Source organism: Microbacterium sp. CIAB417 (genome assembly GCF_022788845.1).
The window spans coordinates 57,672-115,145 of record NZ_JAHZUT010000003.1 but is presented as its reverse complement, the minus strand read 5'-3'; the positions used below and the strand labels follow the sequence as shown (position 1 = coordinate 115,145).

Sequence of the window (57,474 nt, the reverse complement as noted above, 5' to 3'; positions counted from 1 at the left end):
GCGATGAGCTCGGCATCCCCCAGCGGCTCGCCACCGGCGTTCGGCAGCGGCACGACGAGGGCCTCACCCGAGGCGACGAGCTTCGCCTTCGGGTACAGCCGCTGCATCCGCACGCGCAGCGAATCGGGCAGGTGCGCGGGCGCGACACGGAGGTTCGGCCCCATCGCGACCACGTCGGCGAGCGACGAACGCGCCGCACGACGACGGAGCCGGGCGACGGCCACGAGCCCCTCCACCTCGGCGGGCGGTTGCCCGTACCGGTCGGTGAGCTCCTCGATCACGAGGTCGATCGCGTCGTCCTTCGCGGTCGCGGATGCCGCCGCCGACAGCTTCTGGTACGCCTCCAGGCGCAGGCGCTCGCTGTCGATGTAGTCCTCGGGGATGCGGGCCTGCACGGGCAGCTCGAGCCGGAGCTCGGTCTGCCCCTCGGTCTCTTCGCCGCGGAAGGTGGCCACGGCCTCGCCGATCATGCGCAGGTACAGGTCGAACCCGACGCCCGCGATGTGCCCGGCCTGCTCGGCGCCGAGCAGGTTGCCCGCCCCGCGCAGCTCCAGGTCTTTCAGCGCCACCTGCATGCCCGAGCCGAGGTCGTTGTTGACCGAGATGGTCTCGAGTCGGTCGGCGGCGGTCTCGCTCAGCGGCTTGGTCTCGTCGTACAGGAAGTACGCGTAGGCGCGCTCGCGCCCACGCCCGACGCGGCCGCGCAGCTGGTGCAGCTGGCTGAGGCCGTACTTGTCGGCACGGTCGATGATGATCGTGTTCGCGTTGGAGATGTCGAGGCCGGTCTCGACGATCGTGGTCGAGACGAGCACGTCGGCCCGGCGCTCCCAGAAGTCGTCGACGACCTGCTCGAGCTGGTGCTCCCCCATCTGCCCATGGGCGACGGCGATGCGCGCCTCCGGAACGAGCTCGGCGAGATCCGCGGCGACCCGCTGGATCGACGAGACCCGGTTGTGCACGAAGAAGACCTGCCCTTCGCGCAGCAGCTCGCGCCGGATGGCCGCGGCGATCTGCTTGTCGTTGCGCGGCCCGACGTAGGAGAGGATCGGGTGCCGGTCCTCGGGCGGGGTGGCGAGCGTCGACATCTCCCGGATGCCGGTGACCGCCATCTCGAGCGTGCGCGGGATGGGCGTGGCGCTCATCGCGAGGATGTCGACGTTCGTCTTGAGCTTCTTCAGGGCGTCCTTGTGTTCGACGCCGAAACGCTGCTCCTCGTCGATGATCATCAGACCGAGGTCTTTGAAGACGACCTTCTCGGTGAGAATCCGGTGCGTGCCGATGACCATGTCGACGGTGCCGTCGGCGAGGCCGGCGACCACATCCTTCGCCTCTTTGTCGGTCTGGAAGCGCGAGAGCGCGCGCACCTTCACGGGGAAACCGGCGAAGCGCTCCGAGAACGTCTCGAGGTGCTGCTTGACGAGCAGGGTGGTCGGCACGAGCATCGCGACCTGCTTGCCGTCCTGGATCGCCTTGAAGGCCGCACGGACCGCGACCTCGGTCTTACCGAAGCCCACATCGCCCGACAGCAAGCGGTCCATCGGGATCGGCCGTTCCATGTCGGCCTTGATCTCGTCGATCGTCTGCAGCTGGTCGGGGGTCTCGGCGAACGGGAACGCCTCCTCCAGCTCGCGCTGCCAGGGCGTGTCCGGTCCGAAGGCGTGGCCCTTGGCCGCCATCCGCGCGGAGTAGAGCTTCACGAGCTCGACCGCGATGTCGCGCACGGCGCGGCGGGCCTTGCTCTTGGCGGCGGCCCAGTCGCTGCCGCCCATCTTCGACAGGGCGGGCGCCTCGCCGCCGACGTAGCGTGACAGCAGATCGAGCTGGTCGGTGGGCACGTACAGCTTGTCGCCCGGGTGACCGCGCTTGGAGGCGGCGTACTCGAGCACGAGGTACTCGCGCTTGCTCTTGACCGCGTTGCGGCCGCCGCTGGAGACCTCGCGCTGCACGAGCTCGACGAATTTGCCGATGCCGTGCGTGGAGTGCACGACGAAGTCGCCGGGCTTGAGCTGCAGCGGGTCGACGACGTTGCGTCGGCGCGAGGCGAGCTTCTTGACGGCGCGGGTGTCGCTGCCGATCGTGCGGCCGTAGAACTCCGACTCCGTCAGCACCGCGAGCCGCGCGTCCGCGACCTGGAAGCCGCGCTCGAGCGTGCTCACGACGATCGTCGCGAGGCCCGGCTCGGGCGGCTCGCTCAGCGAATCCACACGGCGGGCCGCGATCCCCCGCTCGGCGAGCACGTCGCGGGCACGGTCGGCGAGCCCTGCACCGGATGCGGTGACGACGACCGCCCACTGCTCGGTGAGCAGCTGGGCGACGTGATCGATCGCGCCTTCGACGCTGCCCGCGAAGGACGGCACGGATGCGGCCGCGATCCGCGTGACGCCGGCATCGTCCGAGAGGCCCTCGGCGGCCGCATCCGCTGCACCCGAGTCGAACGAGGAGAGCTCCCACCACACGTCGGTGCGCGCACGGGCGGCCTCGTGCAGTTCGGGCAGCGACAGGAAGTCCCCGGAGCCGAGATCGACCGGGGTGTCGGCGCCGGCGACCGCGGCGCTCCACGCCGCATCCAGGAACTCCTGGTTGGTCTCGGCGAGCGTCGTCGCGCGGGTCGCTGCGCGCACCGGGTCGACGACGGCGACGGCGCTCGCCCGCGGCAGGTAGTCGACGATCGTCACGAGGCCGTCGACGAGCGCCGGGATGAGCGATTCCATGCCCTCGACGGGGATGCCCTCGGCCATCTTCGTGAGCATGCCGGCGAGCGACGGGAACGCGTCGGCGAGGCCGAGCGCGCGATCGCGCACCTCGTCGGTGAGCAGCAGTTCACGGCTGGGCAGCAGGTCGATCCGGTCGATGTCGCCGGGCAGCGAGCGCTGGTCGGCGACGGAGAACGCGCGGATCTGGTCGACCTCGTCGCCGAAGAACTCCACACGATAGGGGTGGTCGGCGGCGGGCGGGAACACGTCGAGGATGCCGCCGCGCACCGCGAACTCGCCGCGGCGCGAGACCATGTCGACGCGGTGATACGCGAACTCGACGAGGCGCACGACGATGGCTGCGAGGTCGTGGCCGCGGCCGCCGACGCTCAGGCGGATCGTGCCCGCATCCCCGAGTCCGGGAACGATCGGCTGGATCGCGCCGCGCACGGACGCGGTGACCACCAGCGGCGCGGTGCCCTCCCACTCGGCGATGCGCTGCAAGACGGCGAGACGGCGGCCGACGGTCTCGGCGCTCGGGCTGAGGCGCTCGTGCGGCAGGGTCTCCCACGCCGGGAAGTGGCGCACCTCCGCACCGGGGAGCAGTGCCTCGAGCGCCGGGCCCAGCGCCTCGGCGCGGCGGCCGGTGGGGGCGACGGCGAGCAGCACGGCGGGCTTCCCCGCCTCGCGGCGCCGCTCGAGCAGGGCCGCCAGCAGCGGGGCGTCGAGGCCGTCGACGAGGGAGAAGTCCCCGTCGACGGAGGCCGCCTCGGCTGCGTCTCGGAACGTTTCTGAGCGCGCGAGGGCGCGGACGATCCCGGGAACTGTCACCACAGGAGTCTACGGCGCCCCACCGACACCCGCCCCGCGGCCGCTGACCGGGGGTGCCGCGCTCGCGCTCCGGGTACAGCGCACTGCACCCGCGAGGGGCCGATCGCTCCGGTGGGGCAGCCATCATCTTCGAGGGACCCGAAACGCGACCGATCCAGCCAAACCGCCGCAACACGCGTCCCCCGAACATGACGAACCGCGTCCACCCACCCGTTCAAGGGACCAGAAACGCGCCCGACCGCGCCCGGAGACCGCAACATGGGTCCCTCGAACATGGGATGCGGCATCCCATGTCACCGAGACTGCATTTCGATCACGAGATCACAGTGTTTACCCGTGATCTCGTGCGAAAGATGGGCCCACGCGCCCAGAGGCTCCGCGTCCGCGCAGCGGACGTGGAGAGGGCGTGGGGACAGTCTCGCGGGGGCAGTGCCGATCGCTCCGGCGGGGGGCAGCCATCATGTTCGAGGGACCCGAAACGCGACCGATCGGCCCCGGAGACCGCAACACGCGTCCCCCGAACACGGCGATGCCGCATCCCATGTCACCGAGACTGCATTTCGATCACGAGATCACGGTACTTACCCGTGATCTCGTGCGAAAGATGCAGTCTCGCGGGGCAGATGAGGGCATGGGGACAGTCTCGCGGGGCATGAGACCGACCCCCGGATGCGGTGCGCTCCGGATGCGGCGGAGTGCGGGTACCCGGCGGGCGGGGCTCGCGGGGTCAGGCGCGGGGGGCGTGCCAGCGCTGCTGGGCGGCGACGAGGCCCTCGTCGACGAGGAGCTCGACCGCATCCGACGCATCCGAGACGAGGATGGGGAGCGTCTTGCGCTCGGTCTGACCGAAGGCGTCGAGCACCCAGTCGGCCGGGTCCTGGCGACCGGGAGGGCGGCCGATGCCGACGCGCACCCGCGGGAACTCCGGCGTGCCGAGCGCCTTGGCGACGTCGCGGACGCCGTTGTGTCCGCCGTGGCCACCGCCCGTCTTGAGCTTGAGGGTGTCGAAGGGGATGTCGAGCTCGTCGTGCACGACGACGACGCGCTCGGCGGGGATGTCGAAGAACTTGGCGAGGTTCGCAACCGGCCCCCCGGAGACGTTCATGAACGTGTTGGGCTTCGCGAGCACGAGCTTCGGCCCCCCGGGGCGCAGCCACCCCTCGGCGATGCGCGCGCCCGCCTTGTGCACCTTGAAGCCCTCGTTGCGACGGTCGGCGAGCTCGTCGATCACCATCTGACCCACGTTGTGGCGCGTCGCCTCGTAGCGCGGTCCCGGGTTTCCGAGTCCCACGATCAGCCAGGTGTCGGCCATGTCATCCCTTCCGGAGGCGACGCGAGTGCGGTGTTGAGGCGGACGTAAAACAGGAGAAATCCCGAACGCAGGACGATTCTCGCGAATCGATCCTGTCGTCGGGATTTCTCCTGTGCGAGTGGGGCGGAATTACTCCGCGGCCTCCGAGGACTCCTCGGACTGCTCCGCAGCGACCTCGGCGTCGGCCTCGGCGATCTCGTCCTCGGCGGCGAGGGTCGCGGCGGGCACAGAGACGGCGACGACGAGCGTCTCCGGCTCGGTCACCAGCGTCGCGCCCTTGGGGAGCTTCAGGTCGGCGGCCGTGATGTGCGTGCCGTCCTCGAGGCCCTCGACGTCGACCTCGATGTTCTGCGGGATGTGGGTGGCCTCGACCTCGAGCGACACGGTCGCCGCGTCGAGGTTCGCGATGGTGCCGGCGAAGGGCTCGCCCACGACGACGACGGGGACATCGACGGCGACCTTCTCGCCCTTCTTCACGACCAGCAGGTCGATGTGCTCGATGATCTGGCGCACCGGGTCCTTCTGGACGTCCTTGACGAGGGCCAGGTGGTTCTTGCCGTCGGCCGACAGCTCGAGCACCGCGTTGGCGCGACGGATGAGCAGGGCGACCTGGTGACCCGGCAGGGCGAGGTGCACGGGCTCGGTGCCGTGGCCGTACAGAACGGCGGGGATCTGACCTGCGGCGCGCAGACGACGGGCGAAGCCCTTGCCGAACTGCGTGCGCACCTCAGCGGTGACCTTGTTGTCTTCCGACATGATGATTCTCCTTGCGGGCCCACGGGCCCCGGGTTTGGGGATGGGTTCGACTCGAACGCGAGCGCGTGAGGAAGCCGTAGGCCTGCACACCCTCGTCGATTACGGATGCGGATGCCGCATCCCTCGCCGAAGTTCGCGTCGAGTCTACCAGTGCCGCCCGGTAGCATGGAAAAGATGCGCCCGCCGGCGCGAGCCCCGATCGAAAGGACTCCCCCGTGGACGCTCAGCTCGCCTCCGACCTCCTGCTCGGCTTCATCGGCCTGCTCTCGCTCGGATCCCTCATCGGCGTGATCGGCGCCTTCTGGTCGATGGGACGTCAGAACTACCGCAAGTCCTGACCCCGCAGCGACGCACAGCGTCGCACGGAATCCTCGCGGCGCGTGGGAACACTACGATTGGCGTGTTCCCACCCTTCGTTCGAGGAGTATTTTTCGTGACCGAGGCATCAGCCAACATCGGAGTCGTCGGACTCGCCGTCATGGGGTCCAACCTGGCCCGCAACCTCGCCTCGCGCGAGGGCAACACGGTGGCCGTGTTCAACCGCAGCTATGACAAGACCGAGCACCTCGTCACGGAGCACCCCGAGGCGGGCTTCGTCCCCGCCTCGACGTACGCCGAGTTCGCCGCGTCGCTGCAGAAGCCGCGCACGGCGATCATCATGGTCAAGGCCGGCGGCCCCACGGATGCGGTCATCAACGACCTCGTGCAGGTGTTCGAGCCGGGCGACATCATCGTCGACGGCGGCAACGCCCTCTTCACCGACACGATCCGCCGCGAGAAGGCGGTGCGGGAGACCGGCATCAACTTCGTCGGCGCCGGCATCTCGGGCGGCGAAGAGGGTGCGCTGAACGGCCCCTCGATCATGCCGGGCGGTTCGGACGAGTCCTGGGTGACTCTCGGCCCCATCCTCAAGAGCATCGCGGCCGTCGCCGAGGGCGAGCCCTGCGTCACGCACGTCGGTCACGACGGCGCGGGTCACTTCGTGAAGATGATCCACAACGGCATCGAGTACGTCGACATGCAGCTCATCGGCGAGGCGTACGACCTCATCCGTCGCGGCACCGGCAAGACGCCCGCCGAGATCTCCGAGATCTTCGCCGAGTGGAACCGCGGCGAGCTGGAGTCGTACCTCATCGAGATCACCGCCGAGGTGCTCAAGCAGGTCGACGCCGCCACCGGCAAGCCGCTCGTCGACGTCATCGTCGACCAGGCCGGCGCCAAGGGAACGGGCGCCTGGACCGTGCAGACCGCGCTGGATCTCGGCATCCCCGTCTCCGGCATCGCCGAGGCCGTCTTCGCCCGCTCGCTCTCATCGAAGCCCGCGCAGCGCGCCGAGGCGACGTCGCTTCCGGGCCCCTCGTCGACGGGAACGGTCGCCGACACCGAGGCGTTCATCGAGGACGTGCGCCAGGCGCTGTACGCGTCGAAGATCATCGCCTACTCGCAGGGCTTCGACGCCATCGTCGCAGGCGCCGAGCAGTACGGCTGGGACATCAAGAAGGGCGACATCGCCAAGATCTGGCGCGGCGGCTGCATCATCCGCGCACAGTTCCTCAACCGCATCACCGAGGCGTACGCCGAGAACCCGTCGCTGCAGGCGCTCGTGCTCGCGCCCTACTTCCGCGACGCCGTCGCCACGGCTCAGGATGCGTGGCGTCGCGTCGTCATCGGCGCCGTCGAGACCGGTGTTCCCACTCCCGCGTTCTCGTCGTCGCTGGCCTACTACGACGGCCTGCGCGCCGACCGTCTGCCGGCCGCCCTCATCCAGGGCCAGCGCGACTTCTTCGGAGCGCACACCTACAAGCGCATCGACAAGGAGGGCACCTTCCACACGCTGTGGTCGGGCGACCGTTCCGAGGTCGAGGCCGTCGACACGCACTGACCCCGTCATGACGGACGCCGCCGTGTGCGGCCGCCGGAGGATGCTCCTCCTGGCGGTCGCCACGGCGGCGTATCTCGTGGTGCTGGCGCGCCTCACGCTCGTGCCCGATGACGCGGCCGGCACCGGCGGCATCCTGAGAGCGTGGGCCGAGGCCTTCGCCGCGGCGCCGCTGACCCGGTGGATCACGTTCGATCTGCTGGAGTTCACCGCGAACGTCGCGCTGTTCGTGCCCGCCGGTGTTCTGGGGGCCCTGTGGCTCGGGGGACGCTGGTGGCTGGCCGTCCCCATCGGCCTCGCGATCAGCGCCGCGATCGAGACGACGCAGCATCTGGCCATCGCGGGCCGCGTCGCCGACGTGCGCGACCTCGTCTCGAACACCGCCGGCACGGCGCTCGGCGCGCTGGCGATCGCGGCGATGCGCCGCATCCGTCGCCGCTGAACGACCGACGGACGCACGGGCTCAGCGCGTGATGTCGCGGACCGTTCCCTTCTCCAGACGGAGGCGCCGCGATGCGCGCCGCGCGACCGCCGAGTCGTGGGTCACGACGATGAGGGTGAGTCCCTCTCGGTTCAGGGCCTGCAGCACCTCGAGGATCTCGTCGCGCATGTGCTCGTCGAGGTTGCCGGTGGGCTCGTCTGCAAGCAGCACGCGAGGCTTCTTCGCGATGGCTCTGGCGATCGCCACGCGTTGCTGCTGCCCGCCCGACAGCTCGCCCGGACGGTGGTCGCCCCGCTCGGCGAGCCCGACGTGCTGGAGAGCGTCGGCGACCCGCTGCGCCCGCTCCTGCTTCGTGAGCTTCAGCGGCTCCAGGCCCATGTCGACGTTCTCTGCGGCGGTGAGCGTCGGGATGAGATTGAAGCCCTGGAACACGAATCCGATCTCGTGCGCCCGGAGCTCTCCGAGCTGAGCGTTGGTGGCACGGGCGATGTCGGTGTCACCGAGGAACACATGCCCCTCGGTCGGCCGGTCCAGCGCCCCCAGCAACTGCAGGAACGTCGACTTGCCGCCTCCGGTCGGGCCCTGGATGGTGACGAACTCCCCCTGCGTAATCTCGATGTCGACGCCCGTGAGCGCCTTCACGACCCGCCCCTTCTGCTGGTACGTCTTGGTCACGCCGCCGATGCGGTAGGCGGTGGTCGCGGCCGAAGCCGCTCCCGATGCCGTGGTGTCGGTGATGGTCATCTCAGTCATTCCTTGTCCTTGATTCGGGTCAAGCCACGGCGCGAAGCGCCTCGGCGGGGCTCAGGCGGGCGGCGCGCCATCCGCCGAAGGCTCCGGCGACGAGCCCGGCAGCAACGGCCAGTCCGACAGCGGCGAGGATGATGCCCACCGAGATCGGTGCGCTGAGCACGATGTCGGATGCGGTCTGCGCCGCCTGCTGGCCGAATCCACCGCCGCCGGGTCCTCCCGATCCACCGGGGCCCTGCATCTGCTCCGAGGTCGACGAGATCGTCGGCGACGCGATGTTGATGGCGAACACCGCGATCAGACCGATCACCAGGCCGGCGACGCCACCGATGAGTCCCTGCACGACCGACTCCCCCGCGACCTGTCCGATCACGCGGCCGTTGGACCAGCCGATCGCCTTCAGCGTGCCGAATTCGCGTGTACGCCGCGAGACACCCGAGATGGTGAAGAGGACGGCGAGCGCGACCGCGACGACGAGCACGAGGATCGACAGCCACGTGCCGAGGCTCGTGATCAGCGAGGACGCGCTGGAGAGCGACCCGGACACGGTGGAGGCTAGGTCGGACTGCGAGCTGACGGTGGCGTCGGGCAGTTCCGTCTGGATCGCGCTCTGCACGCTCGAGATCGCGTCGGCCGACGAGGCCTGCACGTACACCGTCGACACCACGTCGCCGACACCGGCGAGCGACTGGGCGACATCGAGCGGGATGTACACGTTCGCCGCCGTGTCGGCCTCACTCGATGCCGAGGCCACGATTCCGACGATCTCCATCTCGGTGCCCCCCACATCGATGGTGCCGCCCACAGAGAGCTCGTTTGTGGTGGCGTACGTGGCGTCCAGGACAGCGACGTTCTGTCCCGCGTCGTCGGCGTCGAGAAGGCGCCCGTCGGACACCGTCACCGCCGACAGCGGTCCCACCGAGGCGTCGTCGCTCGTGATACCGAGCACCGAGAACGAGTCGAGATCGAACGATCCGCCGCCGAAGCCGCCGCCACCGCCGCCGCCACCGGACGGAGGCTCACCCTGGGTGGCACCCGACGAGCCGTCGGTCTGCGTCGGCGCCTCGGGCAGCTCGCCCGAGAACGTCGTGTTCGTCAGCGCCAGTGCACCGGATGCGGCGGCGACGCCGTCGACTCCGGTGATGGTCTGCACGGTCGATGCGTCGAGAGTCCCGCGCATCATGTCCGTCATCAACCGCGACTGGCTGAGCGACGTGGTCCCGTCGTCGCCCGTGGAACCGCCGTCCTGGCCGAACTCGAACTGCGGCCCGCCGCCCTGACCGGGCTCCGCCTGGGCGCCCGTGACCGTGAGGTCGGTGCCGACGCCGTACACGGATTCCAGAGCCTGCGCCTGCGCGTCCCGCACGCCCGCGGCGAGGGAGTTGACGACGATGACCAGGGCGATCGCGATCGCCAATCCTGCGGCGACGATGATCGTCTGTTTCTTGCGACCGGCCAGCTCCCGGCGCAGGTACGTTCCGTACATGAGTCTCCTTCCGGCCACCGGTGCGGGCCGTCTCTAGGAAGTTAGGGACCGGGAAAATGCGACCCGCATGCGACCGTTATGTCTCCGCTATGCGACGATGTCTCTCGAGCAGACCGACGAGCACCGCCTCTCACAGCGGGCTCATAGCCGGCTCCATAGGAACGGCATAGATTCACCCTCACAATCGGAGGCATGACTTCGATGGCTCCCTCCCCCTCTCTGCACCGCGCAGACGGCACCGCTCCGCGCGTCCTGGTCGTCGATGACGAACAGATGCTCACCGATCTCCTCTCCATGGCCCTGCGGATGGAGGGATGGGACGTGCGCGCTGCGGCGAGCGGTTTCCAGGCCCTGCAGGCCGCGCGGGACTTCGCACCCGACGCCATGGTGTTGGACGTGATGATGCCCGACCTCGACGGAATGGCCGTGTTGCAGCGGCTGCGCCAGTCGGGCAACGACGTTCCCGTCCTCTTCCTGACGGCGAAGGATGCGGTCGCCGACCGCGTCGCCGGACTCACGGCGGGAGGCGATGACTACGTCACCAAGCCGTTCAGCCTGGAAGAGGTCGTGGCACGACTGCGCGGACTCATGCGTCGCGCCGGCACGGCGCAGGCGGGCGAGGCCGAGCCGATCCTGCGCGTCGGCGATCTGAGCCTCAACGAGGACAGCCACGAAGTCGAGCGAGCCGGCACGGAGATCGAACTCACGGCGACCGAGTTCGAGCTGCTGCGCTATCTGATGCGCAACCAGCGCCGAGTCGTGTCGAAGGCCCAGATCCTCGACCGGGTGTGGAACTACGACTTCGGAGGTCGATCCAGTGTCGTCGAGCTCTACATCTCTTACCTGCGCAAGAAGATCGATGCCGGCCGGGATCCCCTCATCCACACGGTTCGCGGCGTGGGCTACATGATCAAAGCCCCGCAGTGACGAAACTGCATCCTCGCCGCGCGCCACGACAGCTGACGCTCCAGGCACGGCTCATGGTCGCCGTGATCGGGATGGTGGCGGTCATCCTGGGCGCGGTCGGGCTGGCCACCGGAACGATCCTGAGCTCGATCATGCAGGACACGTTGAACACGCAGGTGCAGGCGCTCGGCCAGCTTCGCGTCTTCCCGAACGACACCGCGCAGGACATCCTCGATCGGGGTCGCCAGGAGTCGGGGGCCCTGCTGGTCTACCACGGGCCGAGCGGCGATCCCACGGGCGCCTACGTCGTCGACGAGTCCGTCTCCACGCTGACCACCGATCAGGTGTACCAGCTGATCAACTCGGTGAAGCACACCGGCCTCGACACCATCGTCATCGACGGCCTCGGTGAGTACCGCGTCTACACCACGGGCGCGGCGATCGTCGGCCTGCCCACGTCGGAGGTGACGGCGGTGATGGGCCAGATCCTCACGACGGTGGCACTCGTCACGGTGGGCGGTCTCCTGCTGCTGGGTGTCGTGCTCGCGATGGTCATCCGCCGGAGCCTGCGGCCGCTGCGGGAGGTCGCAGCGACAGCGCAACGCGTAGCCGCTCTGCCTCTCGCGGAGGGGTCCGTATCCATCACGGAGCGCGTCGCGGCATCCGAGGCGGACGACCGCACCGAGATCGGCCGCGTGGGCTCCGCCCTGAACACGCTTCTCGACCACGTCGACAGCTCGCTGGAGGCCCGGCAGCGCAACGAGGAGCGCATGCGTCGCTTCGTCGCCGACGCCAGCCACGAACTCCGCACACCACTCGCCTCCATCCGCGGATACTCCGAGCTCTCGCTGCGTGACAGATCCCTCACCACCGACACGGCGTCCGCGCTCGAGCGCATCCAGGCCCAGTCGCTGCGGATGACCACGCTCGTCGAAGACCTTCTCCTGCTCGCGCGGCTCGAGGAGGGCCAGGAGCTCGTCTACGGCGCGGTGGATCTCTCGCGGCTCGCCGTCGAGGCCCTGGGCGACGCACAGGCGGCCGGCCCCGACCACAACTGGCAGCTCGACCTCGACGAGGAGCCCGTCGTGGCGGCGGGCGACACCGGCCGACTCACGCAGGTACTCGCGAATCTGCTCGCGAACGCACGAACGCACACCCCCGCGGGCACCACCGTCACGCTCTCCGTCACCCGGGAGGGCTCAGAAGCTGTGCTGCGCGTGCACGACGACGGGCCGGGCATCGATCCGGCGGTACGAGACGAGCTGTTCGAGCGGTTCGCTCGCGGCGACCTCTCCCGCGCACGAAAGACCGGTGGAACCGGGCTGGGCCTCTCCATCGCCCGGGCGATCGTGGAGGCGCATGCGGGCTCGATCACCGTGGTCTCGCAACCGGGCGACACCACGTTCTCCGTCCGCGTGCCCGCCAAGCCCATTGATCCGGGATCGGTCGAAGCCGAGGCTGATCCGAGCCGCTAGCGTGGTGGGGTGACCACTCCGATCGATGCCACCACCACCTCCGCCTGGACGGATCTCGCCGCTCTCCGTGACGGGTTCTCCCCCGATCTGCGGGGCTGGTTCGCCGCGGACGCCGACCGCGCCGCACGCCTGAGCCTGCCACTGGCCGACCTGCACGTCGACCTGTCGAAGAACCTCGTCACCGACGAGATCCTCGCCCGGCTCGTGGAGCTCGCCCGCCAGACCGGCGTCGAGGAGCGCTTCGCCGAGATGCTGGCGGGCGTGCACATCAACACGAGCGAGGACCGCGCCGTGCTGCACACGGCCCTGCGGCGTCCCGCAGGCGCCGAACCCGCGCTCGTCGTGGACGGCCAGCAGGTCGACGAGGACGTGCAGTCGGTGCTCGAGCTCGTCTCCGCTTTCGCCGACCGGGTGCGCTCGGGCGAGTGGCAGGGTGTCACGGGCAAGAAGGTCACCCACGTCGTCAACATCGGCATCGGCGGGTCCGACCTCGGACCCGTCATGGTCTACGAGGCACTCAAGCCCTACGCGGACGCCGGCATCCAGGCGCGGTTCGTTTCCAACATCGACCCGACCGACCTCGCCCAGAAGACCGCGGACCTCGACCCCGAGACGACTCTGTTCATCGTCGCGTCCAAGACCTTCACGACCCTCGAGACGCTGACGAATGCGCGCCTCGCGCGAGACTGGCTGTGGGCGGGGCTCACCGCATCCGGCGCCATCGCCGACGACGACGACGCCCGGACGGATGCGGTCGCGCACCACTTCGTCGCGGTCTCGACGGCCCTCGACAAGGTGGCCGCGTTCGGCATCGACCCGACCAACGCGTTCGGATTCTGGGACTGGGTCGGCGGCCGCTACTCCGTCGACTCCGCGATCGGCCTGTCGCTGGCGATCGCTCTCGGCCCCGACGTGTTCCGCGAGCTGCTCGCCGGCTTCCACGCGGTCGACGAGCACGTGCGCACCACGCCGCTCGAGCGCAACGTGCCCGTGCTCATGGGTCTGTTGAACGTCTGGTACAACAACTTCCTCGGTGCGCAGTCGCACGCCGTCCTCCCCTACGCGCAGCAGCTCAGCCGCTTCCCCGCGTACCTGCAGCAGCTGACGATGGAATCCAACGGCAAGTCCGTGCGCTGGGACGGCTCTCCCGTCACCACCGACACCGGCGAGATCTTCTGGGGCGAGCCGGGCACGAACGGACAGCACGCGTTCTACCAGCTGATCCACCAGGGCACGCGACTGATTCCGGCCGACTTCATCGCGTTCGTGAACCCCGCCTATCCGCTCCGCGACGGCGACCGCGACGTGCACGGGCTGTTCCTGGCGAACTTCCTCGCCCAGACCAAGGCGCTCGCGTTCGGCAAGACCGCCGCGGAGGTCGAGGCCGAGGGCACCACCGGTGCGCTCGTCGCCGCACGCACGTTCGCGGGCAACCGTCCGACGACGTCGATCTTCGCGCCCGCGCTGACCCCGGCGGTGCTCGGCCAGCTCATCGCGCTGTACGAGCACATCACGTTCACGCAGGGCGCGATCTGGGGCATCAATTCGTTCGACCAGTGGGGCGTCGAGCTCGGCAAGCAGCTCGCCCTGCAGATCGCTCCCGCGATCGAGGGCGATGCAGACGCCACCGCGGCGCAGGATGCATCGACCCGCGCGCTGCTCGACTACTACCGCGCCCACCGCACGCTCTGACGCCCGCGGGGCCCGGCACCGCATCCGTGGCTCCGCCGCTCCGGCGCCGCATCCGACATCCGGGTGCGGCGCCGCGGCGTTGTGGGCGGGCGTGTGCTCCGTGTGACCCCCACTCCATCGCCCGAGTTGCGTCGCACTTGCGCAGATGCGCCACTTTTGCGCAGATGCGCCTGCGATCATCTGGCGCATCTGCGGAAAAATGTGGCGGTTCCGCATCCGTTCGTGCTGGTGGCGAGTGGCCGCGAAGGAAACGGATGCTGCTTGCGCGCCCGCATCCGCCACCCGCCGCCTGTTGCTGCCGCTAGCCGATTGTCGCTGGCCGCTACAGAAATGCGCACCTGCACCAGGCAATCACTGGCGCAGGTGCGCAGAACTGTGGCATTTGCGCAACTGCGACGCAACTCGGGCACCCGGATGCCGGAACCGACCCTTGCGCCGGACCTCCCCCGGCCCCTGCCCCATGACCCCAGGCCCCCGGGCCCCGACGCCAGGACCCGAGCGCCGAATCCCCCGGGAGCCGAGGCGACGCGGGGTCAGTAGCCGCTGAAGGCGTCCGTCGTGATCCCGCGGGCCTTCTCGAGCGCGGGCGCGAGGTCGGCGATCAGCCGCGGCGGGCCGGAGACGTACGCGTGGCGCTGGCCGATGTCGGGCACGACGCGGGCGAGATGCCCGGCATCGATGCGCTCGGGACCGGCCCACGTCCAGTTCGCGGGCAGCGTTCCCGGATCGTCCGGCGTGAACACGACGACCGGCATCCCGGATGCGGCGAGGTCGTCACGGAACACGAGCTGACCGGCATCCGACGCCACGAACACGAGCACGATGTCGCGGCGCACGCCACTCGCCGTGAGATGACGCAACTGCGACACGAACGGTGTCACCCCGATGCCGGCAGCCACCAGCAGCACGGGTCGCGAGGTGTCCTTCGGCAGCACGAAGTCACCCCAGATCCCCGTGACGGCCAGCTTGCTGCCCGGCTGCACCTCGCCGAGCGCCTTCTTGTACGAACTCTGCGGCCCCACGCCGTCGCGGTACGCGACACGGACGGTGGGCAGGTCCTCGGGCGCGGAGACGATGCTGAACTCCCGTCGGGTTCCTCGGGCGTCGGCGCGGCGGTGCGGCACATCGAGCTCGAGGTACTGCCCCGCCCGGAAGGCGAGACCGCGCTCGGCTCGGAACACCAGCTCGCGCACCGTGGCGCTGGGCGACCGGCGCTCCACGAGGGTGAGACGCACGGCCTGGCGCAGGCAGAACAGGAACGCGATCAGGTTGCCGATCAGCAGCGCCCGCTCCTGCCCCAGCGTCATGTACCCGACCGGGATCGGCCAGCCCGCCAGCACGCCGACAACGGCCGCCACCGTGTACTGCTGCCAGCGCCGCGGGGGCAGCGTCAACGGCTCCGAGAGCATGAACGCCCCCAGGAAGAGGAACGGGGATGCGGTCAGCACCTGTCCGATGACGGTCCCCACATCGATGGCGAGTCCCGCCTGCTGGTACTGAACGAAGACCCGGACGAGGTTGACGACGACGGCGACCACGAAGAAGAGCCCGACGACGCGAATCTTCTCGGTGCGCCAGAGCACGACGAGCCCGAGCAGCAGCACCGGCCCGAACAGGACGGGCGTCCCCACCCACCACGCGGAACCGCCGATGCCCGAATCCAGCGGCAGGAGCGCGGACACGATCGTCACGACCGTCGCCCCTACGGCCGCCGGGTTGAAGATGTGGCGGCCACGCCAGGCGAGCAGGTACTTGGAGACGGATGCGGCCAGCGCGGCGATCGCGATGCCCACGAGCCCCATCGGCTCGATCGTCGGCCGCAGCACGAACAGCAGGATCACGGAGGTGATCAGTGTGGACTCGGTGCGCAGCGGCAGATGGAGCAGTCGCTGCGCGGTCGTGTCGGCGAGGACGCCGACGATCATCAGCACGGCCGCGGTGACCAGCAGCTCCCACGGAGTGGGGACGACGAGGCCGAAGAAGGAGAGCACGAATGCGATGGCGGCGAGCACGCCCAGCGCGAGCTGGACGAGCCGATACATCGACAGGCGCCCGAACAGTGCGGTGACCCGATTCGCGCCGGCGGTGAAGGAGGCGATCACAGGAACAACTCGGCTTTCTGGTCTGCTGACCATTCGACGGTGCCGTCGGTGGTCATTCTCACCCACGACACCCCCCAGTCGGCGGCCAGCTCCGGGCCGCCGTCGAAGAAGAGTGCGGTCGCCGCCGCGTCGGCGTGCATCGCATCGGATGCCAGCGCCCAGGTCGCGGCGATCGTGCGCACCGGGACACCGGTACGGGCGTCGAGCACGTGGTGGAGGCCCTCGCCCCACGCGCGGCGGTTGATCGCGGAGGCGCACAGGGCCGCATCCTCGACCTCGAACACGCCGATCGCCCGCGACGGGGCGAAGGGATGCTCGAGGCCGACTCTGATAGGTCCGCCGCGCACGGCCATGTCTCCGCTCGCGTCGACGACGAAGCCACCGGCCACGGATCCCTCGAGGATCTCGGCGACGAGGTCGACCAGGCGTCCTTTGCCGAGCGCGCCCACGTCCAGCAGCGCCGGCTGCGCGAGTCGCAGCCTCTGCGCGTCCCACTCGAGCACCTGCCGCCACGACGGCGCGGGAGCGGCCCCTCGGTCGACGAACGAATAGGCGGCGTCGTATCCGCGACGGGCGAGGCTCTCCCCCACCAGCGGATTCACCGCGCCGGCAGTGGCGGCGTCGAGCTCGCGGTACGCGTCGAGCATCGCCGCCGCGTCAGCCGGCGCGGCCGCCTCGCCGCCGTCGACGGCGAGGCGGCTCACGAGGGAGTCCGGGCGGAACCTCGACCACTCCTCGTCGAAGCCCGCGATGACGGAGCGGATGCGCGTGCGGGTCGGGTCGGCGACGGGCTCGGCTGTCTCGATCTCCCAGCGGGTGCCGATCGCATCGAACCCCCACAGCTCGGGCATCAGGCCTTCGCTTCGGTCTTGATCTCCTCGATGGCCTTGTTGAAGCCGCCGCTCGTGAGCGACGAGCCGGCCACACGACTGACCGAGATCTCATCGATGTCCTTGCCCACGACGACGTCGGAGATGCCCCCGATGAACTGAGACTGGTACTGCTGCGACTCGCGCGCCTGCGGATCTCCGGTCACCTCGACCGAGGTGATGACGTCGTCGGCCAGGGTGACGGTGACGCTGATCTCTTCGACGCTCTCGGGCGTCTGGTAGGAACCGGACGCCGTATAGGTGCCGTCCGTGTACGTCGTGGTCCCGGTCGAGCTGCTGGTCGAGCTCTCGGTCGTCGCTGTCGAGCTGCTCGAGCTCGGCGTCGACGCGGTCTCCGTGCTGGTTGACGCGGTGTCGGCCTGCGAGGAGCAGCCGGCCAGAGCGAAGGCTCCAGCGACGCCGATGACGGCGGCGGCAGTGCGGACGGGGCGGGGTACGGCGTTCGTGCGGATCATTTCGGTCCTCCTGGATGCGGTGCCTCGACAGACGAGCCCGGCGTTCGCCGTGCACGTCCCTCGCGCTGTCGTAGCCGTCCGCTTCATGCGGCGGCATAGACCATCCTGCGCAGCGGACTTTTGCGACCGCTATGAATCCCGGGGAATGTGGCTAAGAACCGTCAGGCGGCGCCGTCGAACATGCTCGTGACCGAGCCGTCCTCGAAGACCTCGCGGATCGCGCGGCCCAGAAGCGGAGCGATCGGGAGCACGGTCAGCGCGGGGAAACGCTTCTCTTCGGGAAGCGGGATGGTGTCGGTCACCACGACCTCGTCGATAGACGCATCCTGCAGGCGTTCGACGGCGGGATCGCTGAACACGGCGTGCGTGGCGGCGACGATGACGCGCTCTGCGCCGCTGGCCTTGAGCGCCTGCGCCGCCTTGACGATCGTGCCACCGGTGTCGATCATGTCGTCGACCAGCAGGCACACGCGGCCCGCGACTGAGCCGACGATCTCGTTGACGGTGACCTGGTTGGCGACGTTGGGGTCGCGACGCTTGTGGATGATGGCCAGCGGAGCGCCGAGGCTGTCCGACCACGTGTCGGCCACCCGCACCCGGCCGGTGTCCGGGGAGACGACCGTGAGCTTCGCACGGTCTTCGGGGGTCAGGGTGCGCTCGAAGTACTCGAGGAGCACCGGCTTCGCGAACAGGTGGTCGACGGGACCGTCGAAGAAGCCCTGGATCTGAGCGGCGTGCAGATCGACGCTCATGACGCGGTCGGCGCCCGCGGTCTTCAGCAGGTCGGCGACCAGGCGGGCGCTGATCGGTTCGCGACCGCGGCCCTTCTTGTCCTGACGGGAGTACGGGAAGTACGGCGCCACGACGGTGATGCGCTTGGCGGATGCGCGCTTGGCCGCATCCAGCATGATGAGCGTCTCCATGAGCCACTCGTTGACCGGCGGGCCGAAGCTCTGCAGCAGGAAGAAGTCGCAACCGCGGATCGAGACCTCGAAGCGGGTCAGGATCTCGCCGGAGGCGAAGGTGCGGTACTCGGTGGGAACGAGCTGCGTACCCAGCTGCGCGGCAACCTCGGTCGCCAGCTCGGGGTGCGAGCGCCCCGAAGCCACGACGAGACGCTTCTTGGTCTTGGCGACCAGTCCCGGAGCGATTCCGCGCTCGCGATCCAGGTCGACCGTCTTATCTTTGCGTGCCATCGCCAGCTTCCTGTGCGGTCCGTGCGCGCTTCGCCGCATCAGCTGCGGCCGTGCCCGGCCTGTTGTTCTCGACCCATCCCTCGACGTTGCGCTGAGGGGCGACGCTGAGAGCCAGGGCACCGGCCGGAACATCCTTGCGGATGACAGCTCCGGCACCGGTTTTCGCGCCGTCTCCGATCTTAACCGGCGCCACGAACACATTGTGCGAACCGCTGTGCACCTCGTCACCGATCTCGGTGCGGTGCTTGGAGACATCGTCGTAGTTCGCGGTGATGGCGCCGGCGCCAAGGTTGACGCCGCGGCCGATCGTCGTGTCGCCGATGTAGGAGAGGTGGGGCACCTTGCTGCCCTCGCCGATCTGCGAGTTCTTCGTCTCGACGAACGTGCCGATCTTGCCGTCGGCCGCGAGCGTCGTTCCGGGCCGAAGGTAGGCGAACGGCCCGACGTTCGCGCGCGGTCCGATGACGGCCAGGGTCGCATCCGTGCGACGAACGACCGCATCCTCGCCGACCTCGCAATCGGTGAGGCTCGTGTCGGGGCCGATCGTCGCGCCCGCGGCGACGGACGTCGCCCCCAGCAGATACGTCCCCGGGAGGACCGTCACGTCCTCGGCGAGGGTCGCGTCGACGTCGATCCAGGTCGTCGCGGGATCCAGGATGCTGGCGCCCGCCAGCTGCCAGCGACGCACCGTGCGGGCGTTGAGGATGCGGGCGGCCTCGGCGAGCTGCACCCGGTCGTTCACGCCGAGGGCGGCGGCCGGATCCGGCGACTGTCCGACGGCGATGCGCTCACCGGCGCGTCGGGCCAACGCCACGACGTCCGTAAGGTACTTCTCGCCCTGCGCGTTGGCCTGGCCGACATCCGGGAGGTGACGGCGCAGCGCCGCGGCACGGAAGATGTAGACGCCCGCGTTGATCTCGGCGACCTCGGCCTCGTGGTCGGTCGCATCCTTCTGCTCGACGATGCGCTCCACATCGCCCGACGCGTCGCGCAGCACCCGGCCGTAGCCGGTGGGGTCGGTCAGGACCGCGCTGAGCAGCGTCACGGCCGCGTCGCGCGCCCGGTGGGTCTCGACGAGCGCCTGCAGCGTCTCGGCCTCGAGCAGCGGCACGTCGCCGCTCAGCACGAGCACGTCGCCGTCGAAGGCGTCGAGGCCCGCAAGGCCGAGCTCGACGGCGCGTCCGGTGCCGGGGATCTCATCCTGATCGACGACGACCGCGTCGGGTGCGAGGGCGGCGACCGCCTCGGCGACGAGGGTGCGCTCGTGCCGCACCACGACCGCCACGCGCGCCGGTTCGAGGGCGCGCGCCGTGCGCAGCACGTGACCGACGAGCGGTTGCCCGGCGAGCGGATGCAGCACCTTGGGAAGACGGGAACGCATGCGCGTTCCCTGACCGGCGGCGAGGACGATGACGGCGAGAGGCGCCGTGAGCGATTCCGACATGCTCCGCCGCCAGGACTCGAACCTAGACCTCACAGCTCCAAAGGCTGTCGTGCTGCCATTACACCACGGCGGACCGCCCGCACTCGGGCGGGCTCCCCCAGTCTGCCACCTGAGGCCCGACCCGCCCGCATCCGCTCCTCCGCCGCGGTGCACGGGCGGCGGCGTGGGCGCACCGCGTCCGCCCGCGGCCGCGGCACCTCACGTCCCGCGAGACCGCATCTTTCGCACGAGATCACGGGTAATGACAGTGATCTCGTGCTCGAAATGCAGTCTCGCGGGCAAGAGAGGGGGAAAGAGGGCGAGCGGTCAGTGGGGTGAGAGGGGGAAGAGCGGGGGAAGGATGCGGGTGCACGGAGGTGAGTGCCTGTCGCCATAATGGCCTCATGGCGACAGAGAGCGACGAGGTCGACCGCATCGTCGGGTCGTGGATGACCCAGCGCCCGGACCTCGACTTCTCGCCGCTCGAGGTGCTCTCGCGCGTCGACCGCCTCTCGCGCCACCTCGACCGCGCCCGACGCGAGGCGTTTCGCCGCAGCGACCTGGAGCCGTGGGAGTGGGACGTGCTCTCCGCGCTGCGGCGCTCCGGCGAGCCGTACCAGCTCAGCCCCAAGCAGCTGCTGCAGCAGACGCTCGTCTCCAGCGGCACCATGACCAATCGCATCGACCGGCTCGTGGGGCGCCGGCTCGTGCGCCGCGAGGCGGATCCGGCCGACGGCCGGAGCGTGCACGTGATCCTCACCGACGAGGGCCGTACCCGCGTCGACGCGGCCATCACCCGCCTGGTCGATGCGGAGGCCCTGCTGCTGCAGCGACTCTCGCGCAGCGACCGGGACCGCCTCGCCGCCCTCCTTCGCAAACTCTCCCTGGGATTCGACACATGAGCGACGACACGATCGCAGCCCCCGCCCCGGATGCGGCTCGGCACCGCAAGCTGCAGCGCTGGTTCGACAACCGCTTCCGCACCCCCGTCGCCGTCTACGGCCTCATCGTCTACACGACGGTCGTGCTGATCGCCGATGAGGAAGGCCCCGTCAGCGAGCTGCTCTCGGTAGCCATCAGCAGCCTCGTCGTCTTCTACCTCGCGCACGTGTTCGCGCACACCCTCTCGGACCACGGTCGCCACGGCCTCGGCGCCGCGACACGGCTCGCCTTCGTCCACTCGCTCGGCATGCTCTACGCGTGCGCGCCGTCCACGATCGCCATGATCATCACGGCGTTCTTCACCTCGGACGCGGGCGACGTTCAGGATGCCGGCATCTGGGCGGCTATCGCGATGCTCGCCATCCTCGGTTTCTCCGCCTACACCCGCACCGGTGCGAAGCTCTGGGTGCGCCTGCTCGGCGCCGTCGGCACCGCGTTCCTGGGACTGCTCGTGGTGATGCTGGAGTTCTTGTTGCACTGAACGACGGCGCTCAGCCCAGCGAGAAGCCTCCGTCGCCGGTGAGCACCTGACCCACCACCCAGCTTCCTGCGGCGCTGGTCAGCCAGGCGATCAGTTCCGCCGCGTCCTCGGGTCGACCGAAGCGTCCGAACGGGGTCGTCCGGAGGTACTCCTCGACGCCGTCCAGCGGACGGTCCGCGGTCTCGGCGTCCAGGTAGCCGGTGTTCACCGGACCCGGGTTCACCGTGTTCAGCACGATGCCGAGCTCCAGCAGCTCCGCCGCAACGGATGCGGTGATGCCGGCGAGCGCGGCCTTGCTCGTGGCGTAGGCGATCTCTCCCCGCATCGGCCCGTGGATCTGACCCGAGGTCATCCAGATGACGTGGCCCTGCGGCGCAGCGTAGGGCTTCGCCCCGCTCACGCGCTCCCCGGGGCGCCGCTGCTCGTCCCGACTCGGAGCCTTGCGGCGGGCGAACTCCGCCGTCAGCAGCAGCGTCGATCGCGCGTTCACCTGCCAGAACGCGTCGAGACGCTCGGGGGTCATATCGAGGATGCTGCCGTCGTCGCCGCTCTTGGCGTGATTGCAGACGAGGATGTCGACGGTGCCCGTCGCAGCGGCGGCTGCATCCATCACCCGACCGATCGCCTCGGCGTCGGCGAGATCCGCGCCGATGTCGGTCAGCGTCGCTCCGGGCGTGAGCTCGGATCGGATGCCGGCGCGGACCGCGTCGAGGTCGTCGGCGCCCCACGGCTGGTCGGCGTCGTGTGGACGGTGGTGCTGAACGACGAGATGCGCGCCGCGGGCGGCGAGTGAGCGGGCGACGGCGTAGCCGATGCCGCGTCGGCGGGAGACGCCGGTGACGAGAGCGGTGCGGCCGCTCAGAGGAAGATCTGCATGCATGGGTGGACCCTTTCCGAGGCGCGCGTGTGCGCGTGTGCGGGAGAAGAAGGCGGGTCACCGGCATTGCATGCTGCGAGCGTACCAACCGCATCGAGCGCGCAGGGCGGTCATCTAGCCTGGAAGCAACATGGCTCATCTACTCGGCGGCGAAGCACTCCATCTCGAATACCCGACGAAGGTCGTCTTCGACTCCGTCTCGCTCGGCGTGAACGAGGGCGACCGCATCGGCATCGTCGGCCGCAACGGCGACGGCAAGTCCACCCTTCTCGGCATGCTCGCCGGCCGCACCGAGCCCGACAGCGGGCGCGTCACCGTCCGCGGCGGGGTCAGCATCGGCGTGCTCGATCAGGCCGACACCCTCGTCGACGGGAGGACGATCGGCGAGAGCGTCGTCGGCGACCGCCCCGAGCACGAGTGGGCCGGCGACGCCCGCGCCCGCGACGTCATCGCGGGGCTGCTCGGCGACCTCGACTGGGATGCGGATGTCGCGACCCTCTCCGGCGGACAGCGGCGACGCGTGGCACTCGCCGCCCTCCTCGCCGGCGACTGGGACGTCATCGCCCTCGACGAGCCGACCAACCACCTCGACGTCGAGGCGATCAGCTGGCTGGCTGCGCACCTGAAGAAGCGGTGGCCCGCGAATGCCGGCGGACTGCTCGTCGTGACCCACGATCGGTGGTTCCTCGACGAGGTGTGCACCGTGACCTGGGAGGTGCACGACCGCATCGTCGAGCCCTTCGAGGGCGGCTACGCCGCATACATCCTGCAGCGCGTCGAGCGCGACCGGCAGGCCGCGGCGATCGAGTCGAAGCGCCAGAACCTGGCCCGCAAGGAGCTGGCGTGGCTGCGGCGCGGCGCACCGGCTCGCACGTCGAAGCCGAAGTTCCGCATCGATGCGGCGAACGAGCTCATCGCCGACGTGCCCGAGTTCCGCGACAGCGTCTCCCTGCGCTCCCTCGCCGTCGCACGACTCGGCAAAGACGTGGTGGATCTGCTCGACGCCTCCGTCTCCTACGGGGATCGCGAGGTGCTGCACGAGGTCGAATGGCGCATCGCCCCGGGCGAGCGCACCGGCATCCTCGGCGTGAACGGAGCCGGCAAGTCCACTCTGCTCGGGCTCGTCTCGGGCGAGATCGCACCGACCGCGGGACGGGTGAAGCGCGGCAAGACCGTGCAGGTCGCGACGCTCTCGCAGCGTATGGACGAACTCGACGAGCACCTCGACTCCCCCGTGCGCGTCGTGCTCGCGGGCCTGCGGACGACGTACTCGTTCGGGGCGGGGTCGAAGGCGCAGGAGCTCACCCCCGGCCAGTTGCTCGAGCGCCTGGGCTTCTCCAGCGCGCAGCTCTCGACGCCCGTGAAGGACCTCTCGGGAGGTCAGAAGCGCCGGCTGCAGCTGCTGCTCGTGCTGCTGTCGCAGCCCAACGTGCTGATCCTCGACGAGCCGACCAACGACCTCGACACCGACATGCTCGCCGCCATGGAGGATCTGCTCGACTCCTGGCCGGGCACCCTCGTCGTCGTCTCGCACGACCGGTACTTCCTCGAGCGCGTCACCGACCAGCAGTACGCGATCCTCGACGGCCGCTTGCGGCACCTGCCCGGCGGCGTCGACGAGTACCTGAAGCTGCGCGCCGCGCAGCCTCGGAGCACGGGCGCGGAACGACAGAGGCCGGCGAACGCGACCGCCGCCTCCCCCGCGCTAGCGGGCGCCGAGCGCCGCGCCGCCGAGAAGGAGCTGTCGGCGATCGACCGGCGCCTCGTGAAGCTGCAAACCGAGATCGCCGCCCTGGACTCCCGGTTCGCCGACGCCCACGACGACTACGACCGCCTGCTCGAGCTGCAGCGCACGCGTGATGCACACGTCGCCGAGGTCGCCACACTCGAAGAACGCTGGCTGGAACTCGGCGAGGCGCTCGACGACTGAGCGCCCCGCCGAAGGTCCGTCAGGCGGGGACAGCCTCGCGCGGGTGCTCGACGCACCAGGCGAGGCAGGCGCGGATCTCGCCCAGCACGTCGTCGGGTTCGACGTCGAGGGCGATCGTGTCGGCCACATCCCCCACCGCGCGCTTCTCACCGAGCAGCGCCGTGTCGGCGGGGTGAAGGCCGAACTCGCGTCCGACCGCCTGCGCCTCGGCCTCGCGGGCCTCGGAGGCGGGAAGCAGGTCGCCCAGCGGCACCACCGCGACATCGTGCGGGTCGCGACCGACCGCCTCGCAGCACAGTTCGAGGAACTGAGAGTGGCTCAGCTCGTACGCGCTCAGGGTGTACCGGCTGCCGTGCGTACCGCGCTCCATCGCACCGACGGCGGCCTGCGCGACCTGGCGCACCGTGACGGCGGACGTGGACCCGCCCAGCACGGGGATCGGACCGGCGCTGGCTGCGACCGCATCCAGCACGGCCTGCCAGCGCGGACGCTGCCCGGCCACGACACCGAAGATGTAGGGCAGGCGCAGCACCATGACATCCATCGCGCCGTCGCCCTCGAGAACGGCGACCTCCTCCTGCGCGTAGCGGGAGCGCGGGTAGGCGTTGCGGGTGCGGAACCCGAGCTCGGGCCAGCGCTCGCCCCACTCGGCGGTGTCGGAGCCGAAGACGATGAAGCGCCGGACGCCGGCCGCGCGCGCGAGGCGTGCGAGGCGCTGCGTCGGCACCACGTTGGCCTCGTAGTAGAAGCGGGATGCGGGAGCGGGCGGGAGCGTGCGCTCATCGGCGCCCATCGCGAAGAACACCGCATCCGTTCCGGTGAGCAGGTCGGTGAGTTCGCCGTCGGTCATCAGGTTCAGGTCGCCCCAGTGGGCGTCGACCTCCACCGGCAGCTCCGGCGCGTCGGTGGCGGGAAGCGCGAGGGTCGCGACCGGATAGCCGCGACGCAGCAGCTCCTGCGTGGTGTGGTAGCCGAGGAGGCCGGTGCCGCCGACGACGAGTGCGCGTTGCATGATGAGCCCTTCCGCGCCGATCCCCTCGGCGCCCTGTGTCTTCGACGCTAGGCGCGCGCATCCGCACGCAGCAGGGGCGAAGGTCCCATGACGGCGAAGGGCCCCCGACGCGGTGCACGCCGGGGGCCCTTCGCTGACGGATGCGGTCAGCTCAGCCCGTTGTCCGCCAGCCACTTCTTCGCGATGTCCGCGGAGGACGACTTGTCGACCGTGCTCTCCACATTCAGCGCGACGAGGCCCTCGGGCGTCAGCGCGGCGCTCACCTTGTTGATGACGTCGGCGATGTCGCCGGCGACGTCCTTGTTGACGAGCGGGACGACGTTCGACGCGAGGAACAGCGACTTCGGGTCCTCCAGGACCTTCAGCTTCTGGGTCTGGATCTGCGGGTCGGCCGTGAACACGTTGGCGACGTTCACCGTGCCGGCCACGAGGTCCTCGACCGTGGTCGCCCCCGTCGCCTGGAAGGTCACGTCGATGCCGTAGGTGCTCTTCAGCCCCGTGGGCCCGTACGGACGGTCGGCGAGCTCGGGCGGGCCGCCCAGGGTCAACGGCTCCGTGACCTTCGAGAGGTCGGCGATCGTCTCCAGCCCCCACTGCTCGGCGAACGCCTCGGTGACCGTGTAGGAGTCCTGGTCGCTCGCGGTCGACTGGTCGAGCACGGTGAGATTGTCGGGCAGGGCGTCCTTGAGCGCGGCGTAGACGTCGTCGGAGGAGCGCGCCTCGGTGTCGGGCTCGAAGAACTGGAGCAGATTACCGGTGTACTCCGGGAACAGCGTGATGGCGCCGCTCTCGAGCTCGGGCAGGTAGGCGTCGCGCTGACCGATCGTGAAGTCACGCTGCACCGTGAAGCCGGCGCCCTCGAGCGCCTGGGCGTAGATCTCCGCGATGATCTCGTTCGAGTAGTAGTCCTGCGAGCCGACGACGATCGTGTCGGACGGCGCCTTCGTCTGGTCGCCGTCGGAGAGCGGGTCGGAAGAGGACGCGCAGCCGGCGAGGGCCAGCGCCGAGGTAAGTGCGACGGCGCCGATGAGGGCGACGCGGCGGCGGAATGCTGTGGACATGGTGTTCCTTCCTGGTGGATTCGGGACGTGTGCGGCAGGCTCAGGCGGCCTGCACGGGTCGGGAGCGCAGTCGCCGCGGCGTGCGCGACGACGCCTGGACACGGATGCCGACGGGCACGGCGGCGCGCTGTGCGAGGGCGAGCAGCGCGTCGAGCACGAGCGCGAGAAGGGCGACGACGATCGCTCCGCCGAGCACCTGGTCGATCCGCCGCAGCGGAATGCCCTGGATGATCGGCAGGCCGAGGCCGCCGAGGCCGACGTAGGCGGCGATCGTCACGGTGGCGACGACCTGCAGCACGGCGGAGCGGATGCCGCCGACCAGCAGCGGCAGGCCGAGCGGGATCTCGACGCGCCACAGGATCTGCCACTCGGTCATGCCCATCGCGCGGGCGGCGTCGATGACACGCCGATCGATCGCTTCGAGGCCGGAGTAGGCGCCGGCGAGCAGCGCCGGGATGGCCAGCACGACGAAGGTCACCACCGCCGCCTCCGGCTTGTGCAGCACGCCCATGAGCAGCACCAGAAGCACCAGGAGTCCGAAGGACGGCACGGCGCGGGCGGCACCCGAGACCGCCACGGCGATCTCACGGCCGCGACCGGTGTGACCGATGGCGAGTCCGGCGGGAATCGCGATCACGCCCGCGATCGCCACCGCCATCGCCGTGTAGCCCAGCTGCTGCAGCAGCAGCACCGGCAGTGCGCTCGGGCCGCTGTACTGCTCGGGCGAGAAGAGCCAGAGGATCGCATCCCAGAAGACGTTCATGCCGCCGCCTCCGCTCGTTCGGCCACGCGCCGACGGGTCGGGCGGGCCGTGCGGCTCCACGGCATCGACAGGCGTCCGAGGAGCACGAGCAGCAGGTCGACGACGAGCGCGAGGATCACGACGGCGACGACACCCGCGAAGACCTCCTCGAGGATGCGGCGCTGCAGGCCGTTCGTGAAGAGATAGCCGAGATTGGTGACGCCGACGAGGATGCCGACCGTGGCGAGCGAAATCGTCGACACCGCTGCGACCCGCAGCCCGGCCAGGATCACGGGCCCTGCCAACGGCAGATCGACGGCGAAGAAGCGTCGGAAGCCGCCGTAGCCCATCGCCGTCGCCGCCTGACGCACGCCCGCATCCACCGAGTCCAGCCCGTCGGTCACGGCGCGCGTGAGGATCGCGATCGCGTAGATCGTGAGACCGACGATGAGGTTGAACTCCGTCGGGATGCGGTAGCCGAGCGCCGTCGGCAACAGGATGAGCAGAGCGAGGGACGGAATCGTGTAGAGCAGCCCGGTGACCGTGATCACCCAGCCGCGCAGCAGGCGATACCGCCACGCCACCCAGCCCAGCGGGATCGACAGGACGAATCCGACGACGATCGCGATGAGGCTCTGGCGCAGGTGGTCGAGAGCCAGCTCCGCGATCATCCCGAGGTTCGCGAGCACCCAGGCCATCTCAGTCGCCGTTCTCGACGAGCGCGCCCTGCGTGCGACCCTCGGCGTCGACGACCACCGTGCGCCCGCCCACCTCTTTGAGTCGCAGCGCGCGCTTGCCCTTGTCGGCGCCGATGAAGGCCGACACGAAGTCGTCGGCGGGCGCCTGCATGATCTCGCTCGGGCTGCCGACCTGGAGCTTCTGCGCCCCCTTCGCGAGGATGACGACCTGATCGCCGAGCAGGAACGCTTCGTCGATGTCGTGCGTGACGAACACGACCGTCTTGTCGAGGTCGCGTTGAAGGCGGATGAGCTCCTGCTGGAGCTCGGCGCGCACGATCGGATCGACCGCGCCGAACGGCTCGTCCATCAGAAGGATGTTGGGGTCTGCGGCGAGGCCGCGGGCGACGCCCACGCGCTGCTGCTGGCCGCCCGAAAGTTGACTCGGGTAGCGATCGGCGAGGGCCGTGTCGAGCCCGACGGTCTCCATGAGCTCGAGCGCCCGGCGCCGCGCGTCACGGCGAGAGGTGCCGTTCAGCACCGGCACGGTGGCGATGTTGTCGGCGACGGTGAAGTGCGGAAGCAGACCGGAGTTCTGCATCACGTAGCCGATCCGCCGGCGCAGCGCCACGGGCGAGCCCGTCGACACGTCTTCGCCGTCGATCTCGATGACGCCCGCTGTCGGCTCGACCATGCGGTTGATCATGCGCAGCAGCGTCGTCTTGCCGCATCCCGACGAGCCCACGAACACCGTGGTCTGGCGCGACGGGATGACCAGGGAGAAGTCTTTGACCGCACGCGTGCCGTCGGGGAACTGCTTGTCGACGCCGCGGAACTCGATCATGCTCGGTCCCGGGCGAGGCTCACTCGGTGACCTCGACTTCTTTCCAGAAGGCCACGTACCCCGAGAAATCCGCACCGACCTTCTCGATCGCGCCCGGGTAGGGCTCGGGATACGACCATGCGCGGTCGGCGAGCTCCCGGCCGTCCGCGGTGACCGTGAAGTAGTGCGCCGCACCCTTCCACGGACAGGTGTACGGCGTCGGGCTGTCGACGAGGACGCCGTCGGTGATGCTCGCCGGCGGGAAGTACCAGTTGCCCTCGATGCGGATCAGATCTTCCTTCGGAGCCTCCGCGAGCACCGTGTCACCCAAAAGAGCCTTCATCGCCGCCTCCCAGCCGCGCCACACCCCCGCAGAACTGCGGAGAAGCACCCACGTTACCGACCCCCGGCGACACCGGCGCCGCAGGTTGCGTTATGGGGCGTCATGTGCTGGCGCTGCGTCAGTACCAGTAGCTCAAGCGGACCGGCAGGTGCCAGCCGAACAAGCGGGCGAGCGTCACAGGATCGTCGGCGTCGATGCGACCGGCCGCGGCGAGGGTCACCGCCGAGACCTGGCCGAGGAAGATCGCGGCGAGCTCCGCGACGCCCAGGCGCGCGTCGGCGGCATCCTCGGTCTTCGTGACCGATGCGGCACCGTCCTCGCCGACCGTGAGGCGGAACCGACCGCCCGCGAGATCCAGCGGATCCTGCACGTCGAGCACGACCGAGCCCGCTCCCTCGTACCGACGCGCTCCCAGCAGAGCGGGCGTATCGAGCACGCGCAGGTAGTGGTGGTCGCGAAGGGTGAGGGTGGCGGCGCGGCGATCCGAGATCATCCACAGCAACGGCTCGTCGACGGACAGCTCGCTGGCACGCACGGTGCCGATCAGATCCATCTCGATGAAGAAGCGCCACAGACCCGCGTAGGCATCCGCATCCGCCGCCATGAGGTTGGCGATCGTCACGCTCGAGCGGGTGAAATCGTCGTGGTTCTCCTCGACGGAGTACAGGGCCAGACCCGTGATCTCACCGGATGCGGCCGCGTACTGCACGGCGCGCGTGTGCCCGGGCTTCTCGGCATCGGCCCGGGTGCCCGCGAAGCGGTCCAGATGTCCGCGGGGCATCTCCACCTCGCCCGGTCGCGTGATCCGGACACGGTCGAACAGCTCGGGCGCGAGCTCGCGCCAGCGCTCGCGGGAGATGAAGTCCACCCGGCCGGAGGGCGCGGGCCCCGCCCACGCCGCGCGCTTGACGTCGATCTGGATGCTCGCCACGGCGACCGCCTGCGCGAATCCGAACCGACCGTAGAGCGTCGACTCGCTCACCGTCAGACTCGCGACCGGCAGCCCGAGCGCCGCTGCCGTGCGCAGCTCGCCCTCCATCATCGCGCGCCAGATACCGCGCCGACGGTGCGTGGGTGCCACCGTGACGGAGCTGATCGCGCAGGAGTCGACGACACCGCCGGGAACGGACAACTCCCCGACCCACGAGGCCAGGGTCCCCACCGGAACCTCGGGCTGCGGGGCGGTGTCGTCGAGCACCGCGACCATCCGGCGGTGCCCGCGAAGCCCCCGACCGGTCTCGCGCTGCACGTCGCTGGGCTCGTCCTCGAGGAACCCGCGGGCGACGGCCGCCTGCCAGCCGTCGAACGCGCGGTCGTCGACGTCTGAGAGACGCACGAGTTGCAGGCCGTCACTCGCCAGACGCGCAGCGGATGCGGCGTCGACCGGCCCCTCGTGCTGACGGACGATGAGGTCGTGGGCAGACATGCGTGTCCTCCTGACGAGCGGCGCGCGCTCACTCGATGATCCGGGCGCCGGGCACCGGCCCGTGCACGTGGTGGGCGACGTGCCCGCTCGCGCTGAGCACGATCTGGAGCTCGATCGCCGCTTCGGCGTCGGCTGCGAGGAAGGCGAGCGTGGGCCCCGACCCTGAGACGAGGCCCACCAGGGCGCCCTCGCGCTCGCCCGCCTCGAGGACGTCGCCGAGCCTCGGACGCAGCGTCAGGGCCGCGACCTGCAGATCATTGCGAGCGGATGAGGCGAGCATGGCGGCATCCCCCGCTCGCAGCGCGTGGAGCACGTCGTTGTCGACCAGCGGCCGACGCGAGGCGGGCGAGATGTCGAGCGCGTGGCGGGCCCGATGCTCGTCAAGCGCGCGGTACACCTCCGGTGTGGACAGGCCGTCCTGGCTCGTGACGATCACCCAGTCGAAGCGTCCTCGGGCGAGAGCGGGACTCAGTTCGTCGCCGCGCCCGACGCCCACCGCCGTGCCGCCCATGAGCGCGAAGGGCACATCGGCTCCCAGCCGCGCGGCGAGCGCGTGGAGCTGCGCCGTTCCCAGCCGGGTGTCCCACAGGGCGTCGCAGGCGAGAAGAGTCGCCGCCGCATCCGCGGACCCGCCTCCCATGCCGCCCGCCACGGGGACGCCCTTGTGGATCTCGAGATGCACCCCGCCCCGATAGCCGGTCTCCGTAGCCAGGAGCCGCGCAGCGCGGACGGCGAGGTTGCGGTCGTCGAGCGGCACGCCGGCCACATCCACCGAACCCGTCACCTCGACGCTGATCGCGTCGGCCGGCGTCGCCCAGACATCCTCGAACGCCGACACGGCCTGGTACGCGCTCGCGACGTCGTGGTAGCCGTCGTCCTGCACCTGACCGACCTCGAGGAAGACGTTGATCTTCCCCGGGGCGCGCACATGGACGCGCGACGACGCTCGCGAGATGCTCACAGCTTCGAGGACACCGCCCAGAGATCGACGTCGATGCCCTCCGCGAGCGCGTCGATGCGCTCGAGCTCCTCCGTGTCGAACGCGGGGCCGGCCAGAGCTGCCAGGTTCTCGTCGATCTGCTCGACGCTCGACGCGCCGATGAGCGCGGACGCGACCGTCGGCTCGCGCAGCACCCACTGGATCGCCATCTGAGCGAGTGTCTGACCCCGCTCCTTCGCCACGACGTTGAGTCCGCGCAGCGCCGCGATCGTGGCGTGCGAGAGCGGCTTGTCGGGAAGCGAGCTGCGGGTCTGCGAGCGACGACCGCGGCCGTCGCCGAGATACTTGCCGGTCAGCAGTCCCTGCGCGAGCGGCGTGAAGGCGATGGCCGACATCTCCTCCTGGCGCAGCACTGCGGTCAGGCCGTCCTCGACCCAGCGGTTGAGGATCGAGTACGCGGGCTGGTGGATCACGAGCGGCGTCCCGAGGCTGCGCGCCACCGCCGAGGCGACGGCGGTGCGCTCGGCGCTGTACGACGAGATGCCGACGTAGAGCGCCTTGCCCTGGCGAACGAGGGTGTCGAGGGCGCCGATGGTCTCCTCGATGGGGGTCACCGGGTCCACCCGGTGCGAGTAGAAGATGTCGACGTAGTCGAGGTTCATCCGCTTCAGGGACTGCTCGGCGCCGGCGAGGATGTGCTTGCGCGAGGCGTAATCGCCGTAGGGGCCGGGCCACATGTCCCAGCCCGCCTTGGACGAGATGATCAGCTCGTCGCGGTAGCGGCCGAAGTCCTCGCGCATCATGCGCCCGAAGTTCGTCTCCGCGGCGCCGTAGGGCGGGCCGTAGTTGTCCGCGAGGTCGAAGTGCGTGATGCCCCTGTCGAAGGAGTGACGCAGGATCTCGCGCTGCTTGTCGAACGCGACGTTGTCGCCGAAGTTCCACCACAGCCCCAGCGAGATCGGCGGCAGATACAGGCCCGATCGGCCGACCTGGCGGTAATCCATCGCACCGTAGCGCTCGTCGGCGGCGGTGTAGGGGCGGTGGATCTCGGGGACGTTCGGACGGAAACGCGGCGCAGTCACCACTGCAGCCTATCCAGGGTGGCCGCGGAGCGCGGCCCCTTGCGAAACTCCCCCGTAATGCGCGCGCTCTACGCTGACGAGATGGTCTCTCTGTCTGCTCTTCCCGCCGACCCCCACCCCTGGGCGGCGCTTCTGACGCGTGAGGACATCGTGCTCGAAGCGGGCATGCTCCACCTCCGTCACGACAATCTCTCCCCGCACGACGCGCACCTCGCAGATCTCGCGATGATCGCGGACGCGTTGACGGATGCCGGCATCGAGCCGCTGCTCGTGCGCCACGGGCTGCGCGACGAGGCGATCGTGGTGGACGTCGCCGATCAGGACCGCGCCTGGAAGGCCGTGACGCGGCTGTGCGTCGGCGAACCGGTGTACGTGAAGCCCAAGGGCCTGAGCGCGGTGCCCGCGCCGGATCACACCCCGCGCCGCGGCGGCCCGAGCGCGCTGCGCGTGTTCCGCCCGCGGCTGGCCGGATCGCTGCGGTACGGCGCGTCGCACGGCGTACGCCTGGAGTTCTGGCGCTTCGGCGCCGAGACGGTCGAGGCCCCGCACGCCAACGCGCTGACCCGCCGCATCATCGCCGCCGCCGACATCGAGCGCGTCAGCATCCAGCGTCATGGCCGCACATGGCAGAGCCTGCGGGGCATGTTCGACCCGCATCCGAACGAGATGGTCGACGACATCGACATGGTCTTCTCGTGGGTCGACGGCTCGTCGAGCGAGTTCCAGCGCCAGCGCGCGGCCCAGATGGCCGGTTACGTGGTCGGCGAAGGCGATGACGGGCCGGCCCGCTACCGGCACGTCGACGAACTGCGCTACGCGCTGCGCAGCGTGTACATGTACGCGCCGTGGGTGCGTCGCATCTTCATCGCCACCGATTCGCCGACGCCGTCCTGGCTCGCCGACCACCCGCGGGTGAGAGTCGTGCGCAGCGAGGAGTTCTTCGCCGACACCTCGGTGCTGCCGATCCACAACTCGCACGCGGTCGAGGCGCAGCTGCACCGCATCGACGGTCTCGCCGAGCACTTCCTCTACTCGAACGACGACATGTTCTTCGGGCGGCCCGTCGCGCCGGAGCTGTTCTTCTCCCCCGCCGGCGTCTCGCAGTTCGTGGAGTGCGACGTGCGCATCGGTACGGGGCCGAACGCTCCGCACCGCAGCGGCCACGACAACGCGCTGCGGGTGAACCGGGAGCTTCTGCGCGAGCGCTTCGGACGCACCATCACGCACGATCTCGAGCACTGCGCCACGCCGCTTCGGCGCAGCGTCATGGCCGAGCTGGAGCAGACGTTCGCCGAGGACTTCGCGCGCACCGCCGCATCCCGGTTCCGCTCTGCCACCGACATCTCGGTGACGAACAGCCTGTACCACTACTACGCGGCCTTCACCGGTCGCGCGGTCGCCACGACCGCGCCGCGCACCCGCTACTACCAGACGACCATGGCGGAGTCGCTGCGACGCATGAGCCGGCTGGCCGAGCGCCGCGACATCGACATGTTCTGCCTCAATGACGGCGGCTCAGCCGAGGTTCCGGAGGAGGTGCGCGTACGGGTGGTCACAGAGCTCCTGGAGCGCATGTTCCCGGTGCGCGCCCCGTGGGAGCTTCCCGCGGTCAGCGAAGGATCGGGATGGGAGCGGTCGGAGGCGTCCGCCCTGCGCTGACGTCCTGGGCGATGCCCGCCGAGTGCAGGCGGCGCTGCGCCTCGAGCGGATCGATGTACTCGAGCGGATGCGGCGCGTCGACCGTGACGACGGAATGCACGACGGTCTCGGCGAACACGTGCACCAGGTTGTACGACTGTGCGCCGTCCTGCGGACGGGTGCCTCCGACGGGGACCGTGAGATCCTGCGCGTAGCAGGTCGATGAGGCGACCGAGACCGGGATGCCGGCGAACGTCGCGAAGGTCGAATAGTGCAGATGACCGGCGATGATCGCCCGCACGTCGCTCCCGCGCAGCACCTCGGCGAGCGCGCGCTGATCGCGCAGCTCGACGCTGGCCGCGAGCGGCAGCACGCTCGGCACGGGCGGGTGGTGCATGGCGAGGATCGTGCCCAGCGGCGCCGGCTGTGCCAGCTGCTCCCGGAGCCACGCGAGCTGCGCAGGGCGCAGTTCGCCGTGGTGCGCGCCGGGGACGGTGGTGTCGAGCGTGATGAGGCGAAGTCCGTCGATCTCATCGACGCGGTCGAAGGGGGTCGTGGCGGGGGCCGCATCCAGCAGGCGCGCGCGGAACGCGCCGCGCTCGTCGTGGTTGCCCATCACCCAGAACACCGGCGCGTCCAGCTGCCGGGCGAACGGCTCGACGAGGCCGCGCAGGGCCGTGTAGGCATCCGCCTCGCCCAGATCGACGAGGTCGCCCGTGAAGACGATGCCGTCGGGGCGGATGCCGCTCGCCTCGATGCGCTCGAGGGCCCGCTCGAGCAGGCGGAGTCCGTCGACGCGGTCGAACAGCTTCGGCCCCGGCGCTCGCAGATGGGTGTCGCTCAGGTGCAGCAGTACGCGTTCCGCCGCCGGATACTCCCCAGCACGCATCGGTCCGTCCCTTTCACGGGCCGCTCGGGCGCGACCATCGCTCCCGCGAATGTTACCGGCATGTTTCGTACCGGTGGCTGAACACACGGTAAATCCCTCAGTTGCAGCCGGTGACGATCCGGGGCGGGACGCTCAGGCGGGGATGACGTCGAGCTCCACGAGGAGTCGGCGCACGCGGGCCTCGATGTCGTCGCGCACCTCACGGACCAGCTCCGGGCCCTGCCCGGCGGGATCGCGCAACTCCCAGTCCTCGTAGCGCTTGCCGGGGAAGATCGGGCAGGCATCGCCGCATCCCATCGTGATCACGGCATCGGCCTGGCGCACATCGTCGGTCGCCAGCAGCTGCGGCACGTTCCGGGTGATGTCGATGCCCCGCTCCGCCATGACCTCGACGGCGACGGGGTTGATGGCGGATGCGGGCTCGGAGCCGCCCGAGCGCACCTCGACGCCGTCCCCGCCCAGCGCGCGGGCGAAGCCGGCGGCCATCTGCGAGCGCCCCGCGTTGTGGACGCACACGAACAGGACGACGGGAACGTTCATGCGGACACCCGCGCGATCCGCTGGAAGTCGTCGATCGTCAGCTGCTCGCCCCGGAGGGTCGGGTCCACGCCCGCCTCCTCGAGAACGGCGCTGGCGGATGCGGCCGAGCCGCCGAACAGCCCGGACAGCGCCTGGCGCAGCATCTTGCGGCGCTGCTGGAACGCCGCGTCCACGACGCGGAACGTCGCCACGCGCTCGGCCTCGTCGCCGCGCGCCGCGGCGTCGCGGCGGAATCCGACGAGCACGCTGTCGACGTTCGGCACGGGCCAGAACACCTGGCGCGACACGGTTCCCGCGAGCCGCCAGGCGCCGTACCAGGCGGCTTTGACGCTCGGAGCGCCGTAGATCTTGGACCCGGGAGGCGCGGCGAGTCGTTCGCCGACCTCGGCCTGCACCATGACCACCCCGCGCTCGAGGTGGGAGAAGTGCTCGAGGAAGTGCAGGAGCACAGGCACCGAGACGTTGTACGGCAGATTGGCCACGAGCACCGTGGGCTCCCCCGGCAGCTCCCGGATGGTGAGCGCATCCGCATCCACCACGCGCAGCATCCCGTCGCGCACCCCGTGCGCTCGCGCCGTGGCCGGGAGGCGCTCGGCGAGACGGTGATCGATCTCGACCGCCACCACGCTCGCGCCGGTCTCGAGGATCGCCAGGGTCAGCGAGCCGAGCCCGGGTCCGACCTCCACGACGTGCTCACCGGCGACGACACCGGCGACCTGCACGATCTTGCGCACGGTGTTGGCGTCGACGACGAAGTTCTGCCCCAGTTTCTTCGTCGGAGTGACATCGAGCTCGGCGGCCAGCGCGCGGATCTCGGCCGCGCCGAGCAGGTGCACGGTCATGTGTATAACCCTAGACAACCGTCGAGCCAAGTCCGACCCTGAGAGAACGCTGTCAGGGTTAGGGTGACGGAATGACCACCGAAGCACTCCCCACGGGGACGTTCTCGATGCGCAGTCCGTTCGGACGCCGGGCGATCGGACTCTCCGTCGCCGCGGCCGTGGGCGGGTTCCTCTTCGGGTTCGACTCCTCCGTCATCAACGGCGCCGTGAAATCCATCGAGGCGGACTACACGAAGGAGCCGATCCTCACCGGCTTCGTCGTCGCGGTCGCCCTGCTCGGCTGCGCCGTCGGCGCCATCCTCGCCGGCGCCCTGTCCGACCGTTTCGGACGCCTGCGCGTCATGCTGCTGGGCTCCGTGCTGTTCCTGGTCAGCTCCGTCGGCTCCGCGCTGACCTTCAGCGTCCCCGACCTGATCGTGTGGCGCATCCTGGGCGGTCTCGGCATCGGTATCGCCTCGGTGGTCGCGCCGGCCTACATCGCCGAAGTCGCCCCCCGGCAGATCCGCGGGTCGCTGGCGTCCCTGCAGCAGCTGGCCATCACGCTCGGCATCTTCGCCGCGCTGCTGAGCAACGCGGTGCTCGCCGACGCGGCCGGCGGCGCCGGCGACACGCTGTGGTGGGGGCTGGAGGCCTGGCGCTGGATGTTCCTCATCGGCGTCATCCCCGCCGCCGTCTACGGCATCCTCTCGTTCACGATGCCCGAGTCGCCCCGCTACCTGCTCGCGCGGGGCCGCACCCAGGAGGCGAAGGAGATCTTCGCCCGCCTCGTTCCCGCCGCCGACCTCGACAAGACCGTCAACGAGCTCACGACGGCCATCGAGACGGATCGCAAGAACGCGAAGGCCAGCCTCGCCGGCCCCGCGCTCGGGCTGAATCCGATCGTGTGGATCGGCATCATCCTGTCGGTGTTCCAGCAGTTCGTCGGCATCAACGTGATCTTCTACTACTCGACGACGCTGTGGCAGGCGGTCGGTTTCGACGAGAGCAACGCGCTGCTGGTGAGCGTCATCACCAGCGTCACCAACGTGCTCGTGACCCTGATCGCGATCTTCCTCGTCGACCGGGTGGGCCGTAAGCCCATCCTGCTCACGGGTTCCGTGCTGATGGCCCTCTCGCTGGGCGCCATGGCGCTCTCCTTCTCGTTCGCGACCGGCGAGGGCACCGACATCTCGCTGCCGGGCCCCTGGGGGCCGGTCGCCCTCGTCGCGGCGAACCTGTTCGTGGTCGGCTTCGGCGCCTCGTGGGGACCGCTGGTCTGGGTGCTGCTCGGCGAGATCTTCCCCAGCCGCATCCGCGGAAAGGCCCTCGGCGTGGCCGCCGGTGCGCAGTGGATCGCGAACTTCCTCGTGTCGTGGACCTTCCCGGAACTCTCGTCCTGGTCGCTTCCGCTCACTTACCTGATGTACGCGATCTTCGCGGCTCTGTCGTTCGTCTTCGTGCTCTGGAAGATCCCCGAGACCAAGGGCATGGAGCTCGAACAGACCGAGACGCTGTTCGTCCAGAAACCCCGCCAGAAGAAGTGAGAGGAGCCGACATGACCAACAACTCGAAGTCGCACGAGGAGATCCGCGAGGAGCGGGAGAAGGCGCAGAAGGAGAAGGACCGCCTCGAGGCGCAGGAGGAGAAGCGCCTCGACGACGAGGACCGCTGAGCCCGCATCCCCCCAACAGGAGAAATCCCTCCTGCAGGGCGATCAGAGACAGATCATCCTGCAGGAGGGATTTTTCCTGCGCAACGGATGCGGATGCGGCGCCGTCAGTCGAACGAGCCGTAGACGGCCAGCGTGTTGGCGGCCAACTGTGCGGCCAGCGCGTCGGGGTCCATGTCCAGCTCCGCGGCCATGAAGCGCACCGTCACCGGCACGAGGTAGGGCGCGTTGGGACGCCCGCGGTACGGGGTGGGTGTGAGAAACGGCGCGTCGGTCTCGACGAGGATGCGATCCAGCGGCGTCACAGCGAGCGCGTCGCGCAGGTTCTGCGCGTTCTTGAACGTGATGTTGCCCGCGAATGACAGGTAGTAGCCGCGCTCGGCCGCGATCCGCGCCATGTCGGCATCGCCCGAGAAGCAGTGGAACACCGTGCGCTCGGGAGCCCCCACCCGCTCGAGTGTCTCGAGCACGGCCTCGTGCGCGTCGCGGTCGTGGATCTGCATCGCGATGTCGTGCTTCTTCGCGAGCGCGATGTGCGCCTCGAAGCTCTCGTGCTGCGCGCCCAGGCCCTCGGGCTCGGTGCGGAAGAAGTCGAGACCCGTCTCTCCGACGGCGCGCACCCGCGGCTGGGCGGCGAGCTCGTCGATGACCTCGATCGCCTCGCCCAGCTGCCCTGCTGCCGCGTAGGCGGGCGCCTCATTGGGGTGGATCGCGACGGCGGCGAGCACCCGCGGGTGCGAGGCTGCCGCCCACGCCGACCAGCGGCTCGACTCGACGTCGCCGCCCGCCTGCACGACTCCGACGATGCCGACGGATGCGGCCCGCTCGAGCTGTTCGTCCAGCGACATCGCCTCGTCGCCGTCCTGGATCTCCAGGTGGCAGTGGTTGTCGTAGAGGGCGACGCCCAAAGGCTGGGGCGAGGGCGGGTAGCTGACGTCGCGGCTGCCCTTCTCGCGCTGGCGCACGTACTGGCTGGGATCGCTCATCGGGTCACTGCTCGACGCGCGGGAACAGCGGCGAGAGGCCGTTGACGCTCGTGCCGGGTCGCAGCGCGCCCCACCCCCCCGCCTCGCGCAGCGGCTGGTCCTGCAGCCGCCCGAGCGACTCGGCCGCCCCCAGGGCGATCCACAGCTTCTCGGTCGCGACGGGCATGACCGGCGACAGCAGCACGGCGAGCGCACGCAGTCCTTCGGCCGCCGTGTAGAGCACGGTGCCGAGGCGCCCCGCCTGCTCCGGATCCTTGGCGAGAGCCCACGGCTCGTTCTCGGTGATGTAGCCGTTGAGCGCGTCGACGATCGTCCAGATCGCCGTGATCGCCTCGTCGATGCGGAAGCGCTCCATCGCCGCGTCGGCGGATGCGGCCGCATCCGCCACGGTCTGCTGGATCGCCAGATCCGCCTCGGTGTAGGTGGCCGCCGGCGGAACGATCGCCTCGAAGTAGCGCTCGATCATCGCGACCGTGCGCGAGGCGAGGTTGCCGAAGCCGTTCGCGAGCTCCGCCTGGTACCGCGCCGACAGGTCCTCCCACGAGAACGAGCCGTCCTGCCCGAAGGCGATCGCGGAGAGGAAGTAGAAGCGGTAGGCGTCCGAGCCGAACACGTCGGTGATCTCGGTGGGCGCGATACCGGTGAGCTTCGACTTCGACATCTTCTCGCCGCCGACGAGCAGCCAGCCGTGTGCGAAGACGCCGCGCGGCACCTCGAGTCCCGCGGCCATCAGCATGGCCGGCCAGATGACGGCGTGGAAGCGCAGGATGTCCTTGCCGACCACGTGATAGGCCGGCCAGCGGCGGCCGAAGTCCTCCTCGTCGACGCCGTAGCCGATCGCGGTCGCATAGTTGAGCAGCGCGTCGACCCACACGTAGATCACGTGCTGCGGGTCCCACGGCACCTGGATGCCCCAGTCGAATGCCGAACGCGAGATCGAAAGGTCCTTCAGGCCCGAGCGCACGAAGGAGACGACCTCGTTGCGCGCCGATTCGGGACGGATGAAGTCGGGGTTGTCCTTGTAGAGCTTCAGCAGCGGCTCGGCGAACTCACTCAACTTGAAGAAGTAGTTCTTCTCCTGCAGCAGCTCGAGCGGCTTCGAGTGGATCGCGCAGACCTTGAGGCCCTCGAACGCTCCTGTGCCGTCGAGGATCTCGGATTCCGGCTTGAACTCCTCGCAGCCCACGCAGTACAGCGCCTCGTACTCGCCCGCGTAGATGTACCCGCGGTCGTAGATGGCCTGCACGAAGCGCTTCACGCCCTCTTCGTGGCGCTCCTGAGTCGTGCGGATGAAGTCGTCATTGGCGACGTCGAGGCTTTCGAGCAGCGGGAACCAGGCCTCACTGACGAGCTTGTCGACCCATTCCTGCGGCGTGACGCCGTTGGCGGCGGCCGCGCGGAGCATCTTCTGGCCGTGCTCGTCGGTGCCCGTCAGCATCCAGGTGTCGTCCCCCGACTGGCGGTGCCAGCGCGCGAGCGTGTCGACGGCGACCGTCGTGTACCCGTGACCGATGTGCGGAACATCGCTCGGGTAATAGATCGGCGTCGTGATGTAAAAGGAACGGCCGTTGCTCACCCGTAGATTCTAGGCGGCGCCTGAGGGGGCCGCCGCCCTGTGACGAGCCGGCTCACGCGCTCTCTCGCACGACCAACTCTGTCGGCAGCGTGACGCTGCGACGCGGCGCACCATCGATCACCTCGAGCAGCAGCGTCACCATCTCGGCGCTGATGCGGTCCCAGGGCTGGCGCATGGTGGTCAGCGGCGGCTCGTGCGCTGCGGCGAGTCCGGAGTCGTCGAAGCCCGCCACGGCGACGTCCTCGGGCACGCGGAGACCGGCGCGACCGAGTGCCACGACGGCGCCGGCGGCCATCATGTCGGATGCGGCGAACACGGCGTCGATGTCACGAGTGCGCTCGAGCAGTCGCGACATCGCGAGCGTTCCCGATTCGCGGCTGTAGTCGCCGTGCTCGACGAGCTCGGGGTCGAACGCCTCGCCGAGCTCCTCGCGGAAGCCCACCAGGCGGTAGCGTCCGCCCGGAGTGTCGTCGGGCCCGGCGATCATCGCGATGCGGCGGTGTCCCCGCTCGAGCAGGTGCCGGGTCATCACGCGCGCCGACCCCTCCTCGTCGACCGCGACCGCGGCGAGGTCGCCTTGATGACCGAGCGGGAGTCCGCACGAGACGGTGGGAACTCCCGCCTCCAGGAGCGAATCGAGCAGCGGGTCGGCCTCGTGCGACGAGATGAGCAGCACGCCGTCGACGTGACCCGCGCTGACGAAGTGCGCCACGTTCGCGCGCTCTTCCGGGGTACCGGCGACGAGCAGGACGAGGGTCATCGAGCGCTGGGCGAGTGCTTCGGCGGCGCCCCGGAGCAGGAGCGAGAAGTTCGGGTCGGCGAACAGCAGATGCTGCGGCTCGGTCAGCAGGAACGCCAGCGAGCCGGCACGCCCGGTCGCGAGCGAGCGGGCGGCGTGGTTGGCCGTGTAGCCCGTGCGCCGGATCGCCTCCTCGACCGCCGTGCGGGCGTCGGGCGACACCCAATGCCCGCCGTTGATCACGCGGGAGACAGTGCCGCGCGAGACGCCGGCGGCGGCGGCCACGTCCCGAATGGTGGGGCGGCGCCGGGCGATGGTCGTGTCTTCCACGCGAGGACTCTATCGCCTGGCCCCAGCCGCCGTTGCGCGACGTGCCGCGAAGACTGGGACCGGTCACAGTTTGATAACGAACGGGTCACGGGCTTGATCGTTCCGTGCGCGGCTGCGCAGACTGTGACCGGTCCCAGTCACACCCGACGAGGACCGATCACCCTCGACCCGACGGAGCGTCATGACCCAGAGCTCACCCTGGCCGCAGCTGCACGGAATCGCCTACGGCGGCGATTACAACCCGGAGCAATGGCCCGTCGAGACCTGGCACGAGGACGTCGCGCTCATGCGCGAGGCGGGGGTCAACCTCGTCAGCGTCGGCATCTTCTCGTGGGGTCTGATCGAGACCGCGGAGGGCGTCTTCGACTTCTCCTGGATGGACGAGCTCCTCGACCTCCTGCACGCGAACGGGATCCACGTCGACCTCGGCACTCCCACCGCCTCCCCGCCCGCATGGTTCTTCGCGAACCACCCGGACGCCCGCGTCGTGACCCGCGACGGCACCACGATGGGCTTCGGCTCGCGCGGCATGGCGTCGCACTCCGCCCCTGCCTACCGCGAGGCCTCGGTGCGCATCGCGACCGAGCTCGCCCGCAGGTACGCCACGCACCCGGCCGTCGTGATGTGGCACGTCCACAACGAGTACGGCGTGCCCGTCGGCGAGGACTACTCGCCGCACGCGGTCGCCGCCTGGCGGCTCTGGCTGCGCGAGCGCTACGGCAGCCTCGATGCGCTGAACGCCGCGTGGGGAACCGCCTTCTGGGGCCAGCACTACGGCGAGTGGGAGCACGTGGGCGCACCCGCCGCAGCGCCCTCCGTGGTCAACCCCGCGCAGCGGCTCGACTTCGCACGCTTCACCGATCACCAGCTGCGCGCCTGCTTCATCGCCGAGCGCGACGCCATCCGGCAGTACGCCGACCAGCCGATCACGACCAACTTCATGGCGAACCAGAGCCAGACGACGGACCTGTGGGCGTGGGGGCGCGAGGTCGACATCGTCTCCGACGACCACTATCTCTGGGCACCCGATCGCGAGGGCGAGATCGGCCTCGCGATCGCAGCGGACCTCAGCCGCTCCGTCGGCGGCGGCAAGCCGTGGATCCTCATGGAGCACTCGACGTCCGCCGTCAACTGGCAACCGCAGAACGTCGCCAAGCGCCCGGGAGAGATGGCCCGCAACTCGCTCACGCACCTCGGACGCGGCGCCGACGCGATCCTCTTCTTCCAGTGGCGCGCCTCGCGCTCCGGCGCCGAGAAGTTCCACTCCGCGATGCTGCCGCACGCGGGCACCGACTCCCGCGTGTTCCGCGAGGTCACCGCCCTCGGCTCCGATCTCGCCGCCCTCGCCGAGGTGCGCGGCTCCCGCGTGAGAGCCGACGTCGCCATCCTCTGGGACTTCGAGTCGTTCTGGGCGCAGGACCTCGAGTGGCGACCGTCGGATCTCCTCGACCACGACGAGCGGGTGCGCGCCTACTACACGCAGCTCTGGCGCGACGGCATCACGGTGGACTTCGCGCTGCCCGGCCACGACCTGTCGGGCTACTCGCTCGTCCTCGCCCCCGCGCAGTATCTGCTCACGACGAAGGATGCGGCGAACCTCACCGCCTACGTCGCCGGCGGCGGGACGCTCGTCGTCTCCTACTTCTCCGCGGTCGTCGACGAGAACGACGCTGTCCATGAGGGTGGGTACCTCGCACCGCTCGGCGAAGCGCTGGGCGTGCGGGTCGAGGAGTTCCTGCCGCTGCGCGAGGGGGACGTCGCCGCGATCGATCTCGACGGCGAGCGGCTGACGATCGACCAGTGGAGCGAAGACCTGCGCGTCGACGGCGCCGAGGTGCTCGCCAGCTACGTCGGCGGACCCGCCGACGGCGCCCCCGCCGTCACACGGAACGCGCACGGCGCGGGCGTCGGCTGGTACGTCAGCACGAGGCCGGATGCGGCGGGACTCGCCGCCATCCTCACGCGGGTGTACGCCGACGCCGGACTCACGCCGGCAGGTCTGCCCGCAGGCCTGGAGAGAGTGACCCGACACGGCAGCGACGCCGACTACGTCGTGCTCGTCAACCACTCCGATGCAGCCGTCGCCGCCCCGGTCGCCGGCACGGACCTGCTCACCGGCACCGCCTCGGACGACGAGACGGTCGTCGCCGCCGGCGGCGTCGCCGTCGTGCGCACACCTCCTACCCGCGGGGGTGGTCGCTGACCGGCGACTCCCCCGAACCTCGGCGTCCGTCAACGGACGGACGCTTCCCCATCCGGTCGTGACGATGCGACGTCGACGAAGGCACGCATCCTCGACCACCGTTCTGAAAGGAACACGTCACATGCGCAAGATCATCGGAATCGGCGTCGCTGCCGCCGCATCCGCGCTGCTGCTGGCCGGCTGCTCCGGCGGCGGGAGCGCCGAACAGACCGCCGACTCGTCGGCGGAGCTCGTCATCTGGACCGACCAGGAGCGCGAAGCCGCCATCACGACGGCCGCGAAGGCGTTCGAGGAGGAGACGGGCGCGAAGGTCACCCTCGTGCAGAAGAACTTCGAGGACCTCCGCAACGACTTCATCTCGCAGGTGCCCACCGGCGAAGGTCCCGACATCACCGTCGGCTCCCACGACTGGCTCGGCGCGCTCGTCGCGGCGGGTGTCGTCGACACGATCGACCTGGGCGAGAAGGCCTCCGAGTTCGAGCCGGTCGCGATCGAGGCGATGACCTACGACGGTCAGCTCTACGCGCTGCCCTACTCGCTCGAGACCGTCGCACTCGTGCAGAACGTCGACCTCGTCGGCGCGGACGCCCCCGCCACCTGGGACGAGATGATCCAGAAGGGCCTCGCGGCCGGGACCGAGCGTCCGTTCGTCATCAACACCGCCGGCGAGACCGGCGACGGCTACACGATGTACGGCTTCCAGACCTCCTTCGGCGCTCCGGTGTTCGTGCAGGATTCGAGCGGTTCGTACACGAACGAGGTCGGCATGGGCGGAGCGGCCGGCGAGGCGTTCGCCCAGTGGCTGCACGCCAACGGCTCGGCGGGCACCGGATACCTCTCGACCACGATCGACTACGACATCAACAACGAGCTGTTCGCCTCCGGCAAGGCGCCGTACACGGTGCAGGGCCCCTGGGCGATCAGCTCCTTCCCCGACGTCAACGTCGCCGTGAACCCGATCCCCTCCGCGGGCGGCCAGCCCGCCGCGCCCTTCGTGGGCGTGCAGGGCTTCTACCTGAGCTCGCAGAGCAAGAACGCACTGCTGGCCCAGGAGTTCCTCGTGAACTACCTCGGCACCGAGGACGCGCAGCGCGCGCTGTACGAGGCGGACCCCCGCATCCCGGCCTGGAGCAGCCTGGCAGAGGAGGTCGCGAGCGACCCGATCATCGCCGGCTTCCTCGCCTCGTCGCAGAACGGCGTGCCGATGCCCTCGATCCCCGAGATGGGCTCCGTCTGGGACTTCTGGAACGCGGCAGAGTCGCAGATCATCAGCGGCGCCGACCCGTCCGGCACCTGGAACAAGATGATCACCGACCTTCAGGGCACCCTCGCGGGTTGACCGCGACGGGGCGGGCCCTGTGGCCCGCCCCGCTCGTGGCCGTCGAACAGGAGACGACACACATGGCGCAGCCGCAGGTTCTCACCCCGCCCTCGAGGCCCCCACGGGAGTCCCACGCCCGGTCGTGGCGGGGCATCGGATGGGGCTTCATCGTCAAGCTCATCGTGATGGGCCTGATCAACGCCCTCGGGGTCATGGCGATCCTCTCCGCCTTCTCGGCCCAGTCGTGGATCCTGCTCGGCGTCACCGCGGCGCTCGTGATCGCCGCAGACATCGTCTACTTCACCAAGCGCGCGCTGCCGCTGAAGTACCTGATGCCGGGGCTCGTCTTCCTGCTCGTCTTCCAGGTGTTCGTCTTCGGCTACACCGCCTACATCGCCTTCACGAACTACGGCACCGGTCACGCCGGGTCCCAGGAGCAGGCCGTGGACGCCGCCCTCATCCAGGGCGAGCGGCGCATCGAGGGCTCCGAGACCTACCCGCTCTCGGTCGTCGAGCGCTTCGGCGAGTACGGCCTGGCGATCAACGACGACGGCGACATCCGCGTCGGCAGCGCCGATTCGCCGCTGACGGATGCCGGTGCCGCCCCCGCGGGCCAGGCGCCCGCATCCGTCGACGGGTGGACAGTGATCCCGCGCACCCAGGTGATCACCGACCAGCAGCTGCAGGCGACGATCGAAGCCCTGCGCGTGCCCTTCTCCGACGACCCCAACGACGGCTCCATCCGCACCCGCGACGGCTCCACCGGTGTGCTCTACACGCCGACGATGGTGTGGGATGCGGACGCGGGCACCATCACCGACACCGTGAACGGCACGGTCTACACCGCCGACGACGCGATCGGCAGCTTCGTCGCCGACGACGGCACGCGACTGCCCGCGGGCTGGTACGTCAACGTCGGCTTCGACAACTTCCTGCGGGTGTTCACGGACCCCTCGCTCGCCGGCCCGCTGCTGTCGGTGACCGGCTGGACGTTCGCCTTCGCGGCCGGATCCGTCGTCATCAGCTTCGGTCTCGGGCTCGTCTTCGCGCTCGTCTTCAACGACCCCCGCGTGCGCGCCCGCAAGTACCTGCGCACGCTCATCATCCTCCCCTACGCCTTCCCCGCCTTCATGTCCGCGCTGCTGTTCCGCGGCATGTTCAACGCCGAGTTCGGTGTCATCAACGACCTGTTCTTCTTCGGCAGCCAGATCAACTGGCTCGGGGATCCCTGGCTGGCCAAGGCGGCCGTGCTGTGGGTGAACGTCTGGCTCAGTTTCCCGTACTGGTTCCTCGTGTGCACCGGCGCGCTCCAGGCGCTGCCCTCCGACACGCTGGAGGCGGCCTCGATCGACGGCGCCGGCCGGTGGCGCCAGTTCCGCTCGATCGTGCTGCCGCTGCTGCTCGTGTCGACCGCGCCGCTCGCCATCTCCTCCTTCGCCTTCAGCTTCAACAACTTCACCGTCATCTACATGTTCAACGCGGGCGGACCAGCGATACCCGGGGCGCCCTACACGCTCGGATCGACCGACATCCTCATCTCGGCGATCTACCGCGTCTCCGGCGTCGCCGGCGGGGCCGCCGACTACGGCCTGGCCAGTGCCCTGTCGATCATCGTGTTCATCGTCGTGGGCGTCATCTCCGCCGTCGCCTTCCGCCAGACCCGCAAGCTCGAGGAGTTCCAGTGATGTCCACGGCACGCACCCGCATCCGTCGCCGCCGCTGGTGGCTCGAGGTCGGATGGAAGTACTTCTTCGCCGCGATCGTCGTCTTCTACGCGGTCTTCCCGCTGGTCTATGTGCTCTCGGCGGCGCTCAACCCGCGCGGCACGCTCTCCGGCTCCAACAACCTGTTCAGCGCGTTCGATCTGTCGAACTTCGCGGCGTTGGGCGCGACCAGCTACTGGACGTGGGTCGGCAACACGCTGCTCGTGGGCGGGGTCTCGGCCGTGGGCGCGGTGATCATGGGCGCATCGGCCGCCTACGCGTTCTCCCGGTTCCGCTTCCGCGGCCGCCGCGTGAGCCTCACGTCGCTGCTGATCGTGCAGATGTTCCCGCAGGCGCTCGCGTTCGTCGCGATCTTCCTCATGCTCCTCGCGATCGGCGAGATCGTGCCGGCACTGGGGCTGAACTCGAAACTCGCGCTCATCTGCGTCTATCTCGGCGGCGCGCTGGGAGCGAACACGTTCCTCATGTACGGCTTCTTCAACACCATCCCGATCGAGATCGACGAGTCGGCGAAGATCGACGGCGCGACGCACGCCCAGATCTTCTGGCGCCTCATCATCCCGCTCGTCACCCCGATCCTGGCCGTGGTGGCGCTGCTCGCGTTCATCACCGCGTTCGGCGACTACATCCTCGCGAAGATCGTGCTCACCAGCGAAGACAACTGGACGCTCGCCGTCGGCATGTACCAGTGGGTCTCGAACCAGCTGGCCTCCCGGTGGGGCCTGTTCGCCGCCGGCGCCGTCATCGCCGCCGTGCCCGTACTCGCCCTGTTCCTCTCCCTGCAGCGATTCATCGTGGGCGGGCTGACCCAGGGCTCCGTCAAGGGCTGACCCGCCCGAAAGAAAGGACACTCATGCAGCGCCGCATCCGTCGTTCCCTCCTCCGATCCGCCGCCGCGGCGACCGCGCTCGGTGTCATCGCCGCGGGCGCGCTCATCGCGACCCCCGCCGTCGCGGCGGACGCGCCGGTCGCGGCCGGCATCACGGTTCCGAGGGTCGACGACCTCTCGCCCGATTTCATCAACGGGGTCGACGTGTCCTCGGTCATCGCACTCGAGGACTCCGGCGTCGTCTTCCGTGACACGGCGGGCCAGCCGGCCGACCTGTTCGACGTCCTGGCGGACGCCGGCGTCACCGACGTGCGCGTGCGCGTCTGGAACGACCCCTTCGACGCCGCCGGCAACGGCTACGGCGGCGGCACCGTCGACGTCGCACGCGCGATCGAGATCGGTGAGCGGGCGACGGATGCGGGGCTCCGCGTGCTCGTGGACTTCCACTATTCCGACTTCTGGGCGGACCCCGCGAAGCAGAAGGCCCCGAAGGCATGGGCGGCGTTGAACGTCGCCGACAAGGCGGCGGCGACCCGCGCGTTCACCGCCGACGCACTCACGGCCTTCGAGACGGCCGGGGTGGATGTGCGGATGGTGCAGATCGGCAACGAGACCACGAGCGGTGTCGCGGGCGTCAGCGGGTGGGACGACATGGCGCAGATCTTCTCCGCAGGCTCCGCCGCCGTGCGAGAGGTCCTCCCCGACGCGCTCGTCGCGCTGCACTTCACCAATCCGGAGCGGCCCGGCAGCTATGCGAACATCGCGAAGCAGCTCGACGACCGCGACGTCGACTACGACGTCTTCGCCTCGTCCTACTACCCGTTCTGGCACGGCACGCTGCAGAACCTGACGAGTGTGCTGACGCAGGTCGCAGACACCTACGGCAAGGACGTCATCGTCGCGGAGACCAGCTGGGCGTACACGCTCGAGGACGGCGACGGCCACACAAACGTGATCGACCTTCCCGGCGAGGCGACGAACTACCCGGTGAGCGTGCAGGGGCAGGCGCTCGCGGTGCGCGACGTCATCCAGGCCGTCTCGGATGTGGGGGCGGCCGGGCTCGGCGTGTACTACTGGGAGCCCGCCTGGTTGCCGGTCGGCCCGCCGGAGGCGGTGGCGCAGAACGCCGCCCTCTGGGAAAGGGACGGCTCCGGCTGGGCGGCGAGCTACGCCGGCGAGTACGACCCGAACGACGCGGGGGTCCACTACGGAGGCTCCGCCTGGGACAATCAGGCCCTGTTCGCCCACGACGGGACGCCGCTGGAGTCTCTGAACGTGTTCTCGTACGCCCGTACCGGCGCCGTCGCCCCTCGCGAGGTCACCGCCGTCGCCTCCCCCGCGGTGACGGTGGCCGACGGTGACGAGATCACGCTGCCCACCACGGTGACGGTCTCGTACAACGACCTGAGCACCGAGGAACAGGCCGTCACGTGGACACCCGGCACCGAGTGGGTGTCGGGCCCGGGCACGTACGTGTTCCGCGGAACGACCTCGGCGGGCCTGTCGACCAGCGCGACGGTCACCGTGACCTCGGCGAACCTGCTCGCGAACCCCGGTTTCGAGGACGACGACACGTCCATGTGGCGAACGGCGGGCACCGGTCTGACGGTGGGCGCGTGGGACGACCCGCGGACCGGATCGCGGTCCGCCCACTTCTACTCGGCGGATCGGTTCTCCTTCACGCTCGAGCAGTCCGTGGGCCCGGTGCCTGCCGGCACCTACCGCGCCACCGGGGCCCTTCAGGGCGGCGGCCAGCTCAGCGACACGGTGCGTCTCGTGATCTCGTCGGGGGCGCAGGAGGAGTCCGCACCGTTCGTCCTCGGCGGGTGGCGCAACTGGTCGACCCCGACGACGGACACCCTCACCGTGGCCGACGGGGCGACGATCACCGTGCGGGTCGCCGGAGAGCTCGCGCAGGGGTCCTGGGGAACCGTCGACGACCTGCAACTGGAGCGCGTGCTGGATGCGGCGGCCGATCTCACGCAGCTGAGCGCGCTGGTCGCCCGCGCCGAGGCGCTGGAGCGGTCCCGGTACACACCCGCATCCCTCACCGCGGTCGACGACGCGCTGGAGGTCGCCCGATTCCTGAGCGGTGCGCAGTCCCCCGCCCAGGAACGGGTGGACGCGGCGGCGGCTCAGCTCTCCGCAGCACTCGACGCCCTGACCGAGATCGAGACGCCGGGGACGGACCCCGCGGCCGGCTCCGGAGACCCCGTCGCGACCGAGCCGCAGCGCGAGACGGCATCCTCATCCGCCGCGCTCGCCGCCACCGGCCGGGAGGCCCCGCTCACGCTCTTCGTGGCGGCCACGCTGGTGCTCGGCGCCGGCCTCGCCCTGCTCGCACGGCATCGCCGCGTGCGCAGACGCTGACCGCGGCGCCGGCTCCCGCCCACGGCGAGGAGTCGGCGTCCGGCCGGGTGGGCGCGTCAGCCGCGGACGGCGAGCGCCGCCTGGTACAGCTCGCGCGAGGAATGACCGGTCGCCTCGGCGACCTCGCCGGCCGCATCCTTCAGACGCGTACCCGTGCGGACGATCTCGAGCACCTGCGTGACGGCATCGGGAAAGGCGACGCGGGCGCGCTCGGCTCCGCCGACGACGATGACGAGCTCGCCGCGCACGCCGTCCGCGGCCCAGGCCACGAGCTCAGAGAGCGGACCGCGCACGGTCTGCTCGTAGAGCTTGGTCAGCTCTCGCGAGACGGATGCGGGGCGATCGGCGCCGAACGCATCCGCCAGATCCGCGAGGGTGTCGGCGAGACGGGTGGGCGCCTCGAAGAAGACCAGCGTGCGCTCCTCGGCCGCCAACCGGGCGAACATCGCCCGCCGCTCCCCCTGCTTGCGCGGCACGAAACCCTCGAAGGCGAAGCGGTCGGTGGGAAGACCCGAGACCGCGAGAGCGGTCAGCACGGCGGACGGCCCGGGCAGCGCGATCACCTCGACGCCCTGTGCCACGGCTTCCGCCACGAGCCCGTATCCCGGGTCGCTCACCGTGGGCATGCCGGCGTCGCTGAGCACGAGCACGTCCTCGGTCGCCGCCCGTCGCGCCAGCTCCGCGGCACGCTGCTTCTCGTTGTGATCGTGCAGGGCGATCAGCTGCGGGCGGTTGGCGACGCCGAGCCCCGCGAGCAGCCGCTGCGTCGTGCGGGTGTCCTCGGCCGCGATCACGGTGGCGGCCTCCAGCGCCTCGACGAGCCGGCGGGTGGCATCCCCGAGGTTTCCGATCGGAGTCGCCGCGAGGATGATCACGGCCCCAGCATAAGGTGGAGGGCGTGACCTCGAGCGCCCCGCCGACTGCGCCCGCGCCGCGCCGCTCGGCGTTCGACGCGTTCTCCGACCGCGTCCGCGGCTCTCGCGTGCTGGATCGGCGCGTGCAGGTGTGGACACCCGTCCTGCTGACGCTCGTCGCCGGGATCCTGCGCTTCGCGAACCTCGGGACGCCGTCGTCGTTGGTCTTCGACGAGACGTACTACGTGAAGGACGCGTGGTCGCAGTGGCTGCTGGGTTACACGGCGAACTGGCCCGAGGGCGCCGACGCCCTGTTCGCGCAGGGCGACGTTCCCGCCCCGCTCGTGACGGGAAGCTTCTCCGTGCATCCGCCGCTGGCCAAATGGCTGATCGGATGGGGAATGTGGCTCTTCGGCCCCGGCGATTCGGTCGGGTGGCGAGTGGCGGTGGCCACGGCGGGGACCCTCACCGTCCTCGTCGTCTACGTGATCGCCCGCACGCTGACCGGTTCGACGGCCGTCGCCGCGATCGCCGGCGGCCTGATGGCCATCGACGGCCTCGCCATCGTGCTCAGCCGCATCGCGCTCCTGGACGGCATCCTCGCGCTGTTCGTGGCGCTGGGCTTCTGGTTCATCCTTCTCGATCGCCGCGCGCATCTGGAGCGCCTGCGCCAGGCCGTGCCTGCGCGCGATGCGGAGACGGCCGGTCCCGGGTGGGGGCCGGTGCTCTGGAACCGGCCGTGGCTCATCGCCGCAGGAGCGGCCGTCGGTGCCGCCACGGCCGTGAAGTGGTCGGGCCTGTACGTGCTCGCGGCCCTGGGCCTCTACGTCGTCGTCACTGACGCCCTCGCGCGACGCCGACTCGGCATCGTGCAGTGGCCGGTGGATGCGGTGCGCCAGGGCGCGGCGGCGTTCATGCTGCTCGTGCCGGTCGCGATGATCGTCTACCTGGCCTCATGGACGGGCTGGCTTGCCAGCAGCGGCGGATACGGGCGCGCGGTCGCATCCGAGGGCCTCGGCGGAGCGCTCGCGAGCCTCTGGCGCTACCACGAGGCGATCTACGCCTTCCACGTCGGGCTCACGACACCCCACGGCTATCAGAGCCCCGCGTGGCAGTGGCCACTGCTGGTGCGCCCGACGTCGATGTACTGGCACCAGAGCGGCGACACCGTCCAGGCGGTCTCGAGCATCCCGAACCCGCTGATCTGGTGGGCCGGGATCGCTGCCGCGCTGTACCTGCTCTACCGGTTCATCCGCACCCGCGATGCGCAGGCGGCTTTCGTGCTCGTGGCCCTCGCCGCTACCTACGTGCCGTGGCTGCTGTATCCGGAGCGCACGATCTTCCAGTTCTACACCGTCGTGATGCTGCCGTTCCTCGTGATCGCCATCGCTCTCGCTGCCCGGCGCATCGCGGGCTCGGCGGATGCCGATCGCCGTATCGCAGGCCAGCGGGTGGTCACGGTGTTCCTGGTGACCTGCGTCGCGCTGTCGGCGTTCTGGTACCCGGTGTGGACGGCGATGCCGGTCCCGTACGAGTTCTGGCGGCTGCACAACTGGCTGCCGAGCTGGATCTGAGTTCAGGCGCCCTGTTCGTCGGCGTACATCTGGAGGATCTCCTCGGCCCCGGACTCCACGTCGACGGGCACCGCGATCGGCCGCCCGCCCGTGAACGCGTCGTACTCCCTTGCGACGATCGCCTCGATCTCTGCCGGGCGCAGCAGCGGATAGCGGGCCTGCAGACGCGCGACCACACCGGCGTACGAGGTGAGCAGCCAACCGTCGACCATATGGGTCGTCGTGTCCTGCTCACCGACGGCGTCGGCTGAAAGGGTCATGCTGCCCATGCTGTCACCGCAACGTCGGTTCCGGGCCGTCGCGGCGGGTAGCTAGTCTGACGAGCAAGACTCCCGGCGAGCCATGTGTCGCTCAGCCGACGCTGGAGTGGGCGTCGACCTGGTCGACCGCGGCCTGGAGCCGGCCCAGGCACTCCATGACGATCCGCGTCTCGTCCGGAGACATGTCGATGACGGCATCCATCATCCGCTCGTGCATGTCGCCGAGAGTGCGGCGCACTTCCTCGTCGCTGTCGACGGTGGGAACGACCCAGATGCTGCGCCGATCGGTCTCGTGCCGCTCACGCCGCACGTGCCCGGACTTCTCCAGCCGGTCCACCATCGCCGTCATGGAGGCGGTGGAGACCCCGAGGTAGCGAGCCAACTCACCCGGCGAGACGCGCTCGCCGCGCTGCTGGGCGCGCAGCAGGTAGCGCAGCACGAGGAGATCGTTCTCGCCCATCGACATCGCCTCGCGCGTGCGACGTCGCATCGCGACCTCCGCCGCGCGGTACACCCGGAACGCCTGCAGCAGATCGACGGCGCGGCGCTTGCGCGACTCGTCGTCGTCGGCGTACCAGTAGCCGCTGTGCGGCTCCTCCAGCTCGGGCATGCTCTCGATGATAGGACGACTTCACGCCGCAGGGTCGACGAAACCGCTCGCGTCGTGGAGGGGCAGGCGGCACACGAACTCGCGACAGTCGTATGCCGTCGGACGCCCCTCGCGAGCGGTGCGGTCGGCGAACAGCGAGAAGCCAGCCTCGGACCACACCCCCGCATCCGCCTCGCTCACCCTGACGACGACGTCGGCACCGGTCGCGTGCGCGGCGCGGGCGAGCGGATCATCGTCGCTGTCGGCGACCACCACGATCTGGCGCCCGGCGCTCTCCAGGAGTGCGGCGACGCGCAGCACCGCGGCGTGCGAGAACGGATCCTCGACGGCACGTGTCGCGCGCGCCGCCACGATCGTGCGGGCCCGGCGCCGGTACCGCTCCCCCGCCCCCAGACGCCAGAGCGTCAGCGCGGCTTCGGCGAGCGACGCCGCCCCCGACGGGCGGTCGGTGTCGGCGTCGTCGACCGCAGGCGCCCCGAGAGCCGCCAGCACCCTGTCGCGTCCGCCGGGCACGGCGGCCGCCTCCTCCGTCGGCCAGCACAGGTCCACGAGCCGGCGCGCCTCGACGGCATAGGCGACGCGTCCCGTGGCCATCGCGAGCACCGCGAGCCCCTGGGCGAGAGCGCCGTAGTCCTCGAGCGTCGCCGGCGCGCCGGAGAGGATCTCGTCGAGCGAGGCTCGGCGCAGCGTCCCGTCGTCGGCGAGGTTCGACTCCTCGACCGCCAGGGCGGCGCGCACGGCTGCGCTCACGAACTCCTCGCGCCCGAGGCGGGCCCCCGTCGCGGCGAGCGCCCCGATGGCCAGACCGTTCCAGCCGCTGACGAGCTTGTCGTCGATGCGCGGCGGCTCGAGCGTGCTCCGTTGGTCGAGGGAGCGCAGATAGAACCCTCCCTCGCTGCGCGCGCCGTCGATCCAGGACTCGGAGTCCTGCGCGGCGGCGAATCCGCCGGAGGGCAGCTGAAGCGTGTCGACGAGGAATCCCGCCGCGGCGGACGCGATGTCGGCGCGCCCCGCGGCGAGGGCGACCTGGATGAGGCCGGCGTTGTCCGTCAGCATGCGCTCGTAGTGGGGCACGCTCCAGTCGCGTCGTGTGGCATACCGGAAGAACCCGCCGTCCGCGTCGCGCAGCGGCGAGCGGGCCATGCGGTCGATGGTTCGCGCGGCGAGCTGCGTCGCCGTCTCATCGGGTTCCGTCTGCAGGAAACGAAGCACGGGCCACACCGGGAACTTCGGCGTCGCCGCATCCGCTCCCGCCGGAGCGAACCCTCCGAACTCGGGGTCCTCGCGCGCCGCGATGCGCGCGGCGAGCTGTGCGCGAACCTCGGCCGTGGGCCATGCGGCGTGGAGCGCCTCGTCGCCCCGCTCGCGCGCGGCCGCGTCGAGCGCCCGCTGCAGTGCGCCCGAGGTCTCGGTCACCGCCTCCCGGCGTTCGCGCCATGCCCGATCGACCGCGTCGATGACGTCGACGAATCCAGGAAGTGTACCCCGCGCCGCCGGGGGCCAGTACGTGCCGGCGAAGAAGGGCCGACCCTCCGGCGTCGTGAACACGGTCAGCGGCCAGCCGAGATGCGGGGTGAACGCCGCCGCCGCGGCGAGGAAGACCGCATCCACCTCGGGGTGCTCCTCTCGGTCCACCTTGACCGAGACCATGCTCCGGTTCAGACGCGCGGCGATGTCGGGGTCTGAGAAGGACTCCGCCGCCATGACGTGGCACCAGTGGCACGTGGCGTAGCCGATCGAGACCATGACCGGCACGTCGCGCCGCCGCGCCTCGGCGAACGCGGCCTCACCCCACGCGTGCCACGCCACCGGCTGTTCCGCGTGCTGACGGAGGTAGGGGCTTGCCGCGCGCGACAGTTCGGAGGACATGTGTCAAGCGTAGGTTTCCCAGTCGGAAGCGGTCACGACGCTGTGATAGGAAGGTTCGGCAGAGTCCCGCGCGTACGTCGGGTGTGCACGTCGTACGCGGAAAGGGGGACCCCGGTGGCGCAGAGATTGCCCGCGGCACCGCCCGTTCTTCCCGGCTTCACCTACGTTCGCCCTCTCGGCACGGGTGGTTTCGCCGACGTCTTCCTCTTCGAGCAGGACATGCCGCGCCGCCCGGTCGCCGTCAAGGTCCTCCTCGAGGACATCGTCGACGAGGGTCTGCTGCGCATGTTCAACGCGGAGGCCGACGTGATGGCGCGTCTGAGCGCGCATCCGTCGATCCTCACGATCTACCAGGCGAGCATCTCCTCCGACGGACGCCCCTACCTGGTCATGGAGTACTGCCCCGGATCCCTCGGCTCGCGCTACCGACGGGAGGAGATCCCGCTGGCGGAGGTGCTCCAGGCCGGCATCCGGATCGGCTCCGCGTTGGAGACGGCACACCGTTCGGGCCTGCTCCACCGCGACATCAAGCCCTCGAACCTTCTGGTGACGGCCTTCGGCGCTCCCGTCCTCGCCGACTTCGGCATCGCCACCGCCGTCGGCGGACGCGGCGATGACGAAGTGTTCGCCATGTCCGTGCCGTGGAGTGCGCCCGAGATCATCGACGAGCGCATCGCCGGATCCGTGCCCGCCGAGGTGTGGGCGCTGGGCGCCACCGTGTACTCGCTACTGGCGGGACGCAGCCCCTTCGAGCGTCCCGGTAGCGGCCAGAACGGTCGCGACCAGCTCAAGGCCCGGATCCGCCGCGCCGCCTACACCCCCATCGGCCGGGCCGATGTCCCCGCGAGCCTCGAGGCCGTACTGGCGCGCTCGATGCACCGCGACCCGGCCGGCCGCCACCCCTCGGCCGCCCAGTTCGCGTACGAGCTGCAGCTGATCCAGCACGAGCTCGGCCTGCCCCACACCCCGATGGAGGTGGCCGTCGACGAATGGGCCTCCGCCGGCACCCCCGTGAACTTCGCCGACGATCGCGCTCGCGGCCCGGTGCGCCCCCGCGTGCAGTACGAATCGCGCCGGCCGGTGCGCGCACGCGAGCGCGGTGGACGTCGTCCCGACGAGGGCACGGTGCTCGCGGGAGCATCGCCCCGCGGGCGCGGACTATCGGGCGGCATGATCGCCCTGCTCATCGGCGGCGCCGCCCTGGTCGCGGCGGCAGCCGTGCTCGTGACCGTCCTCGTTCTCGGAGGTGTCTGAGATGGCAGAGGCCCCCCGCACCGGACTCGCCGACCGCCGGGGTTGGATCATCGGCGGTTCCGTCGCCGCCGTGCTCGCCATCGTGACCACGCTCGCAGTCGTCTGGCCGGGCTTCGACGCGCAGCAGACTCCGCCCGACGACGGCACGATCTGGGCGATGCAGTCCGGCGAGGGTCGGCGCTATGCCCGGGTGAACACGACCGTCGGCGAGATCGACACCGTCAAGCAGGTCGAGAACCCCAGCGCACTCGTGCAGAACGCGAACCGCCTGCTCGTCTACGCCGAGGGCGACACCCGCTTCGCGGACGTCGACATGGCGATGCCCGCCGATCTCAACGCCGACGCGGAGGACGCGTTCCAGAACACCCCGCCCGGCACCGTGGATGTCGTCTCCACGGGCGACACGATCGCCTACCGCACCGACAACGGTGCCGTCTTCGCCGGCTCGCTCGCCTCTCCGAGCAGCACCGTGCCCGTCGACCCGTACGCCGAGACCCAGGTCGCCGAGGGCGAGGAACGGCCCGTCTTCGTCGCCGACAGCGTTGCGGTCGGGGTGGACGGCATCGTCTACGCCTACTCGTCCGAGGAGGAACGCGTCCTGCGTGCCGATGCGCGCACCGGCAAGATCGAGGGCTCGGATGCGGTCGCCGACGCCCCCGCATCCGCGACGCTGAGCGCCGTGGGTACGACCTGGGCGCTCCTCGAGCCCGACTCGGGACTGCTCTGGGTGCGCGGTCGGGATCAGCCCCTCGAGACCGGGACGATCGGCGGAGTCCTGCAGAAGTCGGGCACGG

General features: G+C 70.1%; 49 protein-coding genes and 1 tRNA gene (2 of these 50 running past the window's edge). 19 read left to right on the top strand and 31 right to left on the bottom strand.

Annotated elements, in window-relative coordinates; translation table 11 throughout:
- From mfd to KYX17_RS12790, 3 genes are all read right to left on the bottom strand, one after another.
- Positions 1-3,524: the 5' portion of a transcription-repair coupling factor gene (gene mfd, locus KYX17_RS12800; protein ID WP_243227385.1), read on the bottom strand. Its footprint begins 61 nt before the window's first position; 3,524 of the gene's 3,585 nt are visible here — the first part of the coding sequence; its start codon is at positions 3,522-3,524; its stop codon lies off the left edge, out of view.
- Positions 3,525-4,251: 727 nt separating this feature from the next.
- Positions 4,252-4,836: an aminoacyl-tRNA hydrolase gene (gene pth / locus KYX17_RS12795; protein WP_243227384.1), complete on the bottom strand. Its 585-nt coding sequence runs from the start codon at positions 4,834-4,836 to the stop codon at positions 4,252-4,254.
- 129 nt (positions 4,837-4,965) lie between these two features.
- The gene (locus KYX17_RS12790) at positions 4,966-5,592 is read right to left on the bottom strand and encodes a 50S ribosomal protein L25/general stress protein Ctc (RefSeq protein ID WP_243227383.1); all 627 of its coding nucleotides are present in this window, start codon (positions 5,590-5,592) and stop codon (positions 4,966-4,968) included.
- 215 nt (positions 5,593-5,807) lie between these two features.
- Here KYX17_RS12790 and KYX17_RS32045 point away from each other — a divergent pair, with 215 nt between their 5' ends.
- The 3 genes from KYX17_RS32045 to KYX17_RS12780 all read left to right on the top strand — a co-directional run bounded on the left by KYX17_RS32045 (position 5,808) and on the right by KYX17_RS12780 (position 7,913).
- Positions 5,808-5,930 (top strand): hypothetical protein, encoded by a 123-nt coding sequence (locus tag KYX17_RS32045; protein ID WP_267955137.1) that lies wholly within the window; start codon positions 5,808-5,810, stop codon positions 5,928-5,930.
- 95 nt (positions 5,931-6,025) lie between these two features.
- Positions 6,026-7,474, top strand: coding sequence for an NADP-dependent phosphogluconate dehydrogenase (gene gndA, locus KYX17_RS12785; RefSeq protein WP_308220882.1), 1,449 nt, complete (start codon positions 6,026-6,028; stop codon positions 7,472-7,474).
- A gap of 7 nt (positions 7,475-7,481) precedes the next feature.
- Positions 7,482-7,913, top strand: a complete 432-nt coding sequence (locus KYX17_RS12780) for a VanZ family protein (RefSeq protein WP_243227382.1) — start codon at positions 7,482-7,484, stop codon at positions 7,911-7,913.
- Positions 7,914-7,934: 21 nt separating this feature from the next.
- Here the strand turns inward: KYX17_RS12780 and KYX17_RS12775 are convergent, their stop codons facing one another.
- Positions 7,935-8,657: an ABC transporter ATP-binding protein gene (locus tag KYX17_RS12775; protein ID WP_243228177.1), complete on the bottom strand. Its 723-nt coding sequence runs from the start codon at positions 8,655-8,657 to the stop codon at positions 7,935-7,937.
- A 28-nt stretch (positions 8,658-8,685) separates the two neighbouring features.
- The gene (locus tag KYX17_RS12770; protein ID WP_243227381.1) at positions 8,686-10,149 is read right to left on the bottom strand and encodes an ABC transporter permease; all 1,464 of its coding nucleotides are present in this window, start codon (positions 10,147-10,149) and stop codon (positions 8,686-8,688) included.
- A 192-nt stretch (positions 10,150-10,341) separates the two neighbouring features.
- On the opposite strand from KYX17_RS12770, the gene KYX17_RS12765 reads away from it, so the two are divergent.
- The 3 genes from KYX17_RS12765 to pgi are packed head-to-tail and all read left to right on the top strand — an operon-like array spanning position 10,342 to position 14,222.
- A complete protein-coding gene (locus KYX17_RS12765; RefSeq protein WP_137417520.1) occupies positions 10,342-11,076 on the top strand; it encodes a response regulator transcription factor in 735 nt (244 codons plus the stop codon).
- Positions 11,077-11,129: 53 nt separating this feature from the next.
- Positions 11,130-12,530 carry a cell wall metabolism sensor histidine kinase WalK gene (locus KYX17_RS12760; protein ID WP_243227380.1) on the top strand — a complete coding sequence of 467 codons (1,401 nt, stop codon included), beginning with the start codon at positions 11,130-11,132 and terminating at the stop codon, positions 12,528-12,530.
- Positions 12,531-12,539: 9 nt separating this feature from the next.
- A complete protein-coding gene (gene pgi, locus KYX17_RS12755; protein WP_243227379.1) occupies positions 12,540-14,222 on the top strand; it encodes a glucose-6-phosphate isomerase in 1,683 nt (560 codons plus the stop codon).
- A 533-nt stretch (positions 14,223-14,755) separates the two neighbouring features.
- On the opposite strand, the gene KYX17_RS12750 is transcribed toward pgi, so the two are convergent.
- The 6 genes from KYX17_RS12750 to KYX17_RS12725 all read right to left on the bottom strand — a co-directional run bounded on the left by KYX17_RS12750 (position 14,756) and on the right by KYX17_RS12725 (position 20,382).
- Positions 14,756-16,324: an FAD-dependent oxidoreductase gene (locus KYX17_RS12750; RefSeq protein ID WP_243227378.1), complete on the bottom strand. Its 1,569-nt coding sequence runs from the start codon at positions 16,322-16,324 to the stop codon at positions 14,756-14,758.
- A complete protein-coding gene (locus tag KYX17_RS12745; protein WP_243227377.1) occupies positions 16,321-17,175 on the bottom strand; it encodes an FAD:protein FMN transferase in 855 nt (284 codons plus the stop codon). Before KYX17_RS12745 ends, KYX17_RS12750 begins: the two co-directional genes overlap by 4 nt.
- Entirely contained in the window at positions 17,175-17,669 is a 495-nt protein-coding gene (locus tag KYX17_RS12740; protein ID WP_243227376.1) for an FMN-binding protein, read from the bottom strand. The genes KYX17_RS12745 and KYX17_RS12740 overlap by 1 nt, the downstream gene beginning before the upstream one ends.
- 161 nt (positions 17,670-17,830) lie before the next feature.
- Entirely contained in the window at positions 17,831-18,865 is a 1,035-nt protein-coding gene (locus KYX17_RS12735; RefSeq protein ID WP_243227375.1) for a ribose-phosphate diphosphokinase, read from the bottom strand.
- Entirely contained in the window at positions 18,849-20,309 is a 1,461-nt protein-coding gene (gene glmU, locus KYX17_RS12730; protein ID WP_243227374.1) for a bifunctional UDP-N-acetylglucosamine diphosphorylase/glucosamine-1-phosphate N-acetyltransferase GlmU, read from the bottom strand. Before glmU ends, KYX17_RS12735 begins: the two co-directional genes overlap by 17 nt.
- A 1-nt stretch (position 20,310) precedes the next feature.
- Positions 20,311-20,382, bottom strand: a tRNA-Gln gene (locus KYX17_RS12725).
- A 310-nt stretch (positions 20,383-20,692) separates the two neighbouring features.
- On the opposite strand from KYX17_RS12725, the gene KYX17_RS12720 reads away from it, so the two are divergent.
- Both KYX17_RS12720 and KYX17_RS12715 read left to right on the top strand, forming a co-directional pair.
- Positions 20,693-21,190: a MarR family winged helix-turn-helix transcriptional regulator gene (locus KYX17_RS12720; protein ID WP_243227373.1), complete on the top strand. Its 498-nt coding sequence runs from the start codon at positions 20,693-20,695 to the stop codon at positions 21,188-21,190.
- Positions 21,187-21,711, top strand: a complete 525-nt coding sequence (locus tag KYX17_RS12715) for a hypothetical protein (RefSeq protein ID WP_243227372.1) — start codon at positions 21,187-21,189, stop codon at positions 21,709-21,711. The genes KYX17_RS12720 and KYX17_RS12715 overlap by 4 nt, the downstream gene beginning before the upstream one ends.
- 10 nt (positions 21,712-21,721) lie before the next feature.
- Here KYX17_RS12715 and KYX17_RS12710 read toward each other — a convergent pair whose 3' ends face one another.
- Positions 21,722-22,591, bottom strand: coding sequence for an SDR family oxidoreductase (locus tag KYX17_RS12710; RefSeq protein ID WP_243227371.1), 870 nt, complete (start codon positions 22,589-22,591; stop codon positions 21,722-21,724).
- Positions 22,592-22,718: 127 nt separating this feature from the next.
- Between KYX17_RS12710 and KYX17_RS12705 the strand changes: the two genes are divergently transcribed.
- Complete coding sequence (locus KYX17_RS12705) at positions 22,719-24,518, top strand: ABC-F family ATP-binding cassette domain-containing protein (RefSeq protein ID WP_243227370.1); 1,800 nt, start codon at positions 22,719-22,721, stop codon at positions 24,516-24,518.
- A gap of 19 nt (positions 24,519-24,537) precedes the next feature.
- Here the strand turns inward: KYX17_RS12705 and KYX17_RS12700 are convergent, their stop codons facing one another.
- The 9 genes from KYX17_RS12700 to KYX17_RS12660 form a co-directional block, all read right to left on the bottom strand.
- Positions 24,538-25,530, bottom strand: a complete 993-nt coding sequence (locus tag KYX17_RS12700; protein ID WP_243227369.1) for an NAD-dependent epimerase/dehydratase family protein — start codon at positions 25,528-25,530, stop codon at positions 24,538-24,540.
- A 146-nt stretch (positions 25,531-25,676) separates the two neighbouring features.
- A complete protein-coding gene (locus tag KYX17_RS12695) occupies positions 25,677-26,591 on the bottom strand; it encodes an ABC transporter substrate-binding protein (protein ID WP_243227368.1) in 915 nt (304 codons plus the stop codon).
- A 40-nt stretch (positions 26,592-26,631) separates the two neighbouring features.
- Positions 26,632-27,354, bottom strand: coding sequence for an ABC transporter permease (locus KYX17_RS12690; protein ID WP_243227367.1), 723 nt, complete (start codon positions 27,352-27,354; stop codon positions 26,632-26,634).
- A complete protein-coding gene (locus tag KYX17_RS12685; protein WP_243227366.1) occupies positions 27,351-28,031 on the bottom strand; it encodes an ABC transporter permease in 681 nt (226 codons plus the stop codon). The genes KYX17_RS12690 and KYX17_RS12685 overlap by 4 nt, the downstream gene beginning before the upstream one ends.
- Position 28,032: 1 nt before the next feature.
- A complete protein-coding gene (locus KYX17_RS12680; RefSeq protein WP_243227365.1) occupies positions 28,033-28,854 on the bottom strand; it encodes an ABC transporter ATP-binding protein in 822 nt (273 codons plus the stop codon).
- Positions 28,855-28,873: 19 nt separating this feature from the next.
- Entirely contained in the window at positions 28,874-29,176 is a 303-nt protein-coding gene (locus tag KYX17_RS12675; protein ID WP_243227364.1) for a DUF427 domain-containing protein, read from the bottom strand.
- A 118-nt stretch (positions 29,177-29,294) separates the two neighbouring features.
- Entirely contained in the window at positions 29,295-30,602 is a 1,308-nt protein-coding gene (locus KYX17_RS12670) for a GNAT family N-acetyltransferase (RefSeq protein WP_243227363.1), read from the bottom strand.
- A 28-nt stretch (positions 30,603-30,630) separates the two neighbouring features.
- Positions 30,631-31,563: a 4-(cytidine 5'-diphospho)-2-C-methyl-D-erythritol kinase gene (locus KYX17_RS12665; RefSeq protein ID WP_243227362.1), complete on the bottom strand. Its 933-nt coding sequence runs from the start codon at positions 31,561-31,563 to the stop codon at positions 30,631-30,633.
- Positions 31,560-32,546 carry an aldo/keto reductase gene (locus tag KYX17_RS12660; protein WP_243228176.1) on the bottom strand — a complete coding sequence of 329 codons (987 nt, stop codon included), beginning with the start codon at positions 32,544-32,546 and terminating at the stop codon, positions 31,560-31,562. Before KYX17_RS12660 ends, KYX17_RS12665 begins: the two co-directional genes overlap by 4 nt.
- Positions 32,547-32,705: 159 nt before the next feature.
- Between KYX17_RS12660 and KYX17_RS12655 the strand changes: the two genes are divergently transcribed.
- Positions 32,706-34,283, top strand: coding sequence for a stealth conserved region 3 domain-containing protein (locus KYX17_RS12655; RefSeq protein ID WP_243227361.1), 1,578 nt, complete (start codon positions 32,706-32,708; stop codon positions 34,281-34,283).
- Here the strand turns inward: KYX17_RS12655 and KYX17_RS12650 are convergent.
- The 3 genes from KYX17_RS12650 to rsmA all read right to left on the bottom strand — a co-directional run bounded on the left by KYX17_RS12650 (position 34,234) and on the right by rsmA (position 36,533).
- Positions 34,234-35,151 carry a phosphodiesterase gene (locus KYX17_RS12650; protein ID WP_243227360.1) on the bottom strand — a complete coding sequence of 306 codons (918 nt, stop codon included), beginning with the start codon at positions 35,149-35,151 and terminating at the stop codon, positions 34,234-34,236. The two genes, KYX17_RS12655 and KYX17_RS12650, sit on opposite strands and share 50 nt — an antisense overlap.
- A gap of 132 nt (positions 35,152-35,283) precedes the next feature.
- Positions 35,284-35,691, bottom strand: a complete 408-nt coding sequence (locus KYX17_RS12645) for an arsenate reductase ArsC (protein ID WP_243227359.1) — start codon at positions 35,689-35,691, stop codon at positions 35,284-35,286.
- Positions 35,688-36,533: a 16S rRNA (adenine(1518)-N(6)/adenine(1519)-N(6))-dimethyltransferase RsmA gene (rsmA, locus tag KYX17_RS12640; protein ID WP_243227358.1), complete on the bottom strand. Its 846-nt coding sequence runs from the start codon at positions 36,531-36,533 to the stop codon at positions 35,688-35,690. The genes KYX17_RS12645 and rsmA overlap by 4 nt, the downstream gene beginning before the upstream one ends.
- Positions 36,534-36,604: 71 nt before the next feature.
- Between rsmA and KYX17_RS12635 the strand changes: the two genes are divergently transcribed.
- Positions 36,605-38,056 carry a sugar porter family MFS transporter gene (locus KYX17_RS12635; protein WP_243227357.1) on the top strand — a complete coding sequence of 484 codons (1,452 nt, stop codon included), beginning with the start codon at positions 36,605-36,607 and terminating at the stop codon, positions 38,054-38,056.
- Positions 38,057-38,288: 232 nt separating this feature from the next.
- Here the strand turns inward: KYX17_RS12635 and KYX17_RS12630 are convergent, their stop codons facing one another.
- Genes KYX17_RS12630 through KYX17_RS12620 form a run of 3 tightly spaced genes read right to left on the bottom strand, consistent with a single transcriptional unit; the run spans position 38,289 to position 41,812 of the window.
- Positions 38,289-39,167 carry a TatD family hydrolase gene (locus KYX17_RS12630; protein ID WP_243227356.1) on the bottom strand — a complete coding sequence of 293 codons (879 nt, stop codon included), beginning with the start codon at positions 39,165-39,167 and terminating at the stop codon, positions 38,289-38,291.
- 4 nt (positions 39,168-39,171) lie between these two features.
- Positions 39,172-40,743 (bottom strand): methionine--tRNA ligase, encoded by a 1,572-nt coding sequence (gene metG / locus KYX17_RS12625; protein WP_243227355.1) that lies wholly within the window; start codon positions 40,741-40,743, stop codon positions 39,172-39,174.
- A 52-nt stretch (positions 40,744-40,795) separates the two neighbouring features.
- Positions 40,796-41,812: a LacI family DNA-binding transcriptional regulator gene (locus tag KYX17_RS12620; protein ID WP_243227354.1), complete on the bottom strand. Its 1,017-nt coding sequence runs from the start codon at positions 41,810-41,812 to the stop codon at positions 40,796-40,798.
- A gap of 181 nt (positions 41,813-41,993) precedes the next feature.
- Between KYX17_RS12620 and KYX17_RS12615 the strand changes: the two genes are divergently transcribed.
- The 5 genes from KYX17_RS12615 to KYX17_RS32040 all read left to right on the top strand — a co-directional run bounded on the left by KYX17_RS12615 (position 41,994) and on the right by KYX17_RS32040 (position 50,259).
- Positions 41,994-44,015 carry a beta-galactosidase gene (locus tag KYX17_RS12615; RefSeq protein ID WP_243227353.1) on the top strand — a complete coding sequence of 674 codons (2,022 nt, stop codon included), beginning with the start codon at positions 41,994-41,996 and terminating at the stop codon, positions 44,013-44,015.
- A gap of 121 nt (positions 44,016-44,136) precedes the next feature.
- Positions 44,137-45,354: a maltose ABC transporter substrate-binding protein gene (locus tag KYX17_RS12610; RefSeq protein WP_243227352.1), complete on the top strand. Its 1,218-nt coding sequence runs from the start codon at positions 44,137-44,139 to the stop codon at positions 45,352-45,354.
- A gap of 62 nt (positions 45,355-45,416) precedes the next feature.
- Positions 45,417-47,021, top strand: a complete 1,605-nt coding sequence (locus tag KYX17_RS12605) for an ABC transporter permease subunit (RefSeq protein ID WP_243228175.1) — start codon at positions 45,417-45,419, stop codon at positions 47,019-47,021.
- Positions 47,021-47,890 (top strand): sugar ABC transporter permease, encoded by an 870-nt coding sequence (locus KYX17_RS12600; protein ID WP_243227351.1) that lies wholly within the window; start codon positions 47,021-47,023, stop codon positions 47,888-47,890. Before KYX17_RS12605 ends, KYX17_RS12600 begins: the two co-directional genes overlap by 1 nt.
- Positions 47,891-47,913: 23 nt before the next feature.
- Positions 47,914-50,259 carry a glycosyl hydrolase 53 family protein gene (locus KYX17_RS32040; protein ID WP_283818144.1) on the top strand — a complete coding sequence of 782 codons (2,346 nt, stop codon included), beginning with the start codon at positions 47,914-47,916 and terminating at the stop codon, positions 50,257-50,259.
- A 56-nt stretch (positions 50,260-50,315) separates the two neighbouring features.
- On the opposite strand, the gene rsmI is transcribed toward KYX17_RS32040, so the two are convergent.
- Positions 50,316-51,134 carry a 16S rRNA (cytidine(1402)-2'-O)-methyltransferase gene (gene rsmI / locus KYX17_RS12585; RefSeq protein ID WP_243227350.1) on the bottom strand — a complete coding sequence of 273 codons (819 nt, stop codon included), beginning with the start codon at positions 51,132-51,134 and terminating at the stop codon, positions 50,316-50,318.
- A 23-nt stretch (positions 51,135-51,157) separates the two neighbouring features.
- Here rsmI and KYX17_RS12580 point away from each other — a divergent pair, with 23 nt between their 5' ends.
- Positions 51,158-52,687, top strand: coding sequence for a dolichyl-phosphate-mannose--protein mannosyltransferase (locus KYX17_RS12580; RefSeq protein WP_243227349.1), 1,530 nt, complete (start codon positions 51,158-51,160; stop codon positions 52,685-52,687).
- A gap of 2 nt (positions 52,688-52,689) precedes the next feature.
- Here KYX17_RS12580 and KYX17_RS12575 read toward each other — a convergent pair whose 3' ends face one another.
- From KYX17_RS12575 to KYX17_RS12565, 3 genes are all read right to left on the bottom strand, one after another.
- Complete coding sequence (locus KYX17_RS12575; protein ID WP_243227348.1) at positions 52,690-52,947, bottom strand: three-helix bundle dimerization domain-containing protein; 258 nt, start codon at positions 52,945-52,947, stop codon at positions 52,690-52,692.
- A gap of 91 nt (positions 52,948-53,038) precedes the next feature.
- The gene (locus KYX17_RS12570) at positions 53,039-53,557 is read right to left on the bottom strand and encodes a MarR family winged helix-turn-helix transcriptional regulator (protein WP_243227347.1); all 519 of its coding nucleotides are present in this window, start codon (positions 53,555-53,557) and stop codon (positions 53,039-53,041) included.
- 21 nt (positions 53,558-53,578) lie between these two features.
- Positions 53,579-55,426 carry a thioredoxin domain-containing protein gene (locus KYX17_RS12565; protein ID WP_243227346.1) on the bottom strand — a complete coding sequence of 616 codons (1,848 nt, stop codon included), beginning with the start codon at positions 55,424-55,426 and terminating at the stop codon, positions 53,579-53,581.
- 114 nt (positions 55,427-55,540) lie between these two features.
- Here KYX17_RS12565 and KYX17_RS12560 point away from each other — a divergent pair, with 114 nt between their 5' ends.
- Entirely contained in the window at positions 55,541-56,680 is a 1,140-nt protein-coding gene (locus KYX17_RS12560) for a serine/threonine-protein kinase (protein ID WP_243227345.1), read from the top strand.
- Between the two features lies 1 nt (position 56,681).
- Positions 56,682-57,474, top strand: partial view of an Ig-like domain-containing protein gene (locus KYX17_RS12555; protein WP_243227344.1) — the start only. 5,249 nt of this gene lie beyond the right edge of the window; only the first 793 of its 6,042 coding nucleotides appear in the window; it begins with the start codon at positions 56,682-56,684; its stop codon lies beyond the right edge, outside the window.

Coding starts and splice junctions, on each gene's coding strand:
- KYX17_RS12715 (WP_243227372.1), top strand. CDS start 21,187: ATGAGCGACGACACGATCGCAGCCCCCGCCCCGGATGCGGCTCGGCAC.
- pth (WP_243227384.1), bottom strand. CDS start 4,836: ATGGCCGACACCTGGCTGATCGTGGGACTCGGAAACCCGGGACCGCGC.
- KYX17_RS12600 (WP_243227351.1), top strand. CDS start 47,021: ATGTCCACGGCACGCACCCGCATCCGTCGCCGCCGCTGGTGGCTCGAG.
- rsmA (WP_243227358.1), bottom strand. CDS start 36,533: ATGACCGTGCACCTGCTCGGCGCGGCCGAGATCCGCGCGCTGGCCGCC.
- KYX17_RS12655 (WP_243227361.1), top strand. CDS start 32,706: ATGGTCTCTCTGTCTGCTCTTCCCGCCGACCCCCACCCCTGGGCGGCG.
- KYX17_RS12780 (WP_243227382.1), top strand. CDS start 7,482: ATGACGGACGCCGCCGTGTGCGGCCGCCGGAGGATGCTCCTCCTGGCG.
- KYX17_RS12680 (WP_243227365.1), bottom strand. CDS start 28,854: ATGATCGAGTTCCGCGGCGTCGACAAGCAGTTCCCCGACGGCACGCGT.
- KYX17_RS12670 (WP_243227363.1), bottom strand. CDS start 30,602: ATGTCTGCCCACGACCTCATCGTCCGTCAGCACGAGGGGCCGGTCGAC.
- KYX17_RS12790 (WP_243227383.1), bottom strand. CDS start 5,592: ATGTCGGAAGACAACAAGGTCACCGCTGAGGTGCGCACGCAGTTCGGC.
- KYX17_RS12720 (WP_243227373.1), top strand. CDS start 20,693: ATGGCGACAGAGAGCGACGAGGTCGACCGCATCGTCGGGTCGTGGATG.
- KYX17_RS12675 (WP_243227364.1), bottom strand. CDS start 29,176: ATGAAGGCTCTTTTGGGTGACACGGTGCTCGCGGAGGCTCCGAAGGAA.
- KYX17_RS12770 (WP_243227381.1), bottom strand. CDS start 10,149: ATGTACGGAACGTACCTGCGCCGGGAGCTGGCCGGTCGCAAGAAACAG.
- KYX17_RS12735 (WP_243227375.1), bottom strand. CDS start 18,865: ATGGCACGCAAAGATAAGACGGTCGACCTGGATCGCGAGCGCGGAATC.
- KYX17_RS12650 (WP_243227360.1), bottom strand. CDS start 35,151: ATGCGTGCTGGGGAGTATCCGGCGGCGGAACGCGTACTGCTGCACCTG.
- KYX17_RS12705 (WP_243227370.1), top strand. CDS start 22,719: ATGGCTCATCTACTCGGCGGCGAAGCACTCCATCTCGAATACCCGACG.
- KYX17_RS12630 (WP_243227356.1), bottom strand. CDS start 39,167: ATGAGCGATCCCAGCCAGTACGTGCGCCAGCGCGAGAAGGGCAGCCGC.
- KYX17_RS12740 (WP_243227376.1), bottom strand. CDS start 17,669: ATGATCCGCACGAACGCCGTACCCCGCCCCGTCCGCACTGCCGCCGCC.
- KYX17_RS12565 (WP_243227346.1), bottom strand. CDS start 55,426: ATGTCCTCCGAACTGTCGCGCGCGGCAAGCCCCTACCTCCGTCAGCAC.
- KYX17_RS12775 (WP_243228177.1), bottom strand. CDS start 8,657: ATGACCATCACCGACACCACGGCATCGGGAGCGGCTTCGGCCGCGACC.
- KYX17_RS12745 (WP_243227377.1), bottom strand. CDS start 17,175: ATGCCCGAGCTGTGGGGGTTCGATGCGATCGGCACCCGCTGGGAGATC.
- KYX17_RS12710 (WP_243227371.1), bottom strand. CDS start 22,591: ATGCATGCAGATCTTCCTCTGAGCGGCCGCACCGCTCTCGTCACCGGC.
- KYX17_RS12645 (WP_243227359.1), bottom strand. CDS start 35,691: ATGAACGTTCCCGTCGTCCTGTTCGTGTGCGTCCACAACGCGGGGCGC.
- KYX17_RS12765 (WP_137417520.1), top strand. CDS start 10,342: ATGACTTCGATGGCTCCCTCCCCCTCTCTGCACCGCGCAGACGGCACC.
- KYX17_RS12695 (WP_243227368.1), bottom strand. CDS start 26,591: ATGTCCACAGCATTCCGCCGCCGCGTCGCCCTCATCGGCGCCGTCGCA.
- KYX17_RS12700 (WP_243227369.1), bottom strand. CDS start 25,530: ATGCAACGCGCACTCGTCGTCGGCGGCACCGGCCTCCTCGGCTACCAC.
- KYX17_RS12575 (WP_243227348.1), bottom strand. CDS start 52,947: ATGACCCTTTCAGCCGACGCCGTCGGTGAGCAGGACACGACGACCCAT.
- KYX17_RS12605 (WP_243228175.1), top strand. CDS start 45,417: ATGGCGCAGCCGCAGGTTCTCACCCCGCCCTCGAGGCCCCCACGGGAG.
- KYX17_RS32040 (WP_283818144.1), top strand. CDS start 47,914: ATGCAGCGCCGCATCCGTCGTTCCCTCCTCCGATCCGCCGCCGCGGCG.
- KYX17_RS12685 (WP_243227366.1), bottom strand. CDS start 28,031: ATGGCCTGGGTGCTCGCGAACCTCGGGATGATCGCGGAGCTGGCTCTC.
- KYX17_RS12660 (WP_243228176.1), bottom strand. CDS start 32,546: ATGGATTACCGCCAGGTCGGCCGATCGGGCCTGTATCTGCCGCCGATC.
- KYX17_RS12615 (WP_243227353.1), top strand. CDS start 41,994: ATGACCCAGAGCTCACCCTGGCCGCAGCTGCACGGAATCGCCTACGGC.
- KYX17_RS12760 (WP_243227380.1), top strand. CDS start 11,130: ATGGTCGCCGTGATCGGGATGGTGGCGGTCATCCTGGGCGCGGTCGGG.
- KYX17_RS12610 (WP_243227352.1), top strand. CDS start 44,137: ATGCGCAAGATCATCGGAATCGGCGTCGCTGCCGCCGCATCCGCGCTG.
- glmU (WP_243227374.1), bottom strand. CDS start 20,309: ATGTCGGAATCGCTCACGGCGCCTCTCGCCGTCATCGTCCTCGCCGCC.
- KYX17_RS12570 (WP_243227347.1), bottom strand. CDS start 53,557: ATGCCCGAGCTGGAGGAGCCGCACAGCGGCTACTGGTACGCCGACGAC.
- KYX17_RS12635 (WP_243227357.1), top strand. CDS start 36,605: ATGACCACCGAAGCACTCCCCACGGGGACGTTCTCGATGCGCAGTCCG.
- KYX17_RS12690 (WP_243227367.1), bottom strand. CDS start 27,354: ATGAACGTCTTCTGGGATGCGATCCTCTGGCTCTTCTCGCCCGAGCAG.